The organism is Nocardiopsis kunsanensis DSM 44524 (assembly GCF_000340965.1).
In the GTDB taxonomy this organism is placed as follows: Bacteria; Actinomycetota; Actinomycetes; order Streptosporangiales; family Streptosporangiaceae; genus Nocardiopsis; species Nocardiopsis kunsanensis.
The window spans coordinates 1-57,671 of the sequence record NZ_ANAY01000009.1; the positions used below are offsets into that span (position 1 = coordinate 1).

The following is a 57,671-nucleotide window of genomic DNA, read 5'->3' on the forward strand; positions in this document are numbered from 1 at the left end:
GCATATCCCCACCCTGTGCGGCGTGCGCGGCGTAGGCCCTGTTCGAGGGTGGGTGCCTGTTTGGCGAGCAGGGCCGTGGGCTCGCGCACGTAGCGCCAGGCGGTGGTGGTGCCCACTTCGAAACCGGCTGCGGCCTGGGTGAACGTCTCGCCTTTGTGGAGGTGGACCAGTACGAGCAGGGCTTGTTGTGCGGGGGCCAGGCGGCGCCATCGGGAGCCGGTGTTCTTGCGGTGGGCGCGGATGGTGCGGGCGGCCAGGTTCAGGGTCCGGCGTGACAGGGGCAGCGCGGCACGGTAGAACAGCATGTGGAGCCTCTGGTGTGTCAGGTTTTCTTGGTCGTTAACCCGTCTACCAGGGGCTTCTTGCTGTCATGGGAGGTTTCGTCAGACCGGTACGCGGCTGTGACCTGCACACTCAGGATGAAAAAGGCTCAGTTCACGCGAACGCACCGACCCCACCCGCCTGTCCCTCGACAACCGCACCGCCAACAAACTCCAGCGCGGTGTGCGCTGTTTGGGTGGGCGCGGCTTCGCCCTGCTCACCCAGCGGTGGTGATTGATGCAGCGCATCATCGGCCGGCCCGGGAAAGGTCGGCGCTACCGCCGAGGCCGCGCTCGCCCCCACACTTCGAGCATGGGCGGCCGTATGGCCCCGACCTCTGAGTTGACACCTCGCCCGTGATGTCCCTGGTCCATGCAGGAACAGGTCCTCACGTGCCACCGCGGTGAACGTAGGGCTCCACGACCCTTGAAGCTTCCACCACCCGTCACGCCTGCACCCTCGTGACGGCCGTATTGTCTCCACCCCACCCCACCCCACACCTCACCTCGCCGGGTGGTCGGCCCGGAAGAGCAGTTCCTCCGACGGGCCCAGGGACGGTAGAGCCGGGCCTGCGGCATCCCTGTGCCAGTCGTGCTCCCGGACCGCGTCGGTGCACATGCGCCGCCAGAGCTTCGTCCGGTCCCCGCGCACGGCTCCCCGGGTCAGCTTGCGGGCCAGGTCCGACACGACGGTGAGGTTGTGCGCATGTGCGGCCTCGGCGTTGCCGTCCTGCCCGAGCACGGCGTAGGGCCTCCCGACCCGCCCGTGTGCGCGCTCCTCACCCCATTGCAGGCAGGGCTCGCAGCAGCACCGGCCCAGCCCCTGCAGGTGCGCGGTCGCCGCCGGGCCGGCCAGGTAGGTCAGCAGGCGGTGGTGCAGGACCCCGGGCGGGGACGGGCCCTCGGACCGCGGCGCCGCGTCGACGGAGACGAAGGGAGCACCGTGGGCCAGGGCATCGAGCGCCGTCAGGCCGGTGGCGCCGAGCACGGCGGTACCCGGGAGTTCGGTGAGCACGCAGCGCAGCGCCCGCAGCTCCTCGACCGAGCCCACCGGACCGTGTTCGCCGTCCAGGACCAAGGCCTTGGGGAGGCTGACAGGAGCCAACAGCGCTGCCAGGACCTGCGTGCCCGTCCTCGTCAACCATCCCGGCCCCAGGGGGAGGGCGAGCACCAGACGGCGCGTGCGGAGCCCCTGCACCAGGCGCACCGCCTCCAACAGTGCCTGGATCCCGGTCCTGTCACTGGCCAGGAGCCCGGTCGGGGTCAGAAGCGCATCGAAGGGGCTGGGGCACCGGTCCAGCTGCTTCAAGGCCCGGCCGGGGTCGCCGTCGGGGTTGCACAGGTTCGCCGGGGGGAAACGGAACGGGGCCTGCGGCGTGGCCGTGTCCGTGCGGTAACGCGCCGGGTCCAGCACCAGAGGGGCGGGACGCCCGGACCCCACGGTCCGGCGGTGCTGCAGCGGTACCTCCCCTGCGGGCAGAACAGCACCCGCGGCGTTCGCGGGCACATGCTCCAGGAGGGTGAGCGTGCTCCGGCGCAGGTGGAGCAGGACACGGTCCTGGACACGGGCGAGGGGCTCGGACGAACGCGGCTGTGGGGCGGGGGAGGGCGGCACCGCTTCACCTCGTCGGTCACTCCGGGGGCGTACGGAAGGTCTTCCCCTCCGGAGTGCTTCTGTGGCCGATTGTCCGCTTGTGGTCACGCATGGGCCCGGACCGTGTTCCCCGGGTGGCCCTGTTGGGCCGGGGCCCGGAGAGGCGGGGCCCTCTGCCGGAGGTGGGAACGCAGCGGGAGGACCCGTGGCCGAGACGGCCGGCCCGTCTGCGTGCTCTCCTGGGCACACGGAACCCCGGCATCCGGATCCGGAGACCTCCGGTCCCTAGCGCTCCCGGGGACGGTGCGGGTTGTGCCAGCGGCGCGGATGCTCGGCCACCTCCGTGTTCTCGGGCGCGGAGGAGGGCAGCTCCTGCGACCGGCGGGCGAAAGCACGCGTCCAAGGCATGTCGGTGATGCCGTGCGCGTACACGCTGATCAGCACGGTCACACCGACGGCCACCAGGATCCGGTCGCTGGTCGCGGTGCCGACCTGCTCGACCACCATCAGCGCGAACACGATCGAGGCCAGCCCGCGCGGCCCGAACCAGCCCAGGAAGAGCACCGTCTCCAGGCGAAACCGGATACCGAGCGTGGCCACGGCCACCGCCAGCGGACGCACCACCACAAGGTTCAGCAGTGCGTACAGCACGACCTGCGGATCGACGTCGCCGAGCCGGGGGCCGATGACCAACGCGCCGAAGAGCAGGAAAGTGAGCATACTGACCAGCTCACCCTCGTGTTCGGTGAACTGGTGCACGAACTCGCGGTCGCTGCGGGCGGCCATACCGAACAGGAGCCCGGCAGCGAACGCGGACAACAGACCGTTGCCCTGCACCGCCTCGGCCGAGGTGTAGGCCACGGCGGCCAACGCCAGGGGGAACAGGCGCCGATAGGTCGAGTTGATCCATCCGGCGCGGTCGGCCAGGAGCAGCGCCCGGCCGCCCAGAGCACCGGCGGCCACCCCCATCAGCAGCCCCAGAGCGACCTCCTGCCCGGTCATGAGCGCCCAGTCCGGGACCGACTCGGCCGCATCCTCCAGGTTGCCTACCATCGCGGACAGGACCACCACCACCGGTAGGACGAGGCCGCCGTTGAGGCCGCTCTCCACGTTCAGGCCCTGCCGGATCCGCCCCGGCAGACGCTCGTCGGCGACCACGGACTCACCCAGGGCGGCATCGGTGGGGATCAGCACCGCCGAGAGCAGCACCGCCCCGAGCGCCCCGAGGGAGGGCAGGAGGCCGAACGCCAGCAGAGCCCCCAGGGCCGCTCCGAGCGGCAGGCCCACACCCAGCAGCCGGATCGGCAGGTGGTAGTCCCGGCGCAGAGCACCCAAGTCGATACGGACGGCGTCGCTGAAGAGCACCAGCACGAGGGTGGCCTCGGTCAGCACCCGCACCACCTGGCCGGGCACCGTACCGTCCAGGACCCCGGTCCCGGCCGGGCCCAGCACCAGGCCGCCGGTGACGAAGACCATCGGGGCCGTCAACCAGGCGCCCCGGGTCCACCCGGAGATGAGCGCATAACCCAAGAGCAGCACCGAGATCGCCAGGACAACGGTCAACGGGTTCGGCCTCCCTCTCGTGGGACGGGGGATCCCTCGGGCCGGTGCGCAGTGCGGTCCCGGCGATGGGACCGATCGTGTCAGTACGAAGGCGGACGAGCCAGACGACGCTCGCGGGCGCGCCAAGGCGGGGGTGGGCGCTCCGCGCCGGAACGCCGTGAAAAGCTCGACGGGAGCCGAGCCGAGCAGAGCACAGGGAGAACCGCCATGGCGCACGAGAACCCCCAGTTCAGCCTCATCAGCACCGGCGTCGAACAGCTGCAGGAGAGTAACCCGGGCCAGGAGGGCCGGGTGAGCCCCGAACGCCTGTACTCCGGGCAGGACGTGCGCATCATGCACCTGGTACTGGACGCGGAGATGACCGAACACCGCGCCCCCTCACCGATCGTGGTCCAGGTGCTCGAGGGCCGCGTGCGTTTCGACATCGAGGACGGGGGCCACGACCTGGGGGCCGGTGGTATCGTCCACGTCGCCGCCGGGGTCCCGCACGCCGTCACCCCGGTCGGGGGCTCGGCCCGCATCCTCATCCACCTGCTCCACCCGGTCCATCGAGGACCGGGCGAGTACGGACAGTGAGCCCGGGCCGGCCCACGCTCCGAACCGAAAGTGAGGCCGGTTGTACGCAGGGACCTTCACGCTCGTGGCCCATGACCCCGCCACGGGCACGTGCGGCATCGCCATCAGCAGCCGGATGCCGGCGATCGGCGCGTTCACCGTGTTCGCCCACGCGGAGGCCGGGGCCGTGGCCACCCAGGCGCTGATCAACCCCTTGCTGGGTACCGACGCCCTGGAACTGTTGCGGTCCGGACCCGCCGAGGACGTGCTGGAGCAGGTCCTGGCCACCGACCCGGACGCGGACTCGCGCCAGGTCGTCCTGGTCGACACCGAAGGCAGGGCGGCCGCCCACACCGGGGAGCAGACCCACCCGTGGAGCGGCCACCGGCTGGGCCGGGGCTACGCCGCGGCCGGCAACATCCTCACCGGCGCCGAGACGCTCGACGCGATGGCCGCCCGGTTCGAGGAGACGGCGGAGGCCCCCATGGACGAACGCCTGCTGAGCGCACTGGAAGCAGGACAGCAGGCCGGGGGCGACCGGAGGGGCAGGCAGAGCGCCGCACTGTACGTGCACACCGGCAACCCCTACCCCTACCTGGACCTGAGGGTGGACGAGCACCCCGACCCGGTGGCCGAACTGCGCCGGGTGCACGGAGTCGCACAGGAAGAACTCCTGCCGTTCGCGAAGGCCCTGCCCACCCGTGCGCGCCCGGGAGGGTCCTTCGAACGGCTGCTGGGACTGGGCGACTGAGGGGCTCAGCCCCGCCGGCGCAGGTGGGCCAGTTCGGTCCGTAGCTCCTCCACCAGGTCCCACGCGCGTTCCAGACCCCGGTCACCGGAACGCTCGCCTTCCGGTGGAGCGGGCGCAGGGCCGGACGCAGTGCCGGGGACAGGAGCGCAAGAGCCCTCACCCGACGGGGGAGCGAGGCTGACCCGGTCCACGCCCTCCTGGGCCTCGATGTCGAAGACCACACGGTCGGAGCGGTGCCAGCTCTCGAACCACTCCAGGGGGGACCCGTCCCGGTCGAAGGTGCCCCCCTCCAGCAACAACAGCGGCGACTGGGCGGGAACGCCGAGGTCGCGGGCGATACGCGGATCGGCCGGTACCGCACGGATCTGGCGCCGGCCGCTCGTGGGACGGGCCCCGAAGGAATCGCGCATGACCCGGTGCAGGGAGGCATCGTCCAACATCCGCCCGGACAATCCGGCGAACCGCTCACGGGGCAGCCAGGTACGCACGTGCGAGAGGGGCCCCTCGCCGACCGAACGCCGGCGCTCCAGACGCAGCAGGTCGTCCGTGCCCAGATGGCGGGTGGCGGCCGGCGGGGCGGTACGCACGTGCTCCAACGAGACCACCGTGGTGGACAGGTGCAGACCTTCGGAGGAGAACTGGTCGTGCAGACCGGTGACCCGCTGCACCAACCGGTGGTGCTCGGTCGCAGCGGCCGCCACGGGGGCGCGCCCGCGCGCACGGTGCACCGTGCCCTCGTCGATGAGGGTGCCCAGGGCCTGGCGGACCACGCTGCGCGAGACCCCGTAACGCTCACACAGGACCGCCTCACTGGGCAGGGTCTCGCCCGGGGGTATCGACCGGTCCCGGATCTCCGCGCGAAGGGCGTCGGCCACCTGGGCGTGCAGGGGGCGGGTCTCGGAGCGGTCGACAGTCATGCGCGACATTTTAGGGCTCCTGGCGCGGGCCAGGGGCCCTACTGCCCCTGCGGCATGCCCTGGCCTTGCACCTCACGCGACGTCAGGAAATAACGTGCTCGTCCAGTGCCGCAACGAGCGGCGCAGCAGCGACGAGGAGGGGCGGACATGGGCGGCGCCGCAGGCCCGGGCGGTCAGGCTTGGAAGGTAGGCGAATTGGCCCGCCGGACCGGGCTGACAGTGCGCACACTGCACCACTACGAGCAGATCGGGCTGGTGCTGCCCGCCCGGCGCAACAGTGCGGGTCACCGTCTCTACGGCACGGAGGAAGTGGAGCGCCTCTACCAGGTGCTCGCCCTGCGTGAGCTGGGCCTGTCCTTGGAACGCATCCGCGAACTGCTCGATGCCGCTCCGTCCGACGCGGCCACGGTCCCGTCCTTGGGCGATCTGCTCGCCGAACAACTCGTCCAGGTGGAGCACCGCCTGCGGGCCCTGCACGACCTGCGCGGCACACTCACCGCCCTGGTCGCCACGGCCCGCGCCGGAACCGGGTTGGACGCCCCCGCGCTGCTGGAACTCATCGAAGGGATGACCACCGTGAACGAGACCTTCAACGCCTATTTCACACCGGAACAGATCGCGGAGCTGGAGCAGCGCCGGGCCACGCACGGCGACGCCGTCACCGACGTCATCGACGCCTGGCCGGCGCTCCTGTCGGACGTGGAGTCCGCCATTGCCGCCGGCACCGACCCGGCCTCCGCGGAGGCCGCCGATCTGGCGCGGCGCTGGGCCGGACTCCTGCACGGCTTCCACCGGGGGGACGCCGACATGCGCGACTCCCTGTACCGGATGCGCGAGGACAACGCCGAGGAGGTCCGGGCTCACGGCGGGCCCTCACAGGAGGCGATCGCTTTCATCACCCGCGCCCAGCAGGCACATTCCTGAGCAGGTGCTCCGCCGGGCGCGCACCTGAACGGGCTCGGGTTCCAACGGTGGCCCGCACAGCCCGACGGGCCGGAAGGAGGGCAGGCGCGGGCGCTGGTGTCCGCCCAGACGCAGCGCCCGCTGCCCTCCCCGGCCCCGATCAGGAACCGGAGCGGGTGGCCTGCCACACGTGGCCCCAACCGGGGGCCAGCTCTGCGGCGCGGCGCATCGCCAGGACCAGGCTCGCCTCGCGGGCGATGCCCCTGCCGGCGATGTCGAAAGCGGTCCCGTGGTCCACGGAGACCCGCACGACGGGCAGGCCGGCGGTGATGTTGACGCCGTCGTCGCCGTAGACCGCCTTGAAGGGCGCGTGGCCCTGGTCGTGGTAGCAGACTGCGACCAGCTTCCACTTGCCGTTGACGGCGGCAGGAATGAGTGCGTCGGCGGGCAGCGGGCCGTGGGCGTTGATGCCCTCGGCGCGGGCCCGCTCGATCGCGGGCTCCAGGATGTCGGCGTCCTCGTCACCGAACAGGCGGTTCTCCCCGGCGTGCGGGTTGAGACCGGCCACACCGATGGGTTCGTCCGCATCGCCCTGGGCCTTGGCGAAGGCGCTCATCAGGCGCAGGACCTCCAAGGTCCGCTCCTGGGTGACGTCCCCGATGGCCTGACGCAGCGACACGTGAGTGGTCAGGTGGAAGAAGGACAGCTCACCGGCGGAGAGCACGAGGCTGTAGTCGCTCACCCCGAACTCGTGGGCGAGCAGCTCGGTGTGCCCGGGCCAGGGGTGGCCGCCCATGTGCATGGCGGCCTTGTTCAGCGGCGGGGTGACGATCCCCTCGACCAGGCCGCGCTTGGCCAGGTCGACCGCCTCGATGACAAAACGCGCAGCCCCGTCGCCGGCATCGGCGTCGAGCTCGCCCGGGGCCACGTGCCCCAGGGAGGGCCCGGTCTGGACGATGTCGATGATCCCGGGGTCGTCGGCGGCCTCCTCGGGGCTGCGTACCGGGTTGACGGCGGCCGGGTCGGCGCCGATCGCGGTCACGGCCCGGCGCAGGGCGTCGGCGTCACCGACGACGACGGGCCGGGCGTACTCGCGCACCTCGGGGTGGTTGAGCAGGGACTTGGCGGTGATCTCCGGTCCGATACCGGCCACGTCCCCGAGGGTGACGGCGAGTGTGGGGCGTTCGGTGGGACGGCTCATGTGTGCTGGCCTTTCGTGTGCTGGACGGTGTCGGCGGCGTCCAGGAGTGCGGTGGGAGAGCCGAAGCCCCCCGCCTTGGTGACGATGGCGAGCCCGTGCTGGGGCCCGCCGGAGACGGTGCCGATCGGGATGCCGGGTGCGACCTCGCCGGTGAGGGCGATCGCGCGGGCCCGCAGCTGGGTGGTCAGGGCCCGGGCCCCGTCCCCGCCGGTGACGACCAGCCCGGAGAGTGCGTGTTCCTCGGCGATACGTGCGGCCAGGCCGCCGAGGCGGCGGGCCACGTCCGTGGGGGACAGGGCCCCGTCGCGGTCCTCGGGGGCCACCAGGGCCAGGTGCGGCGCTTGCGGATCGAAGCGGTCCAGGACGGTACGGCTCCAGGACTGCCAGGCCTCCTCGTCCGCGAGGTCGGCCGCGCCGGGCCGTTCCACGCGGGTTCCGGGCTCGGCGGCCAGACGTGCGACCTGCTCGCGGGTGCTGCTGTGCAGCGAGGTGACCACCACCAGGGAGGGACCGTGCGGCTGCTGGGGCGCCCAGGCGTGGGCGAGCCGGGCGGCGAGCCCGGCCGAACCCACGGGTACCGCGTCCGGGCCCAGGGCGGCAACGGCGGCGGCCACACGCTCCAGATCGGCCTCGGTCTCGGCGTCCACGACCGCGACGGGCCCGGCCCCGCGAAGGAGCTCGGCGTTCCGTACGGCATCGGTACCGGTCAGGCGCACGTGCTCGGCGTCCAGCAGCTCGGCCACACGGCTCTCGGTGACCGGGGTGACCGGGTCCTGGCCCGCGGCGGTGCGGTGCACCTCGGTCCCGTTGACCAGTAGGACCCCGTCGCGGACGGTGCGGCCGTTGGCGGGGAAGGCCGGGCAGACCACGGCGACCGCGCGGGGGCCCCACCCCTTCAGGACACCGTCGATCTCGGCGCGGATGGGCCCGCGCAGGGTGGAGTCGACCTTCTTGTAGAGCAGGTCGGCCCCGGCGGCACGTAGGTCCCGCACGGCCTCGCCGGCGGCACGAGCGGCCTCGTCGGCGGGCAGGGCACGCGAGTCGGTGGTCACGGAGACGACCTCGGCGACGGTCTCGGCGGTCGTGAGCTGGAGCTCGGTCCGCCACCCGGCGCGCACGAACTGGACGGCGGTGTCGCCCGCCCCGGTCAGGTCGTCGGCGACCACGGCGATGTGCGGGCCGCTCATGAGCGCTCCTCCTCGGTGTTGCTCTCGGTCTCGGCCGTGCCCTCTTCCGCCTTCTCGGACTGAGCCGGCTGGGCCCCGGCGCGGCGCAGTACCCACGTGGTGACCAGCGGGGCCAGCAGCGCCGTGATCAGGACGCTGGCCGCGACCTGAGAGGTGGCGGTGCCGACGTAGGAGGTGAAGGAGGGGTCGGCGGCGGCGACGATGGCGGGGGTGGCCACGGCGTTGCCCGAGGCGGTGCCGGCGCCGAAGCCGAGGCCGGACTCCTTGCCGCGGCGCAGCAGGAAGCGGTAACCGAGGTAGACGAACCCGCCGGTGACCAGGGTGATGACCACACCGAGGAGGATGCCGGTCAGGCCGCCCTGGGCGACGTCGGCGAGGTTGATGCCGGTGCCGAGCGCGAACGCGAAGAACGGGATCACGATGGAGGGCACCGGCTTGAGGGCGTCTCTCCACTGGTGGTCGATGTTGCCGATCAGGACCCCGAGCAGGAACGGCACGATCGCGGCGAGCAGGGTCACGAAGGGGATCTGCCCCAGCCCGGAGGCGCCGATGAACAGCAGGGCGAAGAAGGGGCCGTCGTTGACGGCGCCGGCGATGTAGGCGCCGCGGTCCTGGGCACGCCCGTACTGGCCGGTGATGGCCAGCCACAGTCCGCCGTTGGCGTTGGTGGCGGCGGCCAGCATCGCCAGCACGGAGATGCCCAGCACACCCTCGGGCCCGGTGAGCGCGGCCAGGGCGATGATGAGCAGGCCGGGCAGCAGGCTCTTGCCGAGCAGGACCACACCGGTGGTGGCCAGGACGGGCCCGCTGGTACGCAGACTGACCTGGGTCCCGGTGGCGAAGATCAGCAGTGCGATGAGCGGCATGGCGCTGTCCTTGAACAGCGCGGTGGTGAAGCTGCCGATGTCGAGGGCGGCCGGGGCGAAGGTGCCGATGACCGAGCCCAGGACCAGGGGGATGAGCATCGCCCCGCCGGGGATCTTGTTCATCCAGTGGAAGAGCGGGACCGGTGACCCGTGGTTGTCGCGCATGAGTGTCCGTTCGCAGGAGTCCCCGGGCGTGGCTGTTCCCGGGGCGTGACGCATATTGTCCGTACAGATTGTACGTACAGAGACGTGCTCTGCCAACGTACATGCACAGAAGTTCACAGGCCAGGGCCGGTCCCCGACCCCGGGGGAGCGTGCGGGAGGCTCGCGCGCGGGCCTCCCGCACGCACCGGTCCGGACGTGGATCAGTGCCCGGCCGCCTCCCGCAACCGGTCCAACACCGGGGGCAACTCACCCGGGTGCGCCACCGTCAGGCGCCGAGTGGCACGGGTGAGCCCCACGTACAGGTCGTTGGCCCCGCGCGGCTGCTCCAGTACCGCCCCCGGATCGACCACGAGCACCGAGTCGAACTCCAGCCCCTTGGCCTCGGTCGCGGTCAGCGCCACCACCTCATGGGACAGAGCGTCGCGCCCGGGCCCCGGACGAGCCGCCCCGGGAACGGCCTCGGCGACCCCTTCGACCAGGCGGTCCGCGGTGATCAGTGCCAGACGCCCCTCACCGATCGCGGCGAGCTCCTCCGCGACCAACCCCGGCAGGTCCTCCTCCCAGGAATCCTCCAGTGCGACGGCGCGCGGGGCATCGCCCTCGGTACGCACCGACTCGGGCGGTTCCTGCCCGGGCTCGGCCCGGGCCAGGACGTCCGCGGCCACCGCCATGATCGGAGCGGGGGTGCGGTAATTGACGCGCAGGTGCTCCACGTGCACCTTGCCCGGGGCGTGGTGTTCCAGAGCCCGGGTCCAGGACCCCGCTCCGCCCGCGCCGCCGGTCTGGGCCAGATCGCCCACCACCGTCAACGACCGGGTCGGCACCCGGCGCACGACGGCGCGCCAGCCCATGGCGGACAGTTCCTGGGCCTCGTCGACCACGGCGTGCCCGTAGGCCCACTCACGGTCGGCCCCGGCCCGTTCGGCGGTGGTGCGTCCGGGGCCGCCGCCGTGGTGGAACTCGGCGAAGTCGGCGACCTCGATCCGGTTGTCCTCGTGCATCCCGGTGAGCTCGAGGGCGCCGCGTGCGTAGCGCACCTCTTCCTCCTGTTCGGCACGCCTGCGCCGCCGGGCCGCCTGCTCGGCGCTGTTGTCCTCCCCCAGGAGTTCGGCGGCCTCGTCCAGCAGGGGGACGTCCTCGACCGTCCACGGAGCACCGGGCCTCCGGGCCAACAGGACCCGCTCGTGCACCGGCAGCCCGGCGCGTTCGCCCACACGCTCCAGCGTCCCGGCAGTGCTCCAGAGCTCCTCGAGCAGCTGCTGCGCCGTCAGGTACGGCCACAGGGCCTCCAACGCCGCGTGGACCGGGTCCTCGAACCAGAGCCGCTCGGCCAGGAAAGGCAGGTCCTGCTCGTCCAACGGCCGCTCGAGCAGGCGCGACTCGGCCCGGGCCAGTTCCTGCAGCAGGGTGGTGACCACGTACTTGCGGGCGACGTTGTGCGCCAGGCCCAGGCCGCGCGCGGTCTCCAGCACGTGTGCGCAGGTGGAACCGGGAACGGTCACCGTCCCGGCATCGGTGGCCACGTGCAGGTCCTCGGTGCCGAAGGCCTGCTCCGGGGTGCGCTGACGGTCCCGGACCGCCTCCCGCACCAGGTCGACCATCCGTGCCGACCCCTTGACCCGGGCGCGTTCGTGGTCCTCGTGTCCGGTGGCGCTCACCCCGGGCACGAGCTCGCCGAGGGTGCGCATGACCGCCTCGCTCTCGCCCAGGGCGGGCAGGACGTCACCGATGTAGCGCAGGAACGCCGGGTTGGGCCCCAGCACCAGCACACCGCGCCGTTCCAGGACCCTGCGGTGGGTGTAGAGCAGGTAGGCGGCACGGTGCAGGGCCGCCACGGTCTTGCCGGTGCCCGGGCCGCCCTGGACCACCATGATCCCCGACAACGGGGCGCGGATGACCCGGTCCTGTTCGGCCTGGATGGTCGCCACGATGTCGCCCATGCGTCCGGTGCGCCCGCGCTGCAACGAGTCCAGCAGGGCGGCCTCGCCCACCAGCCCGGAGCGGTCGGACTCCGAGAGGCGTTCGGGGTCGAGCACGTCGTCGTCCAGGCCCACCACCCGGCGCCGCCGCACCCGCAGGCTGCGGCGGCGGGTGACGCCCTGGGTGTCGAACGGGGTCGCCGCGTAGAAGGGGCGCGCGGCCGGTGCGCGCCAGTCCACCAGGATCGTCTCGTACTCGCGGTCGCGCAGACCGATGCGGCCCACGTAGCGGGCCTCGGCCTCCTCGTCGCCGGGGAGGGCCAGGTCGATGCGGCCGAAGCACAGCCCTTCCTCGACCGAACCGAGCTGGGCACGGCGCCGGGCGTGCTCGAAGGCACGGGTCTCGCGCTCCTCCAGCGCCGCGTAGCCGGTGCGGTCCTGGGCGTGGGCCTCCGCGAGCCGGCCTTCGGTGTTCTCCCGCAGTTCGTCCAGGCGCTCGTACATCCGGTCGACCCGGGCCTGTTCGGTGGCCAGGGCCGTGCGTTCCGCGGAAGCGCCGGCGGTGCTCTCCGTCTCTGATTGACCGTGGTTCATGAGCGTGATATCCTGACCATGGAATAGGTGTGAAATTAACTCTTCTGAGCTGAAGAGCTCCGCATTCTAGCACGGAGTTCCTTTTTCGTGTCTTCAGGTCCGTGTTCTCGGAAGGGCCCGTGTGCGTTCGCTCTCCCCGTGCGACTCGCGCCCGCCTTCCTCTCCCCAGCGCCGCGCACAGCAGCTACACTCGTGGCCATGGCAAACGTGAACCCCACCCAGTGGTGGCGCCGCCTCTAGGCGGCGCTCGAGGAGTTCGCGTACACCCGAGACAGCGACCGCCCCGCACCGGCGGTCGTTCTTCGTGTCCACGGCCCCCGGTCACGCGGTCCCACCGACCAGCTTCCGCAAAGGACCGGCCGTGAAGCCCAGCGACGAGCACACCAGCACCCACCGCACCCAGGGCGGGATCACCGTCCACCGCCACGCCGCCCCGTGCGACCCCGACGTTCTCCGCCGGCTCGTGCAGGACGTCGAACACCGCCGCGGGGGCGTCCTCTCCTCCGGCATGGAGTATCCGGGCCGCTACGATCGCTGGCACCTGGGCTACGTCGACCCCTGCATCGAGGTCTCCACCCGCGAGCGCGATGTCACCGTCGAGGCCCTCAACGCACGCGGTCGGGTCCTGCTGCCCTTCCTGGCCCAGGCGCTGACCACCGTCGCCCCGCTGCACACGAGTACCGAGGACCGCGTCGCCCTCACCGTCGCCGAACCCGAGCCCGGCACCTTCTTCACCGAGGAGGAACGCAGCCGCCGCCCCAGCGTCTTCACCGCCCTGCGGGCCCTGATCGAGGCCATGTCCAGCCCCGAGGACCCCAACCTCGGGCTCTACGGCGCCTTCGGATACGACCTCGCCTTCCAGTTCGAGCCGGTCGAACGCCACATCGAACGCGACCCGGAGGACCGCGACCTCGTCCTGCACCTGCCCGACGCGCTCGTGGTCCGCGACCGCAAACGCGAGACGTGCGTGCGCTACACCTACGAGTTCACCGTCCCCGGCGACGGCAGCCGCGCCGAGGCGAGCACCGAGGGCCTGGCCCGGGACACCGCTGCGACCCCGGCCCTGCGCGCAGCCGAGGTCCCGGACGGTCCCGAACCCGGCTCCTACGCCCAGGTGGTCGCCCGAGCCAAGGAGCGCTTCCGCCGCGGCGACCTGTTCGAGGTCGTGCCCGGACACCGCAACTACGCCCGGTGCTCCTCGCCGGCCCGCTTCTACGAGACGCTGCGCGAGCGCAACCCCGCCCCCTACGAGTTCTTCTTCAACCTCGGCTCGGGCGAGTACCTGGTCGGGGCCTCACCGGAGATGTTCGTGCGCGTCAGCGGGCGGCCCGGCCAGGGACAGCGGGTGGAGACCTGCCCGATCTCGGGCACCATCCGCCGCGGCGAGGACGCGCTGGGCGATGCCGAGAACATCCAGGAGCTGCTGTCCTCGGACAAGGAGAAGTCCGAGCTGACCATGTGCACCGACGTGGACCGCAACGACAAGTCCCGGGTGTGCGAACCGGGCAGCGTGCGTGTCATCGGCCGCCGCCAGATCGAGATGTACTCACGCCTGATCCACACCGTCGACCACATCGAGGGCACCCTGCGCCGCGACTTCGACGCCCTGGACGCCTTCCTCACCCACATGTGGGCGGTCACCGTCACCGGAGCCCCCAAGACCTGGGCGATGCGCTTCATCGAGCAGAACGAGTCCAGCCCCCGGCGCTGGTACGGGGGAGCGGTCGGTGCCCTCAACTTCGACGGCTCCATGAACACCGGCCTGACCCTGCGCACCGCCCACATCCGGGACGGGGTCGCCTCGGTGCGCACCGGCGCCACCCTGCTCTACGACTCCGACCCCGAGGCCGAGGAGCGGGAGACCTTCCTCAAGGCCCGGGCGCTCATGGAGACCCTCGCCCTGTGCGAGGACCCCGACCGCGGCCCCGCACAGGCCGAGCCCGCGCCCGCACCGTCCGGCGCCGGCGCGGGCGAGGGGATGCGGGTCCTGCTCGTCGACCACGAGGACTCCTTCGTCAACACCCTCGCCGACTACGTGCGCCGCCACGGGGCCGAGGTCACGACCGTGCGCTACGGGTTCGCCCCCGAACTCCTGGACCGGTCGGCACCCGACCTCGTGGTGCTCTCCCCGGGACCGGGGTTGCCGAGCGATTTCCGCATGAACGAGCTGCTCGACGAGCTGGCCGCCCGCGAACTGCCGGTCCTGGGCGTGTGCTTGGGGTTGCAGGGCATGGTCGAGCACGCCGGCGGCGAGCTGCGCACCTTGGAGGCGCCGGTGCACGGCAAACCAGGCAGGGTCCGGGTCTCGGGCGGGGGGCTGCTGAGTGGCCTGGGCGAGGACGAGTGCTTCCCCGCCGCGCGCTACCACTCCACCTACACGCTGCCCGAGCTGGTCAAGGGCTACGAGGTCACCGCGGCACTCGAAGGAGAACCGGGGGAGGAGCCGGTCGTCATGGGGATCGAGGACGCGGCCGCGGGATGGTCCGCGGTGCAGTTCCACCCCGAGTCGATCCTCACCGCCGGGGTGGGGGAGGAGATCGTGGCCCGTGCCCTGCGTTCCGCGCGCCGGTGAGGGAGCATGACCCGTTTTCTGTGCTTGGGGTGTGTTTGATCTTTCTGTAACCCGGTCAGAGGACGGACATGGGACTCCTACTGACAATCCTGGGCATCATCGTTCTCGTCTCCGGCGTGCTGGGGGTGATCCGAGGGCAGCTCCTGTGGGGGATCATCCTCATCGTCGTCGGACTCGCCCTCACACCCGGTTACTTCTACGGTTTCTGACCCGGTCGGCGGGGCCCGGGCCGTGCTCCGAACGGTCCAGGTCCCGGGCCCGGGCGGTGTACCCTCGTACGAGGCTGTTCAGCCCCGCCCCACCCGTGCAACCGTGCCCTGGAAAAAGCAGGCCACGGCGCTCACGCGTGCCCGGAGCGGGGGAGTATCGACGGGAGGCAAACAGTGCAGAGGGTCGAGCCGCAGGTGCGACTGGTCGCGCGTCCACAGGTGGACTACGAGGCCATCTCCGAGTACCTCGAGGAGGTCGGCGGCCAAGCGTGGCTGGAACGGTTCGACCGCGGTGAGCTCGACGCCCACCTCAACGACCCGCAGAACCTCGCCGAGTTCGCGGGACGCCTGTGCTACCGCTCCTGGGAACCGGGCCTGAACCCCAACGTCACGCGTGTGCGCGCCGACCAGGACGCCTACCTGGGCAACCTGCTGCGCAGCATGCACGGTTCGGTCCTGGAACACACCAGCTTCAGTTTCGTGCTCCACAACGTCTCCCGTGTGCTCACCCACGAACTGATCCGCCACCGCCCCGGCGTCGCCGTCTCCCAGGAGTCGCTGCGCTTCGTGCGCCTGACCGACCTGCCGTTCTGGTTCCCCGACTGGGCCGAGGACGACCCCGAGCTCATGGAACGCGCCACCGAGATGCTCCAGAAGATGGAAGAGTTCCAGTTCTGGATGGCCGAGCACTTCGGACTGGACGACGACGGGGTCAAATTCGCGGAGAAGAAGCACAAGACCTCCTTCATGCGTCGTTTCGCGCCCGAGGGCGTGGCCACCGGCCTGGTGTGGACCGCCAACGTGCGCACCCTGCGCCATGCCATCGAGGCCCGTACCGCGCCCGGCGCGGAGGAGGAGATCCGCCTGCTGTTCGACCGCATCGGAACCCTCCTGAAGGAGGAGGCTCCGGCGTTCTTCGGCGACTACACCGTGGAGGACGGGGCCTGGGTGCCCGAGTGGCGCAAGGTCTGAGCAGCGCCCCCACGAACCACGCGCCCGTCGCCGGTCCTTCCGGCGGCGGGCGCGCTCGTGTGCGCACCCGTGCCGGACCAAGAACGCGTCAAGGTTGGGCATGGGTTCTGTCCACACTGTGGGCCCGGCATCGTCGTGCCTGGTAGTTACGGGTATGAGACCGCCCAGTGCGGTGCGGGTGACCCTCGGGCCCCGATACCGACGGGGGCCCGCAGGCGCTCCAGTCCCGTGCACCATCCAAGAACGGGGAAGACCGTGGCAGACGATCTCAGGCCGGAGAACCTCATCGGACACCAGCTCCTGGACGGAGAAGGGCACAGCGTCGGCAAGATCAACCAGGTCTACCTGGACGACCGCACCAACGAACCCAGCTGGGTCTCGGTGCACACAGGGTTGTTCGGGCGCAAGGAGACCCTGGTGCCGCTGCAGGGCGCCCAACCGCAGCAGGAGGACCTCCAGGTCCCCTACGACAAGGCCACCGTCAAGGACGCGCCGCATGTCGAGTCGGGGGCCCACATCTCACCGGAGACCGAAGCGGAGGTCAGGGACTACTACGCCGAACGCGGCACGGTCCCCGACCAACGGGGAGGACGGCACGAGAGGGGCCAGTCCGAGGGGCCGGGAACGGACCGCGAGAGCGACGACAGCACAGCGCCCGGGACCGGCTACTCCGAGGCCGATGCCTCGATGGCCGTGGGCGACGAACACGCCGAGACGGCCCCGCCGATGGCCGCCACCGAACCGGACGCCGACGCCACCGGGACCGAGGACCAGATCACCGAGTCGGGCATGCCCGGGGTCATGTCCGCGGAGGATGCGCGCACCGGCCCCGGGACGACCGGTGAGGCCGCGGCCGGATCCGCACGGCGTCCCGACACCGTCCCGACGGCCGGACGCACGGACGCCGATCAGAGCCCCGGCACCGCGGGAGTGCCCTACCAGGCCGACTCCGTCGACGACATCACGATGACCCGGTCCGAGGAGCAGGTCGACATCGGTGTCGAACGCGTGGAGACCGGCCAGGTCCGTATGCGCAAGTACGTCGACGACGAGGACTTCGAGGAGACGGTGACCCTGCGCCACGAGGAGCTCGACATCGAGCGCCGGCCCGTGGAGGAGGGCGAGGGCTTCGAAGCCGCCATCGCCGAGGGCGAAGAGGTCTTCACCCTCTACGAGGAGCGGGTCGTGGTCTCCAAACACCAGGTCCCCGTCGAACGTGTCCACGTGCGCAAGCGCATGGTCAGCCATGAGGAGCGTGTGCAGGGCACACGCCAGAGCGAACGCATCGAGCTGGAGGACGAGGAAGGAAACCCGCCCGCGCAGACATGACCGGGGCCCGGGCCGGTGGGGTGAGCGCGCCCCACCGGCCCGGGCGTGTCCTGCGGACGCAACACACGACCGCGCTCAGGGTCTGTTCGGGCAAGGCCTTCCGTCGCAGGCCGTCGGGGGTTGCAGGCTCTGGGGCACGAGCACGGAGGGGGAGCGTATGGCTGACCGGGAGGACACCAGCGAGGACAGTACCGGGGAGGAGGCCGCCGGCGGCCGACCAGGGCGCACCGAGCCCGAACCGCGCGGCAGGGAGTCCGCGCCGGGGCGCGGGCACACCCTTGTCGTCGGCGCCGGCATGGCCGGGCTGGCCGCCGCGGACCGCCTGGCCGAAGGGGGCGAGCGTGTCACCGTGGTCGAGGGGCGCGACCGTACCGGCGGGCGGATCCACTCCGTGCGCGACCAGGAGGGGACCGTCCTGGACGCCGGGGCCTCCTGGATGCACAGCGAGGAGAGCAACCCGCTGGCGAACCTGGTCCGGGAGACGGGGACGCGCACCGCCGTCTTCAACCGCTCCACCGAGACCGCCTACGACCCCAAGGGGCGGCGCCTGCTCTTCGACCGGCACCGGCGCAACATGGAGGACGTCAACCTCCTGCAGGAACACATGTACTGGACCACCGTCGGTGCCGGTAGGCGCGAGTCCATGGCGGAGGGCATCGACCAGGCACTCCTGGACGCCAACCTCTTCCGCGGCCGCGCGCGCGATGCCAAGGAGATCGCTCACCGCATCATCGAGTCCGACCACGGGGCCCAGCCCGAGGAGGTCGCCTTCTCGTCGATGCGCGCCATGAACGAGTTCAGCGGCGACGACGTGGTCTTTCCCGACGGGATGGGCCGGTTGACCGATCATCTCGCCCGCGGCCTCGACGTGCGCCTGGAGCACACGGTCCTCTCGGTCTCCCACGACGAGGACGGCGCACACGTGCGGGTGGAAGGGCCCGGGGGTGAGGAGACCCTGACCGCCGACCGGGTCCTGCTCACCCTGCCGCTGGGCGTGCTCAAGGCCGGCCAGGTCGAGTTCGAACCGGAACTGCCCTGGGAGAAGACCGGGGCGATCGAACGCTTGGGCAACGGGCGCCTGGAGAAACTCTTCCTCCGTTTCGACCAGGTCTTCTGGGGAGATGCCGAGGTCCTGGTGCACCTGGGTACCGAATCGGGAACCTGGTTCCACTGGTACGCCGCCCAGCGCGTGTTGGGCGCACCCGTCCTGGTCTGCCGCAACGGAGGGCAGGCGGCCCGCTCCCTGGAAGGGATGCAGGAGGGCGAGGCCGTCGAGCACGCCATGGCCTCGATCCGCAAGATGTTCCGTAAGGCGCCCGATCCGGTCGACCACCTGCTGACCGACTGGATGGCGGATCCTTTTGCCCGGGGGAGCTTCTCCTATACGGCCGTGGGTTCCTCCGACGCCGACCGCAGGCTGCTGGCCGAGCCGGTCGCAGAACGGGTCTTCTTCGCGGGGGAGGCCACCGAGGTCGAACACGCGGCCACCGTGCACGGCGCGATGCTCTCGGGCCTGCGCGAGGCCGGCTACATCCTGGGGTGAGCAAGGCCGGTACGTCCCCGAGGGGTCAGAGCCGCTCGCGGCGTTCCACCTCGCTCACCCCGGCCGCACACGCCCGCCCGACCTCGCGGTGGTTGCGCAGGCGCCCCAGCCACCCGAACGGTTCGGGGGAGGGGTCGGGACCACCCTCGGAGCCGGCCACGGTCAGTTCCTGGCCGTTGAGCCGGCCCCGGCGGGTCCAGCGCTCCCAGCGTTCGAAGTCGGGGCTGGCCTGGTGGCCGAGGACCAGAACCGGTTCGCCCCGCCCCTCGAGTGCGGTGCCGCCGCGGTCCTGCAGCTGCAGAGGCGTGCCGCCGCCCGGTGACCAGTCGGGGGAGGAGACCACCCGCACCGCCGTGTCGCCGCGCTCCTCGCGCACCAGCAGAGCGTGGTGGGCCCAAGCCCGTGGTCTCACAGTGTGGACGGTCTCGGCCTCGGAAAGGGTCACCACGGCGCGTCCCATCCACCACCAATTCTCGTTGCGCGCCAGAAGGCTGCCGGCGCGGAGACGGGTGGGCGGATGTTTGTGCGCTTCCTGTTCCACGAGTTCTCCGCCGAAAACCTTTCCGCGCGGATCATGGTGGACCTGGACCGGACCCACGGCCACCTGCCCGGGGCGCTCGGGGCCGGCCACCCCCGGGACGGTCACGCTGAACGCGGCCCGCCCCGGCAGGGAGTCGATCTCGGCCAGCAGGGACAGCGGCAGGGCGGCACACGGGCGGCCCTCGTGTTCCAACGGCACCACGGGAATGCCGCACGGGCCGCCGGGGGTGAGCCAACTCAGTTCGGCGACCGAGGAGCGTCGCCACAGATCGTGAAAGTCCTGCACAAGGCGTCCCTTTCGGAGGGGTACCACACATGTTAACTTCTGTGGCACCTTAAGGGACCGGGCCCCACCTGGGTACCTTTTCCACGTCCCAGCATTCGGGACAGCTAGCAGTGAGGACGTCTCCCCCTATGCCCGCAGCAGCGGTACTCCTCGGTACCCTGGCGCTCTTCGCCCTGGGATACCGCTTCTACTCCGTCTACCTGGCCAAACGGGTCTATGCGTTGGAACCGTCCTTCGTCACCCCGGCACACGCCTACAACGACGGTGTGGATTTCGTCCCGACGAACAAGCACATCGTGCTGGCCCACCACTTCATCTCCGTGGCCGGTGCGGCCCCGATCGTGGGTCCGGCGATCGCGGTCTTCTGGGGGTGGGGCCCCGCTCTGCTGTGGGTGGTACTGGGGACTGTTTTTGCCGCCGGTGCCCACGACTTCGGCTCCATCGCCGTCTCGGTCCGCCACAAGGGCCGCAGTATCGGCACCCTGGCCGGCGACGTCATCAGCCGGCGTGCGCGCGTGCTGTTCCTGCTGATCATCTTCTTCCTGGTCACGATGGTCAACGCGGTCTTCGCCATCGTCGTGGCCGGTCTGCTGGAGCAGCACCCCGAGGCCGTTCTCCCGACCGCCCTGACCCTGCCGCTGGCCATCGCCGTCGGCCAGATCGTCTACCGCAGGCGCACCCCCGCCCTGGTCCCCTCCCTGGTCGCACTGGTCCTGCTCTACTCCTGCATCCCGCTGGGCCAACTCCTGCCCCTGACCCTGGACCCGGTCGCCGAGGCCACCGGCATCAGCACCACCGTGCTGTGGATCCTCGTCCTGTTCCTGTACGCCTACATCGCCTCCCGCCTGCCGGTGTGGATGCTGCTGCAGCCGCGCGACTACATCAACCAGCACCAGATGGTCGTGGCGCTGGTCGTGATCGCCGCCGGTGTCCTCGTGGGCATGAACACCATCGCCGCGCCGCTCCTGCGCGAGGACGTCCCGGCCGACTCGCCCTCGATCTTCCCGCTGCTGTTCGTCACCATCGCCTGCGGCGCGGTCTCGGGCTTCCACAGCCTGGTCGCCTCGGGCACCACCTCCAAGCAGGTCGAGAAGGAGCCCGACTCCCGCTACGTGGGCTACATGGCCGCACTCGGGGAGGGCTCCCTGGCCCTGGCCTCGATCCTGGCCTGCACCGCCGGGGTGATGCTCTTCAGCGGGAACCAGGGCATGGAGTGGTCCGGCCTCTACGCCACGTGGGAGGACGCGGGGGCCGACCCGCAGGGCATGTTCGTCGACGGTGTGGCGGGCTTCGCCGGCAACCTCGGCCTCCCCGAGGACACCGCGCAGGTCTTCGGTGCGCTCATCATCGTCAGTTTCGCCGTGACCACCCTGGACACCGCGGTCCGGCTCAAGCGCTACATCCTGCAGGAGATGTCGCTCCTGGCGGCGGACCGGTTCGAGACCGGGAGCACCGCCAACCGCGCCTTCCGCGGCTTCTCCCGCAACCTGAACATCACCACCCTGGTCGCGGTGGCCCTGCCCTTCGGCCTGGCCATGGTGCCCGGCGACTTCGCGCTGGGCACGCTGTGGGTGCTCTTCGGAACCACCAACCAGCTCACCGCCGGACTGGCCCTGGCCGTCATCGCGGTCTGGGTGGCCAAGCGCCGCCGCAACCCGGTCATGATCCTCGTCCCGCTGGTGTTCCTGCTGTTCATGACGGTCTGGGCGCTCGTCGAACAGCTCCTCGGCTTCATCGACACCGGCAGCGCACTGGACGTGTTCCTGCTGGCGCCGCTGGACTCGGTCATCCTGCTCCTGGCGCTGTGGATGATCGTGGAGTCCTTCCTGGCCCTGCGCGGCACCTTCAAGGGCACCGCCGACCCGATCGACCCCTCCGCCGAGACCGACCAGGTCGCCGTCGAAGGCAGCACGGTCGTCGGCTCCGGCAAGGGGACCCCCGAAACCGGGAGCGGCGACTCCACGGCCCGGGAACGCCGGGAGGAGGAGAAGTAAGGTGCACCGCACCGGACGGGACCACACGCGGGAGGGCATCGCGTGAGCCCCGAGGACCCGGGCGCCGGGCCCGGCCGACTGAGCCGGGCCTGGCGCCGTACCGTGCGGGCCTGGCGCCGTTTCGAGGGTTTCCACCAGCAGGTCTTCGAGGCGCGCTGGGGCCACGCCCGGCAGCGCGAGGCCCGTACCCAGCAGGACACCCTGCGCGCCCTGCTGCTCACCGAGACCCTGGGGGTGGACAACCCCGTCGCCTACGAGACCCTGGACCTGATCCCGTACATGGTGGCCGACCTGCACGAATGGCATCAGCGCATGGGGCGGGAGGACTTCGGGGGCCCGGGAGGATGCTGTTGAGCGCGCCCATCACCTTCGTCGGCGGCAAGGGCGGGGTCGGCAAGACGACACTGGCTGCCGCCCGTGCCCTGACCCTGGCCGGGCAGGGGCTCCGGACCCTGGTGATCTCCACCGACCCGGCGCACTCCCTGGGAGACGCCCTGGAACGCGGCCTGGGCGACGTCCCCGTCCAGGTGGCCCCGGACCTGTGGGCGGCCGAACCCGACGCCGATGCGGCCGTACAACGCCGTATCGCCCAGGTCGCCGACGACGCCCAGGACGCGGTCCCGCACGAGATCATGCCTGCGGTGCACCGGCACCTGAAGCAGGCCGGCTCCAGCCCCGGCATGGCCGAGTCGGCCCTGGCCGACCTGCTCGTCGACCGGATGGAGGAGGTCGGTGACCGCTGGGACGCACTGGTCGTGGACAGCGCCCCCACCGGCCACCTGCTGCGCCTGCTCAACCTGCCGACCCTGCTCACCCCGTGGGTGATGGGGCTGACCCGCCAACGGGAGAAGGCCGCGCGGGCCGAGGCCTTCGCCGACGTGGTCTCCGACCGCGGCCCGGACATGGCCGAGGACCCCCTCCTCAAACGCCTCAACGAACGGCGCCACCGGCTGGAACGCGCTGCCGTGCTCCTGCGGCAGGACTCCCAGGTGATGCTGGTGACCCTGGCCCGGCGCATGGTCCTGGCCGAGACCGCACGCGCCGCCGAGCAACTCTCCGAGGCCGGCTTCGGGCTGGCCCCGGTCGTGGTCAACCAGATCCCCGGCCACGGTACGGCGGGGCCCGACACCGTCGAGGCGCTACGGGCCACCCGGGAGCGTTTCGACGCCCTGGGGGTGGTCGAACTGGGACTACGCGAGAGCGAACCGACCGGCATCAGTGCGCTGCGGGAGCTCGGCCGTGTTTTCTGAATCACTCCGGCCCCGCACCGCCTCCCGCACGGGGTCCGGACGGGGGTTGTGGTGAGTCCTGGCCCACCCGTCACAGGCCGACCGACCCCGCAGGCAGCCCCTGCACAAGACGGCACGGCCGTCGGGCGGGCCGCCCCCGCCCAGCCGCGCACGGAGGAGCGCCCTTGCACCAGGGGGCCGGGTGGCAGCAGCGGTGGAACCGGTGTCCGGATCCCTGGCTGTCCACCGGGTACCCGGCGGCTATCGTTGGCGCCATGGGGAGATCGGAACACGACGGCAGTTTCACTGCGGGGGGCGATGTGGGCGACCCGGCGGTCAGCGACCGCATCTGGACGGTCCCCAACATCCTGAGCATGCTCCGGTTGTTGGGTGTGCCGCTGTTCCTGTGGCTCGTCCTCGTGCCCAGGGCCGATGTGCTGGCCCTGGCCGTGCTGGCCCTGGCCGGGCTCAGCGACTGGCTGGACGGCAAGATCGCCCGCGCCTGGAACCAGGCCACCAAGCTGGGACAGATCCTCGATCCCCTGGCCGACCGCCTCTACATCTTCGCCGCGCTGCTGGGACTGGTCGTACGCGGGATCGTGCCGTGGTGGCTCATGGCCATCCTCGTGCTGCGCGACGTGCTCATCATCGGGGCCCTGCCGCTGCTGCGCCACTTCGGCTACGGTCCGCTCCCGGTCAACTTCGCCGGCAAGGCCGCCACTCTGTGCCTGCTCTACGCTTTCCCCCTGTTGTTCCTGGCCGGATACCCCGGGGCCGTGGGAGACGGAGCCCGAATCATGGGTTGGGCCTTCGCGCTGTGGGGAACGGCTCTTTACTGGTGGGCCGGACTGCTCTACGCCGTACAGGGGCTGCGTCTGATCGCGCGGACCCGACGTGAGGAACGCACCGATCGCGTGGATGCTCCCCGAGAGGTCTCCGACGAAGGTGCCCCGGGTCACGGCCGGGACGGATCGCGCCGGCCCGGAGGTGCCGGAGACCGCTGACGGAGCGCGGGAAGGCTCACCCCGAGTCCATCCGGATGAAAGGGAGTGTCGTCTCCGCATGAGAACATGTCCCGCCGTGCGCAGTGGTGCACGTCGCCTACCGCACGAACCCACCAGGTCCCCCGCACGCGCGGCCGTACGGAGGTTCCGGCGATGAGTACCCCGACCGAGCCCGGGGCCGCTTCCACCGAGGACCCCGCGCCTGCCATGAAGGCCGTTGTGATGGCCGGGGGCGAAGGCACGCGCCTGCGGCCCATGACCGCCAACCAGCCCAAACCGCTGCTCCCGGTGGTCAACAAGCCCATCATGGAGCACGTGCTGCGTCTGCTCCGCCGGCACGGCTTCTCCGAGACCGTCGTGACCGTGCAGTTCCTGGCCACACTGATCCGCAACTACTTCGGTGACGGCGAGGAACTCGGCATGGAGCTGAACTACGTCGCCGAGGAGGTGCCGCTGGGCACCGCCGGCAGTGTGAAGAACGCCGAGGAGTACCTGCGCGGCGAACCCTTCATGGTCATCTCCGGTGACGCGCTCACCGACATCGACCTCACCGACATGGTCCGCTTCCACCGCGAGAGCGGCGCCAAGGTCACCATCGCCCTCAAGCGGGTGCCCAACCCGCTCGAGTTCGGCATCATCATCGTCGACGACCAGGGGCGTATCCAGCGGTTCCTGGAGAAACCCACCTGGGGCCAGGTCTTCTCCGACACCGTCAACACCGGTATCTACATCATGGAGCCCGAGGTCCTCGAAAGAGTGGCCGAGAACGAGGTCGTGGACTGGTCCGGTGACGTCTTCCCCGAACTCCTGGCCGAGGGCGAGCCCCTCTACGGATACGTCGCCGACGGTTACTGGGAGGACGTGGGTACCCACGAGAGCTACCTGAGCGCCCAGGCCGACGTCCTGTCCGGCAAGGTCGACGTCGAGATCGACGGGTTCGAGGTCTCACCCGGGGTCTGGGTCGGGGAGGGCGCCGAGGTCGACCGCAGCGCCGTCCTCAAGGGTCCGCTCTACGTCGGTGACTACGCCAAGATCGAGGCCGGCGCGGAGCTGCGCGAGTACACCGTCGTGGGCAGCAACGCCGTCGTGCGTGCGGAGGCCTTCGCCCACCGCACCGTCCTGCACGACAACGTCTTCATCGGGCGCGGAGCCAACCTGCGCGGCACGGTGGTCGGCAAGAACACCGACATCATGTCCGCGGTGCGGGTCGAGGAGGGCGCGGTCGTGGGCGAGGACTGCGTCATCGAGTCCGAGGCCTACGTGCACAACGACGTCAAGGTCTACCCCTTCAAGACCATCGAGGCCGGGGCGGTGGTCGGTTCCAACGTCGTCTGGGAGTCCAGGGGCCAGCGGTCCCTGTTCGGCCCCCGCGGCGTCTCGGGGCTGATCAACGTCGAGATCACACCGGAACTGGCCGTGCGCCTGGCCAACGCCTACGCCACCACCCTCAAGAAGGGTGCGATCGTCACCACCTCGCGTGATGTCTCCCGTGGTGCGCGCACACTCAAGCGCGCCATCATCAGCGCGTTGACGGCCGCCGCCATCGAGGTGCGCGACCTGGAGGTGGTGGCGCTGCCGGTGGCCCGTTTCATCACCGGCAAGGCCGAGGTCGCCGGGGGTATCACCGTGCGCACCAGCCCCGGTGATCCGGAGTCGGTCGACATCGTCTTCCTCGACGGTGACGGGGCCGACCTGTCGCCGGGCGCCCAGCGCAAGCTCGACCGCGTTTTCTCCCGGGCCGAGTACCGGCGGGCCTTCCCCGGCGAGATCGGGGAGCTGTCCTTCCCCTCACGCAACGTGGAGACCTACGCACACGACCTGCTGCGCTCGGTGGACACCTCCGGGGTGGCCGATGCCGAGCTCAAGGTCGTGGTCGACTGCGCCGGCGGCACCAGCTCGCTGATCCTGCCCTCCCTGCTCGGGCGGCTCGGGGTGGACGTCCTCACCGTCAACAACCGGCTGGACGAGGACTCGCCCACCGACACCGACGCCAAGAAGACGCGCGATCTGGAACGCCTGGGTGAGCTCGTGGCCGGGTCCAACGCGGACTTCGGGGTCCGGTTCGACCCGGTGGCCGAACTGCTCTCCATCGTCGACGAGAACGGCTCACTGATCGACAACGACCGTGCGCTGCTGGCGGTGCTGGACCTGGTGGCGGCCGAACGCGGCCGTGGCACCGTGGTCCTGCCGGTGACCACCACCCGTGTCGCCGAGACCGTCGCCGCCTCGCACGGTCTCGGGGTGCGCTGGACACCCACGGCCACCCACGAGCTCACCAGGACGGTGCGGGAGGGCGGCGAGGACATCGTCTTCGCCGGGGACGGGCGCGGCGGTTTCGTCGTGCCCGAGTTCAGGCCCACCAGTGACGGCATCGCCGCTTTCGTGCGGCTCCTGGGGCTGGTGGCGCGCTCCCGCCGCTCGGTGGGACAGATCGACCGGCGTATCCCTCAGGCGCACCTGCTGCGCCGTTCTGTGCCCACTCCGTGGGCGATCAAGGGCAGCGTCATGCGCTCGGTCGTGGAGGCCGCAGGGGACCGGGAACTGGACACCACCGACGGTGTGCGTGTGGTCGAGTCCGACGGGAGTTGGGCACTGGTGCTCCCGGACACCGCCGAGGCCGTGACCCATCTTTGGGCCGAAGGTCCCGACTCCGACACTGCGTCCCGTCTGCTCGACGAGTGGGCCGCAGTCGTGGAGCGGGCCGAGGGCTGATCCCGCCGGCGGGGCGTGGTCCGTCACCCGGTGGCGGCCCCGCCCCGGCGGGTCCGCCCGGGCGGGGCGAAGCCTCGCACGCGGGCGAAAACGGAGTTTTTCGGGGCGAAGTCGCAGTACAGGACACTGCCGGGAAGAACTTCGGCAATTCCCTGGTTGAGGGGAGAACCAAACGCCTCCCGGGCGCATCAGCACCAGAAGCAGGTGTCCCGTGCAGAGCCGTACTGCTCCGGTCCCCGGCCGGGCCCCGGGCGCTGCCCGCACGGCGGTCCCGGGACCGGTTCCCACGGCAGGCCTGGGAGGAGCAAAACCCTGTCTGGACAGGGATATGGTTTAAAGTCGAGTGTTCCCTGGCGCCGAGTCACCACCCGCCCGGGGCTTCCGCAGCGATGGACACACCTCCGGAGGGTGACGAGGAGTACAACATGGGGGAAGAGACCTAGCGACCGAACGTGCGAGGTGCTCTCGCCGCAGCGACGGCGAACCGCCTCGCCTCGTCCCCGGCGGTGTGCGGGCCAGGAGTCCGTACCGGCCCGGGGACGCGCCACCGATCAGCCGAATCAAGCACCGCCCCCGTGCGGTAGGAGGCCGAGCCGACCTATGTCGAGCGTTTACTGCACGCAGTGCGGTCACGCCGTTGCGGATGATGCCCGTTTCTGCTCCCACTGTGGAACCCCCATCCGCAGGGCCGAACAGCAGAGCCCTCGGCCCCAGGGGGGAGGGGACTCCGCCGGAGACGTCACATCCACCATCTCGATCTCCGGCATCCAGGTCCTGGACGATGAGGAATCCGGGGACGAACCCGGGGGCGAGGACCAGAGCAGCACCGACGCGCTTCCCCCCGGAACGGCCCTGCTCGTGGTCCGTCGCGGCCCCAACGCCGGGAGCCGTTTCCTGCTGGACAGCGACGTGACCACCGCCGGTCGCCATCCCAACAGCGACATCTTCCTGGACGACGTGACCGTGTCGCGTCGCCATGTGGAGTTCTTCCGCCGCGGTAACGGTTTCGGTGTGCGCGACGTCGGTAGCCTCAACGGCACCTACGTCAACCGCGAACCGGTCGACGAGGCCGAGCTGGGTGGCGGCGACGAGGTCCAGATCGGTAAGTTCCGTATGGTCCTGTTGACCAAACCGCGCCGCTGAGCGGATCCTGCCGTGCGGCGGGGGCCGGAGGTTTGCGGCCCCCCGCCGCCGGAGAGCTTTGTAACGAAGGGTGCCGATTTCGCCCTCGGATCCTGCATCCGATGACGAGCAGGCAAGAGAGCGCCCATCCGGCATGACGACTCGTGGGACGGAGACGCTGTGAAACACATGGAGGTCGTCGGCGTCCGGGTTGAGATGCCTTCGAACCAACCGATCGTCCTGCTCAAGGAGGCGGACGGCGAGCGTTACCTGCCGATCTGGATCGGCGGGGTGGAGGCGACCGCCATCGCTCTGGCGCAACAGGGGGTGGCGCCCGCGCGGCCGCTGACCCACGACCTGTTCCGCGACGTGCTCGACGCGCTCGGGACCGGCCTGGAGGCGATCCGTATCACCGGACTGTCCGACGGCATCTTCTACGCCGAGCTCGTCTTCGACAACGGGGTGGAGGTCAGCGCCCGTCCCTCGGACTCCATCGCTCTGGCACTGCGTACCGGCACCCCGATCTACGCCCACGAGGACGTGATCGAAGAGGCCGGCATACCCATCCCCGACGAGCAGGAGGACCAGGTCGAGGCCTTCCGCGAGTTCCTCGACAACATCTCGCCCGAGGACTTCGGCCGCAAGACGTGAGTGTTGCCACCGGGGCCGGGCCCGTCTTCGGGCCCGGCGCTCGCGTGCCCGCCCGACACAGTCGTGATCTGCGAAAATGCCTGATTCAGCGATGATAGATTGGTCGGAGGACATGACCTTGGGGGCCGGAATCGACGTCCGTGGGCCCAGGGTGGGCCGATGAGCCCGCGCCTTCCGCCTGCCCGCGCTGCGACGCGCCGTGTGGCGTCGTTGACGCTGCCTTTGCCTCGCCCTACCGTCGTTGCAGTAGAACCCATGGCGCGTCCGTTCCCTCAAGCGGAGATCCCCTGTCGAGGCCGCCGTGGGACGAGGAGCCGGAGGTCGGCGTGGCGGTAGCGGGCGGCAAGCAGGATCCCCAGGACCGGAGGTCCGCGCTGCGACTGGCGGGGCAGCGGGGCCTACTCGGCGAAGAGGACGTGGTGACGCTGCCTATGGACGTCGGTTATCGGGGCCCGGCAGCGTGTACAGCTGCCGGCGTGACCTACCGCCAACTCGACTACTGGGCCAGAACCGGTCTGGTGGAACCGAGTGTGCGCAACGGTGCTCAGAACGCCCCCCTCTACAGCCTCCCCGACATCCTTCTGCTCAAGGTGGCCAAGCGCCTGTTGGACACCGGTATCTCCCTGCAGCAGATCCGTACGGCCGTGGACCACCTGCGCGGGCGTGCTGCCCAGGACCTGGCCCGCATCACGCTGATGAGCGACGGGGTCAGTGTCTACGAGTGCACCTCGCCCGAGGAGGTCGTGGACCTCATGCAGCGCGGCCAGGGCATGTTCGGGCTGGCGTTGGCCCATGTCTGGCGTGAGTTGGAAGAGGCGCTCGGTGTCGTCCCGCCCGAGGAGCGCGCCGACCTGCCGCAGGCCGCGCCCCAGGCCGTGGACGAGCTGGCCCGGCGCCGCCGCGAGCGCCGCACCGGATGAAGAGGACCTGCTGTCCCGGGGGCGGGCTCTGAGCTCGGGCATGCTTGAGGTACGGGTGGGGGTGGGTGTTGTGAGGCACCATCGAGTACGGTCGTGGCCAGAACAGGGAGAAAACAGACATTCTCCTTGTCCGTACGAGTAGACAGAGTCAAGAGGCCGTCAATACCGCGCGGGAGAGACCTCGACAACGGGGCGCCGACGGGGCAATACTCCCCAGTAACCTCTCAGGCACCACGGACCGCGCGGAGGAGGCCACTCTGGAGCCGGAGCCCTGAGCCCGGCGACAGAGGGGGAGACCGTAAGGAACACCGCCGACCCGTTCGGCCCTGTCACCAGGAGGTCTCCGTGCCAGAACAGCCGTCCCACGTCCACGGCACCCCCGCGAGGGTGTTCGCCGACCGGCACATCGGCCCGAACCCGGCCGAGACCGAGGAGATGCTCAAGACCGTCGGCCACAGCTCCACCACCGAGCTCATGGCCGCCGCCGTCCCCGAGTCGATCCTCACCGGTCCCGGACGCCAGGCTCCACTGGACCTTCCCGAACCGGCCGGAGAGGCCGAAGCCCTCACCGAACTGCGTGGCCTTGCCGCACGCAACCAGGTCACGACCTCGTTGATCGGGCGCGGCTACTACGGCACCCACGTCCCGCCGGTCATCTTGCGTAACATCCTGGAAAACCCGGCCTGGTACACGGCGTACACGCCTTACCAGCCCGAGATCTCCCAGGGCCGTCTCGAAGCGCTGCTGAACTTCCAGACCGCGGTCTCGGACCTGACCGGGCTCCCGGTCACGGGCGCTTCCCTGCTCGACGAGTCCACCGCCGCGGCCGAGGCCATGACCCTGGCCCGCCGCGCGACCAAGGTCAAGAGCGACGTCTTCGTCGTCGACTCCGACGTCTTCCCCCAGACCCTGCAGGTCCTGCGCACCCGGGCCGAACCCCTCGGCATCGAGGTCGTGGTCGCCGACCTGTCGAAGGGGCTGCCCGACGGCGAGGCCTTCGGCGTACTGGTGCAGTACCCGACCTCCTCCGGCGAGGTCCGCGACCCCTCCGAGATCATCGCGGCGGCACACGAGCGCGGCGCTCTGGCCGTCGTGGCGGCCGACATCCTCGCCCTGACGCTCCTGCGCAGCCCCGGGGACCTCGGTGCCGACATCGCGGTCGGTTCCACCCAGCGTTTCGGTGTCCCGCTCGGCTTCGGGGGTCCCCACGCCGGATACATGTCCGTCGGGGAGAAGCTGCGCCGCCAGCTCCCGGGCCGTCTCGTGGGTGTGTCCGTCGACAACACCGGCCGGCCCGCCTACCGTCTGGCCCTGCAGACCCGCGAGCAGCACATCCGCCGGGAGAAGGCCACCAGCAACATCTGCACCGCCCAGGTGCTCCTGGCCGTCATGGCCGGCATGTACGCGGTACACCACGGCCCCGAGGGCCTGCGCGCCATCGCCCGCCAGGTCCACACCCACACCGTCGCACTGGCCGACGCCCTCACCGACCGCGGTTTCGAGGTCGTGCACGAGGCCTTCTTCGACACCCTGCGCGTGCGCGTGCCCAGCTCGGCCCAGATCCTGGACGCGGCCCTGGAGCGCGGCTACAACCTCCTGGCCGCCGACGACCGCACCGTCGGTATCAGCATCGACGAGACCACCACGGCCGCCGACCTCGAACAGGTCGTGGCCGCCTTCGGCGAGGCCGACCGCGCCGCCGCCAAGGCCGCCCCGACCGTGGACGGGAACGCCGACCGCGTCCCCGGCGCCCTGGCCCGGGGCGTGGACTACCTGACCCACCCCGTCTTCAACACCCACCGCAGCGAGACCGCGCTCCTGCGGTACATGCGCCGCCTCGCCGACCGTGACCTGGCGCTGGACCGCACGATGATCCCGCTGGGCTCGTGCACCATGAAGCTCAACTCCACCACGGAGATGGAGCCGATCACCTGGCCCGAGTTCGGCTCGCTGCACCCCTTCGCCCCGCTCGACCAGGCCGGGGGCAGCGTCCAGATCGTCCGTGACCTGGAGGACTGGCTGGCCGAGGTCACCGGCTACGACGCGGTCTCCCTGCAGCCCAACGCCGGCTCCCAGGGCGAGCTGGCCGGACTCCTGGCCATCCGCGGATACCACCGCTCCCGGAACCAGGCCCACCGCGACGTGTGCCTGATCCCCAGCTCCGCGCACGGCACCAACGCCGCCAGCGCGGTCATGGCCGGTATGCGCGTGTCCGTGGTCGCCTGTGACGACGGCGGCAACGTCGACCTGGACGACCTCGCGGCCAAGACCGCCAAGCACGCCGACGACCTCGCCGCGATCATGGTCACCTACCCCTCCACGCACGGGGTGTTCGAGGGCACCATCACCGAGGTGTGCCGCATGGTCCACGAGGCCGGCGGCCAGGTCTACATCGACGGCGCCAACTTCAACGCCCTCCTGGGCTGGGCCAAGCCCGGCGAGTTCGGCGCCGACGTCAGCCACCTCAACCTGCACAAGACCTTCTGCATCCCGCACGGGGGCGGCGGCCCCGGCGTGGGCCCGGTCGCGGTCCGTTCCCACCTGGCCGGCTTCCTGCCCAACCACCCGGGCCAGCCCGACGCCGGCCCGCACACCGGGGTCGGTCCGGTCTCGGGCGCACCGTTCGGTTCGGCCGGGATCCTGCCGATCTCCTGGGCCTACGTGCGGATGATGGGCGAGGAGGGCCTGCGCTCGGCCACCGAGGTCGCGGTGCTGTCCGCCAACTACCTGGCCAAGCGCCTGGAGCCCTACTTCCCGGTCCTCTACACCGGGGCCGACGGTCTGGTCGCACACGAGTGCATCATCGACCTGCGCCCGCTGCAGAAGGCCACCGGCATCAGCAACGAGGACGTCTCCAAGCGGCTGATGGACTACGGGTTCCACGCGCCGACCATGTCCTTCCCGGTCAACGGAACGCTCATGGTCGAGCCCACCGAGAGCGAGGACCTGGCCGAACTCGAGCGGTTCGTGCAGGCGATGATCGAGATCCGCCACGAGATCGACAAGGTCGCATCGGGCGAGTGGGAGCGTGAGGACAACCCGCTGGTCAACGCTCCGCACACCGCGGAGATGCTGACCGCCGAGAGCTGGGAACACGGTTACAGCCGCGCCGAGGCGGCCTACCCGCTGCCGTCCCTGCGCCAGGACAAGTACTGGCCGCCGGTGGGCCGCATCGACCAGGCCTACGGTGACCGCAACCTGGTCTGCTCCTGCCCCCCGCCCGAAGCCTTCGAGATCTGAGCACCGGCCGGGCAGTACCGGCCCGGGCCACAGGGGGCCGTCCGTCGGACGGCCCCCTGTCGTGTGTCCGCGGCCGCCGGGGGCGCCCGGGTTACAGTGGCCCCGAGCCCGCGCTCCCGACGAGCCCCCATCGAAAGCGGTAGGAATGACCACCACGCCCGGACCACCGGCGCGTTCCGGCGCCCCCGAGCCGCCCGAGGCCACCGACCCCGAGGACCACCCCGCCGACGGCCCCGCCCCGGGGGCCGAGGACGCCGCAGGCCTGTGCGACCAGGCCCAGGACCTGGCCGAGAACGGGCACCTCGAACGCGCCGCCGCACTCTACGAACGCGCCGCTGCCGCCGACCCCCGCCCCCGCCTGCAGGCCCGGTCCCTGCTGGGGCTGGCCGTGGTCCAGGACCAGCGCGGCGACCTGGCCGCCGCCCGCGAGGCCGCACGCCGCGCGGTCTCCACCGGGGACGACCGTTTCGCACCGCGCGCCGCCCACCACCTGGCCCTGTCCCTGGAGCAGGAGGGCGAACACGCCGAGGCCGAACGCACCTGGCGCCGCTTGCTGGAGATCGGCGGGCCCGCCCACACCGCCGTCGCGCACTACGGGCTGGCGCGCGAGGCCGAGGGCAGGGGAGAGCACAGCGGGGCCGAGGAGCACTGGGAGGCGGCACTGGCCCTGCCCGCCGCGTCCGAGCCCATCAGCCGCCTGCAGGCCGAGACCGTCGTCGAGGCAGCCCGCGACCTGGGCGGGCGGCTGCTCGAGCGCGGACTGCCGGGGGCCGCGGCCGCAGCGGTCGAGCGCGGTCTCGCCCTGGCCGACGACCCCGCCCTGCGCCTGCTGCGGGCCGCCACCCACCTGGAGCACGCCATCGCGGACACGGGCGCGATCGTCGACGCGGCCGGGACCGCGGACCCGGACGAGCCCCGGCCCGGGGCGGGCACCTCGGGCGCGGCCGTGGAACTCCTGGCGGGCCTGCTGGCGCTGCGCGGCGACCCGGAGGCCTCCGCGCGGGCCTGGCGTGCGGGGCTGGACATCCGTGACACCGGGACCGCCGACCACGTACGGCACCGCTTGCGCCGCGGGTTCGCGGTCCCGCAGGAGGAACAGGAGGAGGGCGCCGGCACCCCCTGGTGGGAGCCCTACCTGGAGGAGGCCGTGGCCACCGACAGCGCCCCGGCCCTGGCAGGAGAGCTCTTCGCCGTGCTGACCCGGATGCACAACACCGTCGGGGTCCCGCTGGCAGAGGGAGAGGTGCGTCCCGCGGCGCTGCGCGAGGCGATGGAGGAGGCGCTGCGCACCCCCAGCGACCTGGTGTGGGGCCAGGACGTGCACGCCGACTTCCGGCGCAGGCTCACGGAGGCGATGGGCGGCCGGGACGTGCTGCCCGAGGGATGGCCCGACCGGGCCTGACCCCGGGCAGCTGCGCACCGGAGGCCGGACACCCCGTGGCGGGGTGTCCGGCGGTCGTCCCGCTCAGGCTGCGACGCGGGGGCGGTGCGGGGCCACAACGGCCCCGTCCGGCATCAGCTCCCCGGTGTCGTCGAACTGGACGACGCCGTTGCAGAGCAGACTCCAGCCCTGCTCCGGGCGGCTGACGACGACCCGAGCGGCCTCGTGGTCGACGTCCTCGGAAGAGGGGCAGACAGGTTCGTGGCTGCACATGGGAAGGCCTTTCGGTCAGGTGCTCTTCGTCGAGCTGAGGCCAAGCGTAGTGGCTCACATCACAGGCGTGGGCACGTTTGGGACCGAATGCAGCGGGATCCCGGCCCCGGCCCGCGCGTCCCGACGAGGAAGCGCAGGTCCCGGGTTCAGTAGCCGCCCCGCGTACGGCGGGCCGCCGGACGGCTGCGCATACCCGCACCGGCCAGGCCACCGCGCTGGAAGGCCCGCATGAGCTCGCCACCGAGGTTGACGCCCGCGCCCAGGGCCAGACCCACGGCGACCGCCTCCACGAGGCTCAACAGCCCCGCGACCATGGTGCCCTGGGTGATCTCGATGAGTCCTCGGTACAGGATGCTCCCGGGCAGCAACGGGGCGATGGAGGGGATCAGATACGGCAGTACCGGCCGCCTGGTGCGCCGTGCCAACCAGTGTCCGACCACACCCACGGCCACGGCCCCCACGACCGTGCCCATCATCGGCGGCACCTCGAAGACCGAGCGTATGCCCGCGTAGATCACCCAGATCATCACACCCATGCCCCCGATCGCGGGCAGCATCCGGGGCGGCACCGCCAGTGAGACCGCGAAGGCCATCGCGATGCCCGCGGCCCCCACCAGCACCCACGGTTCCATCGATGTGCCGGCCGTTGGCAGCTCCTCCAGATCCACGTCCAGACCCAGTCGCACCGCGATGTAGGCCACCGCGCCCACTCCGGAGACGATCGCGCCCAGGGTGAAGAAGGTTTCCAACAGGCGTGCGGTCGCGGAGACGTAACTGCCGCTGACCCCGTCCTGGAGGCTGGCAACCAGCGGGCGTCCGGGCAGGAGCGCCATGATGTTACCGGTGATGATCGCCCCGGCCTGAAACCCCAGATCCAGTTCGATACTCACCCACAGCAGCCCGATGCCGATGGTCGCGGCGACAACGGAGGCCCCGGTCATCTGGTAGAACTCCGCCACCCCGCGCCTGGCCATGACCACCGAGGTGCGATCGCCCAGCACCGTGGCAAGGAAGGCCACCGTCGCGACGATCAGACCACCGCCCATCATCACACTGGCGCTGGTGGCGATGAGTCCGAAGCAGACCGCGATGCCCCAGTTGGGATAAGGCATACGGGCACGCTGGATCTGCTTGAGCCGCGCGGTGGCGTCCTCCACCTCCAGCAGCCCCAGCGCCGATTGCTCCACCAGGGTGTGGAGCTCGGTGACGCGGAAGTAGTCCAAGGTGCGCCGACGCACCACCCGCTCACCGGTGATCGGGGGCTGGTCCCCGCCCGGGTGCGTGGACAACGAGATGTTGGTGAAGGTGACCGAGACCTCCGAACTGGGCAGCTCGAAGGCCACCGACAGGCTGAGCATCGCCTCACTGACGGCCTCGGTGCTCTCCCCGCTGGCCAGCATGAGCTCGCCCACCCGCAACACGAGGCTGATCACACGTGCGTCGGGCAGGTCGGGATCCTCGTCCAACCCGTCCGGCGACAGCTCGCTCTCGTGCGCCGCCCGCCAGTCCCGCATCCTGCTGAGCAAGCGGTCCTCGCTCGGCGGCAGCGGCCTGCCACGCCTTTTCGGCATGCCCGTCTTCTCCGTTCCCTCCTCGCCTGTACCCCCGCGGTGGTCAGAGCGATCCTCACAGCCTCTGAGGGGACGCCACAAGTACGGCACGGGTTCGCCGACCGCGGGGGCAGACGCGGGTGAGTTCGCTCACGGGCCCATCCTGCCAAGGCCCAGGGGCCCCGACAGCGACTCGCCGCGGGTTCAGCGGTGGTTGGCGTGTCTCTCCCCAGGGCGTACGAGCCCGGTCTCGTAGGCGTGGATGACCGCCTGCACGCGGTCGCGCAGCCCCAGTTTGGTCAGGATGCTGCCCACGTGCGACTTGACCGTGGTCGCCCCCACGAACAAGTGTGCGGCGATCTCAGCGTTGGACCACCCCCGGGCCAGCAGACGCAACACCTCCCGCTCGCGCCCGCTCAACGGGTCCTGCGGGCGGCGCCCCTGCGGCTGGTCCGAAGGCAGCATCGGGACGAACTCGTCCAGCAGACGGTGCAGGAGCAGGGGCGGCAGCACGGCCCCGCCCTCGGCCACCACACGCACGGCCGACACCAGATCCTCCGGAGGGGTGTCCTTGGACAGGAACCCGCTCGCACCCGCGCGCAACGCGCCGTGCAGATGGCTCTCCAGAGCGTGTGACCCCAGAGCCAGGACCCGCACACCGTGCCCGAGCGGCCGCACGCCCTCCAGGACCCCGTGGATCGCCCGGGTCCCGTTCGGCCCGTCCATGAGATCCATGAGTACCACGTCCGGTATCAGGGAACGGGTCTCCCTCGAGGCCTCACGGGGGTCGGAGGCCTCACCCACCACGGACATGTCGGACGCCGACTCCAGGATCATCCGTAGACCGGCGCGCACGAGGGGTTGGTCGTCGACCAACAGAACAGAGACGGACACACCGTGATTGTGCCGTATCGCGCGCCCCGGTGGGACCGATTCACCCCTGGACCGGTGCATAGATCCTGCTTGGCGGGGCCCGGTGCGCAGCCCGGTCGGCCCCTCAGGACGTGGGCAACGGGGGAGGGGTACCCCCGAACTCCGGGCACAGGGCCTGGTGCTCGCACCAGCCGCACAGCTTGCTGGGCTTGGGCGACCACTGGCCGGTGCGCCCGGCCTCCTCGATGCGTGCCCAGATGTCGGAGATCTCCGACTCCGCCGCGCGCAGCTCCTCCTCGGTGGGGTCGTACCAGCGCACAGCGCCCTTTCCCCCCAAGTAGACCAGCTGCAGCCGGCTCGGCACCACACCCAGGTCACGCCAGATCATGACCGCGTAGAAGAAGATCTGGAACTTGGCCTTGTCCTCGAACCGGGGGTGCGGCGACTTGCCGGTCTTGTAGTCCACCACCCGGATCTGCCCTCCGGGGGCCACGTCGAGCCGGTCGACGTAACCGCGCAGCCGCAACCCCGTGGGCAAGGACACCTGCAGCCGCATCTCCTTCTCGCGCGGCTCCAGAACACCCGGGTTCTCCAACTCGAAGTAGCGCTCCACCAGCGTACGCGCCGACTCCAACCACTCCTCGCGCTCCTGCTCGCTCCCGAAGAGCTCCTCCACCCCGGGATCGGACTCGCGCAGTTTCTTCCACTGGGGCTCCACCAGCCCCACCGCCGTGCGCGGGGTCCGGCTCTCGGCCGGCAGTTCGTACAGGCGCTCCAGGCACGCGTGCACCAGCGTGCCCCGCAGCGCCGCCGGGCTCGGTGACTCGGGCAGCCGGTCGATGGTACGGAACCGGAACAGCAGCGGGCACTGCAGGAAGTCGGAGGCGCGCGAGGGAGACAGGGCGCTCGGCAACGGCACGGTCGTCATGCTTCCCAGCCTAGGACGCGCCCCGGAGCGGGGTGACCCGTACGGTCCTCCGTGCGCGGCCGCACCGGGGGCCTCGTACCCTGGGACCCGAGAGCCACGGCTGCAGGGGGAACACAGTGCGAGCGGTCACCGACGACGCGGGGGAGCGGCGATGAGCACGAGGTCCTCGGCGCCCCGGCGCGGGCCAGGGGTGGTCCTCTTCCGCCCCTTCGGCATCCCGGTGCACGTGACCGCTTCCTGGCTCGTCGTGGCCGCCCTCATCACCCTGGTCTACGGCCAACTCGTGGAGGGACGCCTCTTCCTGGGCGCCGGCTCCTACGTGCTCGCGTTCGTGTTCGCGGTCCTGCTGTACGCCTCGGTCCTGGTGCACGAACTCGCCCACTCGGTCGTGGCCCGTGCCTACGGCCTCCCCGTACGGCGCATCGTGCTCTACGTCCTGGGCGGTGTCTCCGAGATCGAACGGGAGGCACCCACCCCCGGACGCGAGTTCTGGATCGCCTTCGCGGGTCCGGCGCTGTCCCTGCTGCTGGCGCTCGGTTTCTTCGGCCTGTCCCTGCTCGCCGATCCGTACAGCGTCCCGGGTGAACTGCTCTTCCAACTGTGGCTGGCCAACATGCTCGTGGGGGCGTTCAACCTCCTGCCCGGGCTGCCGCTGGACGGGGGCCGCCTGCTGCGTGCCGGTGTGTGGAAACTGACCGGGCGCCCCCTCACCGGGAGTGTGGCCGCAGCATGGGGCGGGCGGTGCCTGGCCCTGTTCGTGGCCGCCCTGCCGCTGCTCGTGGCGTGGTCGGCCGGAGGCTCACCGAGCCCGTGGGCCCTGGTCTGGGGCCTGGTCCTGGGCGGCTTCATGTGGATGGGCGCCGGCGAGGCCCTGCGCACGGCCCGCGTGCGCGCCCGGGTGCCGGGCCTGCGCGCCCGGAACCTGGCCCGGCCCTCCGTACTGGTGGGGGCCGACACCCCCCTTGCCGAGGCCGAACGCCGAGCCGAGCAGGAGAACGCCGAAGCGATCGTGGTCGTCGACTCGGCCGACCTCCCCGTCTCGATCGTGCACCCCTCCGCCGCCGAGGCCATCACACCCGGGCGCCGGGCCTGGGTCCCCGTGTCCAGCCTGGCCCGGGCCGTGAGCGGGAACTCCGTGGTCCGGGCGGACCTGGAGGGCGAGGAGCTGCTCACCGCCCTGACCTCGCACCCCAGGTCCGAGTACCTGGTGGCCGACGCCGAAGGCGCCGTCCTGGGCGTTCTGCGTGCCGGCGACGTCAACGACGCCATGGCTGGACGCGACTGAGCGGGCGCGTCCCCCGTTCAACGGCGGGCGCCCTCGGGCCAGAGCACACTGACCGGCCTCGACAACGCCCGCGCGTGCGCGACCACGTCCGCGGTACCGCCCGGGCCACGCGCGGGCTCACCGTCCCAGACCGCCACCAACCGGTCGCAGCGCTCCACCAACAACCGTCCCGCGTCCATGTGCGCCCGCGGGGTCGACTCCCGGTGCTCCAGCTCGTGCACGAGTACCGCGCGCGAGAGCAACCGGTCGTAGACGGGGTGGTGCTCCCGCGGAAGGGCCCCGCGGTACCCCTGGGCCGGGACGATCACCTCCAAAGGGGCGCCCGCGGCGACCACGGCCTCGGCGAAGGCGGTGTCGGGACCGTCGGCCAGGCAGGAGAGGCCCACCATCCGGTACCCGTGCGGTGCCAGGTGCTGACGGAGCATCACGGCCGCGGCCGCCTCGACATCGGGGGGCAGATGCCGGTGACCGGTGACACCGATACGGATCACATGTCCTCCTCGGGGATTGCGGATCTCCTATCCAGCGGCGGTACCCCTTACGAGGGCCTCCATCCGCCGGTCGAACTCACGCACGCAGAGCGCACCCGGACCCCGGTAGGCCTTCCGGAACGAGTGCACCCGGGCCACCAGCCTGCGCGAATCGAAACGCAGCCCGGTCGAGAGCGCCTCGTCCACCAACCGGAAGGCCTCCTCGACCTCGCCGGCGTCCACGTGCGCCGAGGCCAGCTCCACCTGCAACAGGGCCGACTGTTTGGCGCTGGCCGGGCGCCGGGCGTGGGCCTCCGCGAAAGCCTTGCGCGCCTCCTCGGGGCGCTGCAGGCGCACCTCCACCTTGGCCCGGGCCCCCGCGACCTTGGTGTGGTCGAAGGCGAACACCCACGGCCAGGGCGGATCGGTGTTGCCGGGACGGTCGACCTCCTGTTCCGCGCGCCGGATCGCCCGTGCCGCCGCTGCCCGGTCGCCCACCCCCGCGTGCGCCAACGCACCTGTGCACGACAGCCAGGCACGCGCTGTCGGATGCGCACTGCGCCCGAGTACGTGTTCGGCCTCGTGCACCAGCGCCAACCCGAGCTCGGGGGCCTCGGCCACCTCGATCTCGAAGACCGCCAACGACCCGAGCATGTACACGTCCAGCAGGCGTATGCGGGCCTGCCGCGCGCGGAGGACGGCGTTGCGGTAGTGCGTGCGGGCCGCCTCGGTCGCTCCCTGGTCGGCGTGCAGCCACGCTGCGAACCCGGAGGCCTCGCTCGCGGCCGCGCTCAGGTCCGTGCGGAACGGTGTCCCGTGCGCGTTCGCGAGCATTTGCTCGGACAGATGCACGTGCGCAGCAGCACCGGGCAGCAGGTGCCGGGCGGAGGACGAGGCGTCCATCCGCCGTTGCCCGCTGGTGATGGTGCGCAAGGCCGGCGCGGTCGACTCGTCCACGGAGCCCTGTTCCCCGGCCCCCGCCGGCCCGCCGACCGTCAGGAACGCACCCGCGGCCACGGCCCGGCCGAAATCACGGCGTCTCGTGAGACCCACCCCCTTCGTCCCGCCCGGACCGAGGACGGTCGGGCCCTCCCTCGAGGGAACGCCGCCGAAACGCAGCAGGTGCAACGGAACCCCCAGGCGTTCGGCCACGTCCTGGATCTGCTCGGCGGTCAGTGACTGCCGCCCGTTGATCACACGTGAGACCCAGCTCTGGGAGTAACCGGCGGCCCGGGCGAGGTCGCCCTGGGACCACCCGCGTGCCGTGCGCACACCCTCGATGACCACGGCCATGTCGCAGGTGGCCAGAGCGGCCGCCATGGAGGGACGTGACCACAGGTCCGTCGGAAGAACGCTGTCTGGTTGGGGCATGAGCTTAGGTTAGGGATTCCGGGCGGCCCCGGTGGCTGTCTGCAGAAAATAAATCCCGATGCGTGATCCGCATAGCCGGGTGTTCGGGTGCTCACTGTGCGAGAGGATCAGTGGTGAGGCCGGTGTCGTTCGGTGCCCCGGCCGCGATGACAGCACCCCGTCCGGCTGCGACCGGACCGATCACCGCGGGAGGTCTCCGTGAGCGCCCAGATCTCGGACCCGGCCGGCCACGCCCTGCGCGGGCTCGCCGTTGAACTGCGCTCTCGCGGTGTGGAGGCCACCGAGGACCGGGAGCGCGGTCTGGTCCTGGTCACCGGGGCCCCCTCCGGCCGCAGCAGCGCCCTGCTGCGGCCCCACCGGGGTGATCTGTGGTGGTGGATCCGCCGACCGATCCAGGACGGTGTCCCCCCGGCACCGTCGGGGATCCCGTTGGCACCGGCGCACCGCACCTCACACGTCGCCGGGAGGATCGCGGGCGTCCCGGCCCCGGACGGTGCCGTCTGAGCCGGGGCCTCTGCCTCGCACCGGTCATCCGGCCGCGAGCACGGCGCCGATGATCCCGGAGGTGTTGCGCAACTCGGCGGCCACCACGGGGGTGCGCAGCTCCAGGTACGGCAGGAACTCCGGGGCCTGGCGGCTGACCCCACCGCCGACCACGATCAGGTCCGGCCACAGCAGGTCCTCCACCACCCGGTAGTAGCGCTGGAGGCGCTCGGTGGCCCAGCCGCGGTAGCTCAGCCCGTCCCGGTTCCTCGCCCAGGAGGAGGCCCGTGTCTCGGCGTCGTGGCCGTCGATCTCCAGATGGCCGAACTCGGTGTTGGGGACCAGGTGCCCGTCCATGACCAACGCGGTACCGATGCCCGTGCCCAGCGTCGTCATCAGCACGACCCCGGACGCGGTGCGTGCGGCACCGTGGTGCACCTCGGCCAGGGCGGCCGCGTCGGCGTCGTTGAGAACACGCACCGGCCGGTCCAGGACCCGGGAGAACAGGAGCGCTGCGTCGGCGCCCACCCATGAGCGGTCCACGTTGGCGGCGGTGCGCACCACCCCGTTCTGCACCACACCGGGGAAGGTGATCCCCGCGGGCCCGCCCGCCGTCCCGGGAAAACACCCCGCGATCTCGCGGACCACCTCGGCCACCGCCTCGGGGGTGGAGTGCTCCGGGGTGGCGTACTCGGCCTGCTCGGCGAGGAACTCGCCCGTGTCCGGGTCCACCGGAGCTCCCTTGATCCCGCTGCCGCCGATGTCGACACCCAACAGGGGCCTGCGTTCTGACATGGGTCCGTCGTCTCCTGTGGTCCTGGTGTACTGTGCGGCGCCCGCGCCGCCCGCCGGCCACGATCCTGCCCCGCCGCGGTGTTTCCCGCACACCCGGAGCGGCCCGGACGTGTGCCGCTGCCGCCGGTGTGGTCGGTGCGGTACCGGTGTGCCGATACTCTGGGCGACTGCCCTTGACCACACCCGACGCGGGAAGACGAGAGCGACGTTGACCGGTATCCATGGCCGCCGCGGGCCCTTCACCGACGGCGACACCGTGCAGTTGACCGACCCGAAGGGCCGGATGCACACCATCACCCTGCGCGAGGGTGGCGCCTTCCACTCGCACAAGGGCCGTATCGCCCATGACGACCTCATCGGCGATCCCGAGGGCAGCGTCGTGCAGTCCAACACCGGTACCGCTTACGTGGCACTGCGGCCGTTGCTCATCGACTACACCCTGTCCATGAAACGCGGAGCGACCATCGTCTACCCCAAGGACGCGGCGCAGGTGCTGGTCGAGGCCGACATCTTCCCCGGCGCGCACGTGGTGGAGGCCGGTGCCGGTTCGGGGGCGATGTCCAACTGGCTGTTGCGTGCGGTCGGCGAGAACGGCACGGTCTCCTCCTACGAGCGTCGGGCCGACTTCGCCGAGATCGCCCGCAAGAACGTGGAACGTTTCCACGGGGGCCCGCACCCGGCCTGGAAACTGACCGTGGGTGAGCTGGGCGAATCCCTGCAGGACACCGATGTCGACCGGGTCTTCCTGGACATGCTCGCCCCCTGGGAGAACCTCGACGCCGTTGCCCGCGCCCTGCGCCCCGGCGGCCTGGTCTGCTGCTACGTGGCCACCACGACCCAGCTCTCCCGCGTCGTGGAGGACCTGCGCGAGGACGAGCGTTTCTACGAGCCGCGCTCGTGGGAGACGATGCTGCGCACCTGGCACGTGGAGGGCCTCGCGGTGCGCCCGGACCACCGCATGATCGGCCACACCGGCTTCCTCGTGGTGGCCCGCCGCCTGGCCGACGGTGCGCAGGCCCCCGACCGCCGCCGCCGTCCGGCCAAGGGCGCCTACGGCAAGGACTACGAGAAGGCCAGGGCCGCTGAGCGCGGGACCGAGCAGACCGCTGCACCCGGGCCCGCAGCGCCCGAGGAGGAGGGGACCGGGAACGGCGCCGACCGAACCTGAGCCCGTGGCCGTTGACGGCCGGTGGTGGGGGCGTCCGCATACTGCCACCCCGCCCGTGGCGCTGCTGCGTTCTTCGGCCACTTCCCTCCCGCAGGCTCCCTGCGCCGCTTCCGCAACGGCCCCGACGTGTTTGCCGCACGCCCGGGGCCGTTCGTGTTCCCGCCCCGGTGCGGGGTTCCGACGTGAGAAGAGGAGCGTCCGGGCTTGACCCGGTGGTGCCCGTGAACAGGCGCCGAGGTTACGTTCTCATGACGTCGGGTGATCGACTACCAGTCTGACCTGCGCCGACGCAAGGCCTGAAAATGAGTGCTACGACACTCCCCGGGCCTGGGAGGTTAGGAAAGGGGCAGGGGTAGGTAGGCTCCCGAGTAGTCGTCCTTCTCATAGGGAGGTGGCGGACGTGGCCGAGCGCGACGACGAGCGCCAGAGCGACCAGGACCGTGAAGTCGCCGAACTCACGGCCCAGGTCTCCTACATGGAAAAAGAACTCAGCGTGCTTCGGCGTAAGCTCGCCGATTCCCCCCGACATGTACGCCTGCTGGAGGAACGGCTGCGGGAGGCACAGACCGACCTCGCGGCGGCCAACAGCCAGAACGAGCGGCTCGTCTCCACGCTCAAGGAGGCGCGTGAACAGATCGTCGCTCTCAAAGAGGAGGTCGACCGCCTCGCCCAGCCCCCGTCGGGTTTCGGTGTCTACCTCGGTTCCCGCGAGGACGAGACCGTCGAGATCTTCACCAACGGCCGCAAGATGCGGGTCAGCGTCAGTCCCTCGGTCGACGTGGAGTCCCTGCGTCCCGGCCAGGAGGTCATGCTGAACGAGGCCTTCAACGTGGTGGAGGCCGAGTCCTTCGAGACCGTCGGCGACGTCGTCATGCTCAAGGAGCTCCTCGAGGACGGCGAGCGTGCGCTGGTCATCTCCAACCACGACGACGAACGCATCGTCCGCCTCGCAGAGCCCCTGCGCGAGGAACCCCTGCGGGCCGGCGACTCCCTGCTGCTGGAGACGCGTTCCGGTTACGCCTACGAGCGCATCCCCAAGTCCGAGGTCGAGGAACTCATCCTCGAAGAGGTCCCCGACATCGCCTACACCGACATCGGTGGTCTCGGCGGGCAGATCGAGATGATCCGCGACGCGGTCGAACTGCCCTACCTGCACAAGAACCTCTTCTACGAGCACCAGCTGCGCCCGCCCAAGGGCGTGCTGCTCTACGGCCCCCCGGGTTGCGGGAAGACCCTCATCGCCAAGGCGGTGGCCAACTCCCTGGCCAAGCAGGTCTCCGAGCGCACCGGCCACGACGTCGGCAAGAGCTTCTTCCTCAACATCAAGGGACCGGAGCTGCTCAACAAGTACGTCGGTGAGACCGAACGCCACATCCGCCTGGTCTTCCAGCGTGCCCGGGAGAAGGCGGGCGAGGGCACCCCCGTCATCGTCTTCTTCGACGAGATGGACTCCATCTTCCGTACCCGCGGTTCCGGCGTCTCCTCCGACGTGGAGAACACCATCGTCCCGCAGCTCCTCAGTGAGATCGACGGTGTGGAGGGCCTGGAGAACGTCATCGTCATCGGTGCCTCCAACCGTGAGGACATGATCGACCCAGCGATCCTGCGCCCGGGCCGGCTCGACGTCAAGATCAAGATCGAGCGCCCCGACGCCGAGGCCGCGGGCGACATCTTCGCCAAGTACATCACCGACGAACTGCCGCTGCACGACGAGGACCTGGCCGAGCACGGCGGGTCGCGCCGGGCCACCGTCGACGCGATGATCCAGCGGGTCGTCGAGCGCATGTACACCGAGGACGAGGAGAACCGCTTCCTGGAGGTCACCTACGCGGACGGTGACAAGGAGGTCCTCTACTTCAAGGACTTCAACTCCGGCGCGATGATCGAGAACATCGTCGACCGGGCCAAGAAGATGGCCATCAAGGACTACATCGACAACCAGTCCAAGGGGCTGCGGGTCTCCCACCTGCTCCAGGCCTGCGTCGACGAGTTCAGCGAGAACGAGGACCTGCCCAACACCACCAACCCGGACGACTGGGCGCGCATCTCCGGCAAGAAGGGCGAGCGGATCGTCTACATCCGCACCCTGGTCTCCGGCAAGAAGGGCGCCGACTCCGGCCGGTCCATCGACACCGTCGCCAACACCGGCCAGTACCTGTAGGAACGGTTCCACCACGCCCGGGAGGGCCGGCCGCACCGCGGTCGGCCCTCCGCGTGCGACCGCAGTGGCCTCCGGTGGCAAAACGCCCGGGAAGGCGGCACTTGGGCCACAATTACCGACGAAGCGTTCAAGAACGGCTCCGGATGGATAGCCTCTCAGCATGAGTGTGCGGCGGATCATGGGTATCGAGACCGAGTACGGCGTTTCCGTACCAGGAAATCCCGGGGCCAACGCGATGGTCACCTCGACGCAGGTGGTCAACGCCTACCTGGCTGCCTCGGCCGCCCGGGCGCGGCGTGCCCGCTGGGACTTCGAGGAGGAGAACCCGCTGCGCGACGCGCGCGGGTTCGACCTGGCGCGCGAGGTGGCCGACCCCACCCAGCTCACCGACGAGGACCTGGGGCTGGCCAACGTCATCCTCACCAACGGGGCCCGGCTCTACGTCGACCACGCCCACCCCGAGTACTCGGCGCCCGAGGTGACCAACCCGCGCGATGCCCTGCTCTGGGACAAGGCGGGTGAGCGCGTCATGGCCGACGCGGCCGCCAGGGCCGCAGCGACACCGGGTATCGACCCCATCCAGTTGTACAAGAACAACACCGACAACAAGGGTGCCTCCTACGGTTGCCACGAGAACTACCTCATGGACCGGGCCACCCCCTTCGGCGACATCGTGCGCCACCTGATCCCGTTCTTCGTCTCCCGGCAGGTCGTCTGCGGGGCGGGCAAGGTGGGTCTGGGCGCGGACGGGCAGGAGCCCGGGTTCCAACTGTCCCAGCGCGCGGACTTCTTCGAGGTCGAGGTCGGGTTGGAGACCACCCTGAAGCGTCCCATCATCAACACCCGGGACGAACCCCACGCCGACCCCGACCGCTACCGGCGCCTGCACGTGATCATCGGCGACGCCAACATGAGCGAGACCTCCACCTACCTCAAACTCGGCACCACGGCGCTGGTGCTGTCGATGATCGAGGACGGGTTCCTCTCCTGGGACCTGACCCTGGACTCCTCCGTCCGGGAACTGCACCGGATCTCGCACGACCCCGGGCTCACCCACCGGGTCCGGCTGCGTGACGGTCGGCGCATGACCGCGCTGGAGCTGCAGGGCGAGTACCTCGAGCAGGCGCGCAAGTACGTGGAGGATCGCTACGGCAGCGACGTGGACGCAGACACCGCCGATGTGCTCGACCAGTGGGAACGGATGCTGACGGTCCTGGGCAACGACCCCATGGAGCTGGCCGAGGAGCTGGACTGGGTCGCCAAGCTCAAGGTCCTGGAAGGCTATCGCAGCCGGGACGGGATGGAGTGGTCCCACCCGCGGTTGCAACTGGTCGACCTGCAGTACTCCGACGTGCGGGCGGACAAGGGCATCTACAACCGCCTCGCCCACCGGGGCCGGATGCAGCGCCTGCTCGACGAGAGCGAGGTGACCCGGGCCATCACCGAGCCGCCCGAGGACACCCGCGCCTACTTCCGCGGCCGCTGCCTGGCCAAGTACGCCGACTCGGTGGCGGCCGCTTCCTGGGACTCGGTCATATTCGACCTGCCCGGGCACGACTCCCTGCAGCGGGTGCCGACCCTGGAACCGCTGCGCGGCACGAAGGAGTACGTGGGCGATCTGCTGGACGCCTGCGAGACCGCCGACGAACTGGTGTCGGTGCTCACCGGCCGCGGCTGAGACGGACGAGGAGCGCCCCCGTCCCTGCCGTGAGGGCAGTGGGCGGGGGCGCTCGGCGTGACCGGCGGGGGACCCCGGTCACCTCAGGGGGATCAGGTGCTCAGGTTCAGGTTCCAGGAGTTCAGCATGGGGTTGACCTCCTGGTAGTAGGTGGTGCCGCCCCAGCTGCAGTTGCCGGAACCGCCGGAGGTCACGCCCTGGGCCTGGCTGCCGGAGATGAAGGAACCGCCGGAGTCACCGGGCTCGGCGCACACGCTCGTGCGGGTCAGGTCGCGGACGGTGCCCTGCGGGTAGCTCACGGTCTGGCCGCGGGCCTGGATGGTGCCGCAGTGCCAACCGGTGGTGGAACCGGAGCGGCACACCTGCGAACCGATGGGGGCCTGGGTGGAGCCGGAGACGGCCACGTCGCTGCCGGAGTTGTACCGGTTCACCAGGTTGGTCAGGGAGAAGTTGGACGTGCCCCGCACGAAGGCGGCGTCGTTGCCGGGGAAGACCGACTGGGAGAAGACGCCGCTGCCGTTGCCGATACTGACCGAGGAACCGGTGGTACCGCAGTGTCCGGCGGTGACGAAGCCGGGCTGTCCGTAGGAGTCCGAAGCGGGGAAGCCGACCGAGCAGCGGCTGCTCCCGCCGATGGTGTAGGCGTCGCCGCCGACGATGTTGGCGTAGACCTCGGGCGCCTCGTCGGTGGTCTCGACCCGCACGTCCGCGGGGTCGACCCCGGCGGAGGAGAGCAGGGCGTCGACGTCGGCGTCCGCCCCCTCCAGGGTCTCGATCACCACGGTGTCGTTCTCGACCTCGGGGTACCAGCCCACGACACCCTCCTGGGCGCCGGCGCTGTCGAGGTCGGAGATGAGGTCGTCCAGCCCCTCGACACCGTGCTCGACCACGGCGGCCTCGGCACCGGCGGCTTCGACGCCGGGCACGGCGGCCGAGTCGGTGACCAGCACGGTCAGGTCGTGGGTTTCGGTGTCGAAGAGCGAACCGCCGTAGTGTTCGCCCGCGGCCTCGGTGGCCTCGGCGTCCACGTCCAGGGCGCTCTCCTGCGCATCGATGAGATCGGTGGCCTCGGCCTCGTTCAGGCCGAGATCGCGCTCGAGGGCCTCGGCCATGGTGGTGGCCTCGGCCGGTTCGGTGGGGTTCTGGGGTGCGGGTGCGGCGCCGGCGGTCGGTGCTGCCGCCACGGACATGCCGAGGGCGAGGGCGCCGGTGCCGATCGCGGAGATGATGGGGGAGGCTCGCATGTGCCCTGTCTCCAAATGGGGGATGAGCGGGGGATTCGCGGGCCGTGCCCGTGAGGGAACGGCCTGCGTCCGGGGCGGACGGTGTCCGCTCCCGAAGTTCACCGATACATTCGGTAAACGATCACCGACTATAGGTCGACACTTCGAGCAGGAGAAGACCTGTTTTCCCATGGGTTATTCAGTGCCGGTGTCCATGCTTCGGAACGTGAATAACTTTCCATTGCGCTCGGTGATCGGAGATCTCATCACCTCACTGTTCTGATGCCGAACGCTCACCCAACGCGCTGACGGCTCCCACGCAAGGGGAGCAGCATGGCCGGATGCGGACATCCGGCACGGTTCCGACCACGAAGAACCCCCGCCCGCGCAGTACGCGGACGGGGGCGAGGTGAACGAACCCGGACCGGAGAACGGTGCCGAGGCCGGAACCGCTCAGCTGGTGACCAGGTTCAGGCCCCAGGTGTCCAGGGCCGGGTTGATCTCCTGGTAGTAGGTGGTGCCGCCGCTGGTGCAGTCACCGGAACCGCCGGAGGTCATGCCCTGGGCCTGGTCGCCGGCGATGAAGGAACCGCCGGAGTCACCGGGCTCGGCGCAGGCGTCGGTGCGGGTCAGGTCCTCGACCGTGCCCTGCGGGTAGCTCACGGACTCGCCGCGGGCCTCGATGCTGCCGCACTCCCAACCGGTGGTGGAGCCGGAACGGCACACGGCCGAACCGATCGGGGCCTCCTCGGAACCGCTGACGGTCTGGTCGCCGCCGTCGTAGGTGTTGACCAGGTTGGTCACGCCCCAGTTGGAGGTGGAGGAGACAAAAGCAGCGTCGTTGCCCGGGAAGACGGACTCCTCGAACACGCCGGATCCGCTGCCGTCCTCGCTCGTGGCGGAGGTGCCGACCGTGCCGCAGTGGCCGGCCGTCACGAAACCGTCGTTGCCGGAGCTGTCGGTGGCTGCGAAACCGATGGAGCAGCGTCCACCGCCCATGGTGAAGGCGTCGCCACCGACGATGTCGGCGTAGAGCCGGGGGCTCTCCTCGGTCTGCTCGACCTCCACGGCCGAGGGGTCGACGTCCGCGCTCTCGATGAGGCTCTGTGCGGCCTCGGCGTCGTTGGCCCGGATCACGACGGTGTCGTCGGCGACGTCGGGGTACCAGCTCACGACGCCGTCCTCACCGCCGGTCCCGTCGAGATCGTCGACGACACCGAGGAGGGCCTCGTGGCCGTTCCGGACGACTTCGGCCCGGGCACCGGCGGCCTCGACCTGCTCGGCCGCCTGCGCGTCGGTGACGTTGACGGTCAGCTCGAGGGACTCGGTGTCGAAGAAGGAACCACCGTAGTGGTCGCCTGCGGCCTCAGCGGCCTCGGCGTCGATCTCGGAGGCCTCGGCCTGGGCGTCCAGAAGCTCCTCGGCCCCGAACGGGGTGAGGCCGAAGTCGCGTTCCAGTGCCTCCTGCATGGTGGCGGCCACGTCGTCGGTGGACGGCTCGGAGGGGAGCGTGGCCGCACCCGCGCCGGGGGCGACGGCGATCGACATACCCAGCGCAAGGGCGCCGGTGCCGATCGCGGAGATGATGGGGGAGGGTCGCATGATCCCTACTCTCCTCGGGGATGTGAACGGTTCTCGGGACGGCCGACCGGGGGAGGGCCGTTCCCGAAGAAGCCCCGGGGGCGGGGCTTCGGGGTGTTCACCGAGACGATCGGTAAACGAGCCCACACCATAAGTGTGCATTTTGCGCCGCGAAAGCCCGTGATCACGGATGAACGTTCAAGCTCTTGCTAAAGATCCACTCATCCCATGACTGACATTTTGTAAGGAAAAGTCCGGACTTTTCTGACCTCCTACTTTCCGTGGGTGCGTGGAAGTGATCCAGTTACATGAGTGAGAGTCAAGGGAAAGCTGTGGCCGGATGCGGCCACATGCTTCAGGCGTTTTCCGTGACCGGTCCGACACGTACACGTAACCCGCGAGGTCAGCCCCGGGGTACTCGCCAGTATCCCGGAGGCCCGGGACCGGCCCCGCACCCTGGCGCCCTACCTCCCGCGCGCGGACACGCCCGGACGCGCACGGCAGAGAGGGCGCCGCACGCAGGAGCTCCGGTACCCCGCTCCGGTGTAACTAGCGAGTATCGGGCTCCGGGAACGGGGTTGAGCGGCCGTGCGTTGGGCCAAGATAAGGGCGAGAGCCCCGAACGGGAGGTAACAACGCCATGGCGACCAAGGACACCGGCGGCCAGAAGCACGGCTCGCGTCGCGAGGAAGAGGTCGAGGAGACCGAGGCGACCACCGAAACCACCGAACGCGACCAGGACCTCGACGAAGGCGTCGACGACATCCTCGACGAGATCGACGACGTGCTGGAGAACAACGCCGAGGACTTCGTGCGCCAGTTCGTTCAGAAGGGCGGACAGTAGTCCGGGGCGTGCACGGCGGAGGCGCGGCGCAGCAGGGATCCGCCGGGGCATGCCTTAATGTCGTTGCGACCGGCCCCGGTGCCGGTCCGGCCATCACACACAAGGACCAGAGGCGCCCCGCCCGCACCCCCTGCTTCTCGCAGGGCGGGGCGCGAGTGGAGGGAGACGCGTGTTCGAAGGGTTCGAGGGCGGACGGCTGCCCGCCGCGTTCATGAGTGCGGGGACATCGTCCTTCACCGAGTTTCTCAGCGCGGTCAGCCCCGAGTCATTGCCGGGTCACCACCTGCCCGCCCAGAGCGGGGGCGAGCACCTGACCCCGGAGGCGACGACCATCGTCGCCCTGACCTTCCCCGGAGGGGTGGCTCTGGCCGGCGACCGGCGGGCCACTCAGGGCAACGTCATCGCCAACCGGGACATGGACAAACTGTTCCGCACCGACGAGTTCTCCGCCGTGGCGATCGCCGGCTCGGCGGGGATCGGGATCGAGCTTGCCCGCCTGTACCAGGTTGAACTGGAACACTACGAGAAGATGGAGGGCCGGGCGCTCTCCCTGGAAGGTAAGGCCAACAAGCTGGCCCAGATGGTGCGCGGGAACCTGGGCATGGCGCTCCAGGGGTTCGTCGTCGTCCCCCTCCTGATCGGCTTCGACGAACGGTCCGAGGAGGGCCGGGTCTTCAGCTACGACGCCGTGGGCGGGCGCTACGAGGAACAGCGTTACCACTCCATCGGCTCCGGATCGGTCTACGCCAGGGGTTCGCTCAAGAAGCTCTACCGCGACGACCTCTCGGAGAACGAGGCGATCAAGGCCGCCCTGGAGTCGCTCTACGACGCCGCCGACGACGACTCGGCCACCGGGGGACCCGACCTGCACCGCAAGATCTTCCCCCTCGTGGACGTCATCACCGAGGACGGCCACCGCCGGGTGGCCGTCGACGAGGTCGAACGCCTGGCCACCGAGGTGGTCGAGGGGCGTGCCGCCCACCCCGACGGCCCCACCGCCCCGCTGAGCTGACCGCCCGGCTCCCACGTCAGACTTCTCCCGACCCAGGTTAGGAACGATCCGCGGTGTCGATGCCGTTCTACGTCGCCCCCGAACAACAGATGAAGGACAAGGCGGACTACGCGCGAAAAGGTATCGCGCGGGGCCGCAGCGCCGTCGTCCTGCAGTACGACGGCGGAATCCTCATGGTGGCCGACAACATGTCGCGCACCCTGCACAAGATCAGCGAACTCTACGACCGCATCGGTTTCGCCGCCGTGGGCCGCTACCCCGAGTTCGAGAACCTGCGCCTGATGGGCGTGCGCTTCGCCGACGTGCGCGGTTACCAGTACGACCGCCGCGACGTGAGCGGGCGCCAGCTCGCCAACATCTACGCCCAGACCCTGGGCACGGTCTTCAGCGAGAGCCTCAAACCCTGGGAGGTGGAGATCGTCGTCGCCGAGGTCGGCGAGAGCGCGGCCGATGACGAGATCTACCGCATCACCTTCGACGGCTCCATCGTCGACGAGCGGGGCTTCGTGGCCGTGGGCGGCTCCTCCGAGCACGTGTCCGGCCAACTCAAGGACCGTTTCGCCGCCGACGCCACCCTGGCCTCCGCGCTCCACACCGCCACCCGCGCCCTGGCCGACGAGAACGGGCAGGAGAGCGAACTGGAGGCCGGCAACCTGGAGGTCGCGGTCCTGGAACGGGCCCGCGAGCACCGCAAGTTCCGCCGCATCCACGGCCGTCGGCTGCGCACCCTTCTGGAGGAGGGCCGTACCGCCACCGGCGAGCCCGCCTCCGGCCGGAGTCAGGACAACGGCGACGGGGACGAGAGGTGATCTGAGCACGACGAGTACGGTGCGGTGCCACCCGGCATCGCACCGACCGGGTGGGCGCAGGCGGCGCGGCCCCGCTGTCTGCGCCTTCGACGGGAAGTTGGTGAGGCCGCGTGGAACGACGCATCTTCGGTCTGGAGAACGAGTACGGGGTCACGTGTACCTTCCGGGGACAGCGCCGACTGTCGCCCGACGAGGTGGCCCGCTACCTCTTCCGCAGGGTGGTCTCGTGGGGACGCAGCAGCAACGTGTTCCTGCGCAACGGAGCACGCCTGTACCTGGACGTGGGCAGCCACCCCGAGTACGCCACCCCCGAGTGCGACAACCTCGTGGACCTGGTGGCCCACGACAAGGCCGGCGAGCGCATCCTCGAAGGCCTGCAGGTCGACGCCGAGCAGCGCCTGCACGAAGAGGGCATCGCCGGAGACATCTACCTGTTCAAGAACAACACCGACTCGGCGGGCAACTCCTACGGCTGCCACGAGAACTACCTCGTGGGGCGGCACGGGGAGTTCGGGCGCCTGGCCGACGTCCTCATCCCCTTCCTGGTCACCCGCCAGATCATCTGCGGGGCCGGCAAGGTCCTGCAGACCCCCAGGGGCGCGCTGTACTGCGTGAGCCAGCGCGCCGAACACATCTGGGAGGGCGTCTCCTCGGCCACCACCCGGTCCCGCCCCATCATCAACACCCGCGACGAACCCCACGCCGACGCCGAACGGTTCCGCCGCCTGCACGTGATAGTCGGCGACTCCAACATGAGTGAGACCACCGCGCTGCTCAAGCTGGGCTCGACCGACCTCGTGCTGCGCATGATCGAGGCCGGTGTGGTCATGCGCGACTACACGCTCGAGAACCCCATCCGGGCGATCCGGGAGATCAGCCACGACATGACTGGGCGCCGCAAGGTGCGCCTGGCCAACGGTCGCGAGGCCAGCGCCCTGGAGATCCAGCGAGAGTACCTGGAGAAGGTCCAGAACTACGTGGACCGCCACGGCACCGACGCCACCGGCAAACGCGTGCTCGACCTGTGGCAGCGCACCCTGGAAGCGGTGGAGACCCAGCACTTCGAGCCCGTCTCCCGCGAGATCGACTGGATCGCCAAGTACCTGCTCCTGGAGCGCTACCGCGCCAAGCACGACCTGTCGCTGTCCTCGCCGCGCGTGGCCCAGCTCGACCTGACCTACCACGACATCCACCGCGACCGCAGCCTGTTCTACATGCTCCAGGACCGCGGCCAGATGGACCGTGTGGTCGATGACCTGAAGATCTTCGAGGCCAAGGCGGTGCCACCGCAGACCACCCGGGCCAAACTCCGGGGCGAGTTCATCCGCCGGGCGCAGGAGCAGCGGCGCGACTTCACCGTGGATTGGGTCCATCTCAAACTCAACGACCAGGCGCAACGCACCGTGCTGTGCAAGGACCCGTTCAAGGCCGTCGACGAACGGGTCGACAAGCTCATCGCCGGCATGTGATCCCAGCTCACAGACCTCGGCCCCGGGGCGGCCCCCTCCGCCGCCCCGGGGTCGGCGTGTGTCCGGGACACGGCCGGGGCGGGCCTACTCCCACCATTCGGTAGTGTGACTCTGTCCCAGGCCCGAAAACAGAGGTTGTGACTCATGCACCGACGTGCTGTGGCCCTCGCGGTGCCGGCGACCGCCATCGCCCTGACGGTCTCCAGCTGCGGATCCATCCCCGAGGATTGGCGCACCCCCGCGTTCCTCCGCATGGGAGAGGACGAGGTCGACGAGCGGCTACCCGCTGTGTCCGGAGAGGTCGGCGAGAAGCCCGAGGTCACCTTCCCCGACATGGAACCACCGGACGAGGAGGTCTCCGGTGTCGTCCAGGAGGGCCCCGGGGAGGAAGGACTGGTGCGCGACGACGACCTGGTCGTGGCCAACTTCGCCCAGTACGAGTGGTCCGGCCCCGGCGAGGGCGAGGAGATCGACCCCGACCAGGCCAGCTACGAGACCGGCGCCCCCGACCTCATCCGTATGGAGGAGATGCCGGACGAACTGGCCGCGCCGCTGGTCAGCCAGTCCGTGGGCAGCCGCGTGGTCTACGTCATGCCTCCGCTGAGCGAGGAAGAGCGCACCCAGGCCGAGTCCATGGGACAGGAAGTGCCCGAGGGCGCCACCGTCCTGGTCCTCGACCTGATGGACCGCTACAGCTCCGGAGCCGTCGTGCCCGGCGAAGCGGCCGAAAGCGTCGGGGAGGACCTGCCCACCGTCGTCCAGGACGGCCACTCCGAACCCGAGATCGACGTGCCCGACACCGACCCGCCCGAGGAACTGACCGTCGAACCCCTCATCGAGGGCCAGGGCGAGGAGGTCGAGGAAGGCCAGCAGGTCATCGTCCAGTACACCGGCGTTCCCTGGGAGCCCGACGAGGAGGGCCGCAACGAGGTCTTCGACTCCAGCTGGAGCCAGGGCGGTACCCCCTTCGACACCACCATCGGCGCCGGCGCGGTCATCGAGGGCTGGGACAAGGGCATGGTCGGTCAGCCCGTCGGCAGCCGTTTGCTCATGACGATCCCGCCCGACCTCGCCTACGGGGACGAGGACACCGGCATGGGCACCCCCACCGGAACCCTGGTGTTCGTCGTGGACATCCTCGGTGCCGTCGACAACCCGCCCCAGCCCGACCCCGAGGAGACGTCCGAGGAGACGCCCGAGGGCGACGGGGAGTAGGCCACCGAACAGGGCGGTCTCCCACACGGCATCCGGACGCCCCCGCCACGGTCGGCGGGGGCGTCCGCGTGTCCGTGGGGACCACGGCGTTGCCGGTACGTACAGTCGGACCACGTTCTCAGCCACGTCGAGGGGAAACCATGCGGCGACGGTACTGCTACGTGTCCGGACTCCGGCTGGGCGTCCCGGCCCTGGAGGAACTCTGTGCGCAGGGGCAGCCGCCCTCCCTGGTGGTGTCCTACCCGGCCGAACTCGCCCACCGGTGCGGCTACACCGACTACGAGGACCTCGCCCGCTCCCACGGTCTGCCGCACGTGCGCGCCGCCGACGTGGGCTCGGACGAGGTCCAGGACGCCCTGACCGAGCACGGCATCGACCTCATGGTCGTGGCCGGCTGGTCCCAGCAGGTACCCGAACACGTCCTGGAACGCCTGCCCCTGGGCGCGGTCGGACTGCACCCCAGCCCTCTGCCCGTGGGCCGCGGCCACGCCCCCATCCCCTGGACGATCCTGCGCGGTATGCGCTCCAGCGCCGTCACCCTCCACCACCTGGACGGAGAACCCGGCAACGGCGACGTCGTCGATCAGCACTGGTTCGACCTCGCCCCCGACGTCACCGCCACCGCCCTCTACGAACGTGTCGGCCACCTCCAGACCGGACTCCTCGTGCAGCACCTGGAGGGTCTGCTCGAGGGGTCCGCGCCCCGCCGCCGCCAGAGCGGGCACCCTTCGGTCTGGCCGAGCCGCCGCCCCAGCGACGGGCGCCTGGACCTCACCGCCGCCGGCCGCGACGTCGACCGTATGGTGCGCGCCCTGGCCGCCCCCTACCCGGGCGCGTTCGCGATGTTCGGCGGGGCCCGGGTGACCCTGTGCGACGGAGCCCTCGGCGACGCCGCCGGCGGCGCCCCCGGCGAGATCGTCTCCGCCGGGCCGGGGCGCACCTGGGGCGTCACCTGCGGGGACGGCACCGTCTTCGTCCCCGGGTCGGTGCGCGTGGACGAGGGCGTGCGTGCCGAGCCGACCTCGCTGGCCATGTTCCGGCCCGGTACGTTCTTCGACCCGCCCGCACCGCACGCGGCCGAGGGCGCCCGCAACGCCTTCGTGCCCGGACAGGCCCCTTCCTCCGACCCCTTGCTGCAGGCCTGAGGTGCCCGGCGCGCAGGGCACGGTCCGGTAGGAACCAGAACCGCTGGGCGGAGTTCGGGACGACCGTGCCGGGCAGGACCGCACGGCCCACATGGTGGGCCCCGGCGCCGTCCCAGGCCGGGACCGGCCGGGGGGGAGGGCACGCCGGGCCGTCCCCCCGCGCACCGGCCGGGGCCGCACCCGGCCATGAGGGCACGGTCCGTCGAAGTCCACAACGGCGCCACCGGAGCGCGTCCGGCACGGTACCGTCATTGCTGAACCGGAGCCGGGCAGGTGCGCCGACCCCCGGCGGTTCGTCCCACAGGTCGGTACACGGGCGGAAAGCGGGTGCGTCGCATGTCGCGCAAGAAGACCGAACGGCAGTTGAACCTCGTCATCTGCCTGTTGTCGACCCGGCGGCACCTGACCGCGCAGGAGATCCGCGAAACCGTGCACGGGTACACCGAGGTCGAGAGCGACTCCGCCTTCAAGCGCATGTTCGAGCGCGACAAACGTGAACTGCGCGACAGCGGGATCCCCATCGAGATCGGCACCGGTGACGCCCTCAGCGGTGAAGACGGGTACCGGGTACGGCGCGGCGACTACGAACTCGCCGAGATCACCCTGATGCCCGACGAGGCCCTGGTCCTGGGCCTGGCCGCTCGCGCCTGGCGCCACGCCTCCCTCGGCAGCGCCGCCTCCGACGCCCTGTTCAAGCTCCGCGCCGCCGGGGTACCGGTCGACCCCGGCGCCGCGCCGGGACTGACCCCCGCCATGCGCACCGACGAGCCCGCCTTCGGCCCCGTCTGGCAGGCCGTGCGCGACCGGCGCCCCATCGCTTTCGACTACCGCAAACCCGGCCGCGCCGACACCGAGACCCGGGAACTGGAACCCTGGGGGATCGTCAACCTGCGCGGCCACTGGTACGTGGTCGGCCACGACCGTCTGCGCGGCGCCCGCCGGGTCTTCCGCCTCGGCCGGGTCCGCGGCCGGGTACGGGTCCTCACCCAGGGGCCGGACGTGGTCGTGCCCGAAGGGGTGGACCTGCGCTCGGTGGCCGCCGAGCACCGCAACGAACCCGAGCGCACCGCCCGCCTGCGTGTACGCACCGATACCGCGC

General features: G+C 70.7%; 48 protein-coding genes and 1 riboswitch (1 of these 49 running past the window's edge). Of the genes, 30 read left to right on the top strand and 18 right to left on the bottom strand.

The window, feature by feature from the left end; translation table 11 throughout:
* The 3 genes from D456_RS0107315 to D456_RS0107325 all read right to left on the bottom strand — a co-directional run.
* A partial coding sequence (locus D456_RS0107315) for a helix-turn-helix domain-containing protein (RefSeq protein ID WP_017575516.1) occupies positions 1-305 on the bottom strand: 305 nt, incomplete at its 3' end.
* A 517-nt stretch (positions 306-822) separates the two neighbouring features.
* The gene (locus D456_RS0107320) at positions 823-1,935 is read right to left on the bottom strand and encodes a hypothetical protein (protein WP_017575517.1); all 1,113 of its coding nucleotides are present in this window, start codon (positions 1,933-1,935) and stop codon (positions 823-825) included.
* 264 nt (positions 1,936-2,199) lie between these two features.
* Positions 2,200-3,477: a cation:proton antiporter gene (locus tag D456_RS0107325; protein WP_017575518.1), complete on the bottom strand. Its 1,278-nt coding sequence runs from the start codon at positions 3,475-3,477 to the stop codon at positions 2,200-2,202.
* A 207-nt stretch (positions 3,478-3,684) separates the two neighbouring features.
* On the opposite strand from D456_RS0107325, the gene D456_RS0107330 reads away from it, so the two are divergent.
* Both D456_RS0107330 and D456_RS0107335 read left to right on the top strand, forming a co-directional pair.
* A complete protein-coding gene (locus D456_RS0107330) occupies positions 3,685-4,053 on the top strand; it encodes a cupin domain-containing protein (RefSeq protein ID WP_017575519.1) in 369 nt (122 codons plus the stop codon).
* 40 nt (positions 4,054-4,093) lie between these two features.
* Positions 4,094-4,783 carry a DUF1028 domain-containing protein gene (locus D456_RS0107335; RefSeq protein WP_017575520.1) on the top strand — a complete coding sequence of 230 codons (690 nt, stop codon included), beginning with the start codon at positions 4,094-4,096 and terminating at the stop codon, positions 4,781-4,783.
* A 5-nt stretch (positions 4,784-4,788) separates the two neighbouring features.
* Here the strand turns inward: D456_RS0107335 and D456_RS0107340 are convergent, their stop codons facing one another.
* Positions 4,789-5,709: a GntR family transcriptional regulator gene (locus tag D456_RS0107340; RefSeq protein ID WP_017575521.1), complete on the bottom strand. Its 921-nt coding sequence runs from the start codon at positions 5,707-5,709 to the stop codon at positions 4,789-4,791.
* 186 nt (positions 5,710-5,895) lie between these two features.
* Here D456_RS0107340 and D456_RS0107345 point away from each other — a divergent pair, with 186 nt between their 5' ends.
* Positions 5,896-6,624, top strand: a complete 729-nt coding sequence (locus tag D456_RS0107345) for a MerR family transcriptional regulator (RefSeq protein WP_017575522.1) — start codon at positions 5,896-5,898, stop codon at positions 6,622-6,624.
* Between the two features lie 139 nt (positions 6,625-6,763).
* On the opposite strand, the gene pdxA is transcribed toward D456_RS0107345, so the two are convergent.
* From pdxA to D456_RS0107365, 4 genes are all read right to left on the bottom strand, one after another.
* Positions 6,764-7,804 carry a 4-hydroxythreonine-4-phosphate dehydrogenase PdxA gene (gene pdxA, locus D456_RS0107350; RefSeq protein WP_017575523.1) on the bottom strand — a complete coding sequence of 347 codons (1,041 nt, stop codon included), beginning with the start codon at positions 7,802-7,804 and terminating at the stop codon, positions 6,764-6,766.
* Positions 7,801-8,991, bottom strand: a complete 1,191-nt coding sequence (locus D456_RS0107355) for a four-carbon acid sugar kinase family protein (RefSeq protein WP_017575524.1) — start codon at positions 8,989-8,991, stop codon at positions 7,801-7,803. The genes pdxA and D456_RS0107355 overlap by 4 nt, the downstream gene beginning before the upstream one ends.
* Entirely contained in the window at positions 8,988-10,022 is a 1,035-nt protein-coding gene (locus D456_RS0107360; RefSeq protein WP_017575525.1) for a 2-keto-3-deoxygluconate permease, read from the bottom strand. Before D456_RS0107360 ends, D456_RS0107355 begins: the two co-directional genes overlap by 4 nt.
* Positions 10,023-10,222: 200 nt before the next feature.
* Entirely contained in the window at positions 10,223-12,535 is a 2,313-nt protein-coding gene (locus D456_RS0107365) for a HelD family protein (protein ID WP_017575526.1), read from the bottom strand.
* 361 nt (positions 12,536-12,896) lie between these two features.
* Here D456_RS0107365 and D456_RS0107370 point away from each other — a divergent pair, with 361 nt between their 5' ends.
* From D456_RS0107370 to D456_RS0107390, 5 genes are all read left to right on the top strand, one after another.
* Positions 12,897-15,107 carry an anthranilate synthase component I gene (locus D456_RS0107370; RefSeq protein WP_017575527.1) on the top strand — a complete coding sequence of 737 codons (2,211 nt, stop codon included), beginning with the start codon at positions 12,897-12,899 and terminating at the stop codon, positions 15,105-15,107.
* Between the two features lie 68 nt (positions 15,108-15,175).
* A complete protein-coding gene (locus D456_RS27055; protein WP_017575528.1) occupies positions 15,176-15,316 on the top strand; it encodes a GPGG-motif small membrane protein in 141 nt (46 codons plus the stop codon).
* 174 nt (positions 15,317-15,490) lie between these two features.
* Positions 15,491-16,288 carry an FAD-dependent thymidylate synthase gene (thyX, locus tag D456_RS0107380; protein WP_017575529.1) on the top strand — a complete coding sequence of 266 codons (798 nt, stop codon included), beginning with the start codon at positions 15,491-15,493 and terminating at the stop codon, positions 16,286-16,288.
* A gap of 255 nt (positions 16,289-16,543) precedes the next feature.
* Positions 16,544-17,617 carry a DUF2382 domain-containing protein gene (locus D456_RS0107385; RefSeq protein ID WP_017575530.1) on the top strand — a complete coding sequence of 358 codons (1,074 nt, stop codon included), beginning with the start codon at positions 16,544-16,546 and terminating at the stop codon, positions 17,615-17,617.
* A gap of 157 nt (positions 17,618-17,774) precedes the next feature.
* Complete coding sequence (locus D456_RS0107390) at positions 17,775-19,160, top strand: flavin monoamine oxidase family protein (protein WP_017575531.1); 1,386 nt, start codon at positions 17,775-17,777, stop codon at positions 19,158-19,160.
* A 25-nt stretch (positions 19,161-19,185) separates the two neighbouring features.
* Here D456_RS0107390 and D456_RS0107395 read toward each other — a convergent pair whose 3' ends face one another.
* A complete protein-coding gene (locus tag D456_RS0107395) occupies positions 19,186-19,986 on the bottom strand; it encodes a hypothetical protein (protein WP_017575532.1) in 801 nt (266 codons plus the stop codon).
* Positions 19,987-20,114: 128 nt separating this feature from the next.
* On the opposite strand from D456_RS0107395, the gene D456_RS0107400 reads away from it, so the two are divergent.
* From D456_RS0107400 to D456_RS0107450, 10 genes are all read left to right on the top strand, one after another.
* Positions 20,115-21,980, top strand: coding sequence for a carbon starvation CstA family protein (locus D456_RS0107400; protein WP_017575533.1), 1,866 nt, complete (start codon positions 20,115-20,117; stop codon positions 21,978-21,980).
* Positions 21,981-22,022: 42 nt separating this feature from the next.
* Positions 22,023-22,334 carry a cory-CC-star protein gene (locus D456_RS0107405; protein ID WP_017575534.1) on the top strand — a complete coding sequence of 104 codons (312 nt, stop codon included), beginning with the start codon at positions 22,023-22,025 and terminating at the stop codon, positions 22,332-22,334.
* On the top strand, positions 22,325-23,230 hold the full coding sequence (locus D456_RS0107410) for an ArsA family ATPase (protein WP_017575535.1): 906 nt from the start codon (positions 22,325-22,327) through the stop codon (positions 23,228-23,230). The genes D456_RS0107405 and D456_RS0107410 overlap by 10 nt, the downstream gene beginning before the upstream one ends.
* 254 nt (positions 23,231-23,484) lie before the next feature.
* Positions 23,485-24,213: a CDP-alcohol phosphatidyltransferase family protein gene (locus tag D456_RS0107415; protein ID WP_051049419.1), complete on the top strand. Its 729-nt coding sequence runs from the start codon at positions 23,485-23,487 to the stop codon at positions 24,211-24,213.
* Between the two features lie 153 nt (positions 24,214-24,366).
* A complete protein-coding gene (locus tag D456_RS0107420; protein ID WP_017575537.1) occupies positions 24,367-26,925 on the top strand; it encodes a mannose-1-phosphate guanyltransferase in 2,559 nt (852 codons plus the stop codon).
* A 600-nt stretch (positions 26,926-27,525) separates the two neighbouring features.
* Positions 27,526-28,068, top strand: coding sequence for an FHA domain-containing protein (locus tag D456_RS0107425; protein WP_017575538.1), 543 nt, complete (start codon positions 27,526-27,528; stop codon positions 28,066-28,068).
* Positions 28,069-28,227: 159 nt separating this feature from the next.
* Positions 28,228-28,698, top strand: a complete 471-nt coding sequence (locus D456_RS0107430; protein ID WP_017575539.1) for a bifunctional nuclease family protein — start codon at positions 28,228-28,230, stop codon at positions 28,696-28,698.
* A 431-nt stretch (positions 28,699-29,129) separates the two neighbouring features.
* On the top strand, positions 29,130-29,618 hold the full coding sequence (locus D456_RS23790; RefSeq protein WP_017575540.1) for a MerR family transcriptional regulator: 489 nt from the start codon (positions 29,130-29,132) through the stop codon (positions 29,616-29,618).
* Between the two features lie 160 nt (positions 29,619-29,778).
* A riboswitch (glycine riboswitch) is annotated at positions 29,779-29,869 on the top strand.
* A gap of 94 nt (positions 29,870-29,963) precedes the next feature.
* Positions 29,964-32,858, top strand: coding sequence for an aminomethyl-transferring glycine dehydrogenase (gcvP, locus tag D456_RS0107445; RefSeq protein ID WP_017575541.1), 2,895 nt, complete (start codon positions 29,964-29,966; stop codon positions 32,856-32,858).
* A 145-nt stretch (positions 32,859-33,003) separates the two neighbouring features.
* Positions 33,004-34,260, top strand: a complete 1,257-nt coding sequence (locus D456_RS0107450) for a tetratricopeptide repeat protein (protein WP_017575542.1) — start codon at positions 33,004-33,006, stop codon at positions 34,258-34,260.
* 63 nt (positions 34,261-34,323) lie between these two features.
* Here D456_RS0107450 and D456_RS0107455 read toward each other — a convergent pair whose 3' ends face one another.
* The 4 genes from D456_RS0107455 to D456_RS0107470 all read right to left on the bottom strand — a co-directional run bounded on the left by D456_RS0107455 (position 34,324) and on the right by D456_RS0107470 (position 37,863).
* Positions 34,324-34,512, bottom strand: a complete 189-nt coding sequence (locus D456_RS0107455; RefSeq protein ID WP_017575543.1) for a DUF5999 family protein — start codon at positions 34,510-34,512, stop codon at positions 34,324-34,326.
* Between the two features lie 146 nt (positions 34,513-34,658).
* Positions 34,659-36,026 (bottom strand): threonine/serine exporter family protein, encoded by a 1,368-nt coding sequence (locus D456_RS0107460; protein ID WP_017575544.1) that lies wholly within the window; start codon positions 36,024-36,026, stop codon positions 34,659-34,661.
* Between the two features lie 240 nt (positions 36,027-36,266).
* Complete coding sequence (locus tag D456_RS0107465) at positions 36,267-36,956, bottom strand: LuxR C-terminal-related transcriptional regulator (RefSeq protein ID WP_017575545.1); 690 nt, start codon at positions 36,954-36,956, stop codon at positions 36,267-36,269.
* A 103-nt stretch (positions 36,957-37,059) separates the two neighbouring features.
* Positions 37,060-37,863 (bottom strand): RecB family exonuclease, encoded by an 804-nt coding sequence (locus D456_RS0107470; RefSeq protein ID WP_017575546.1) that lies wholly within the window; start codon positions 37,861-37,863, stop codon positions 37,060-37,062.
* Positions 37,864-38,014: 151 nt separating this feature from the next.
* Here D456_RS0107470 and D456_RS0107475 point away from each other — a divergent pair, with 151 nt between their 5' ends.
* Positions 38,015-39,148: a site-2 protease family protein gene (locus tag D456_RS0107475; protein WP_193373815.1), complete on the top strand. Its 1,134-nt coding sequence runs from the start codon at positions 38,015-38,017 to the stop codon at positions 39,146-39,148.
* A 17-nt stretch (positions 39,149-39,165) separates the two neighbouring features.
* On the opposite strand, the gene D456_RS0107480 is transcribed toward D456_RS0107475, so the two are convergent.
* Together D456_RS0107480 and D456_RS0107485 are read right to left on the bottom strand one after the other, a co-directional pair.
* Positions 39,166-39,639, bottom strand: coding sequence for a hypothetical protein (locus D456_RS0107480; RefSeq protein WP_017575548.1), 474 nt, complete (start codon positions 39,637-39,639; stop codon positions 39,166-39,168).
* A gap of 27 nt (positions 39,640-39,666) precedes the next feature.
* Positions 39,667-40,938 (bottom strand): helix-turn-helix domain-containing protein, encoded by a 1,272-nt coding sequence (locus tag D456_RS0107485; protein WP_017575549.1) that lies wholly within the window; start codon positions 40,936-40,938, stop codon positions 39,667-39,669.
* Positions 40,939-41,187: 249 nt separating this feature from the next.
* Between D456_RS0107485 and D456_RS0107495 the strand changes: the two genes are divergently transcribed.
* Positions 41,188-41,493, top strand: coding sequence for a hypothetical protein (locus tag D456_RS0107495; RefSeq protein WP_017575550.1), 306 nt, complete (start codon positions 41,188-41,190; stop codon positions 41,491-41,493).
* 24 nt (positions 41,494-41,517) lie between these two features.
* On the opposite strand, the gene ppgK is transcribed toward D456_RS0107495, so the two are convergent.
* Positions 41,518-42,267, bottom strand: a complete 750-nt coding sequence (gene ppgK, locus D456_RS0107500; protein WP_017575551.1) for a polyphosphate--glucose phosphotransferase — start codon at positions 42,265-42,267, stop codon at positions 41,518-41,520.
* A 208-nt stretch (positions 42,268-42,475) separates the two neighbouring features.
* Here ppgK and D456_RS0107505 point away from each other — a divergent pair, with 208 nt between their 5' ends.
* The 3 genes from D456_RS0107505 (at position 42,476) to dop (ending at position 47,274) form a co-directional block, all read left to right on the top strand.
* Positions 42,476-43,435: a tRNA (adenine-N1)-methyltransferase gene (locus D456_RS0107505; protein WP_017575552.1), complete on the top strand. Its 960-nt coding sequence runs from the start codon at positions 42,476-42,478 to the stop codon at positions 43,433-43,435.
* Positions 43,436-43,826: 391 nt separating this feature from the next.
* Positions 43,827-45,596 carry a proteasome ATPase gene (arc, locus tag D456_RS0107510; RefSeq protein WP_193373816.1) on the top strand — a complete coding sequence of 590 codons (1,770 nt, stop codon included), beginning with the start codon at positions 43,827-43,829 and terminating at the stop codon, positions 45,594-45,596.
* Between the two features lie 160 nt (positions 45,597-45,756).
* Entirely contained in the window at positions 45,757-47,274 is a 1,518-nt protein-coding gene (gene dop, locus D456_RS0107515; RefSeq protein WP_017575554.1) for a depupylase/deamidase Dop, read from the top strand.
* Between the two features lie 92 nt (positions 47,275-47,366).
* Here dop and D456_RS0107520 read toward each other — a convergent pair whose 3' ends face one another.
* Complete coding sequence (locus tag D456_RS0107520) at positions 47,367-48,518, bottom strand: S1 family peptidase (protein WP_017575555.1); 1,152 nt, start codon at positions 48,516-48,518, stop codon at positions 47,367-47,369.
* Positions 48,519-48,950: 432 nt separating this feature from the next.
* Positions 48,951-50,099, bottom strand: a complete 1,149-nt coding sequence (locus D456_RS0107525; protein ID WP_017575556.1) for a S1 family peptidase — start codon at positions 50,097-50,099, stop codon at positions 48,951-48,953.
* A gap of 619 nt (positions 50,100-50,718) precedes the next feature.
* On the opposite strand from D456_RS0107525, the gene D456_RS0107530 reads away from it, so the two are divergent.
* From D456_RS0107530 to D456_RS0107560, 7 genes are all read left to right on the top strand, one after another.
* On the top strand, positions 50,719-50,922 hold the full coding sequence (locus tag D456_RS0107530) for a ubiquitin-like protein Pup (protein ID WP_017575557.1): 204 nt from the start codon (positions 50,719-50,721) through the stop codon (positions 50,920-50,922).
* 169 nt (positions 50,923-51,091) lie between these two features.
* Complete coding sequence (gene prcB, locus D456_RS0107535) at positions 51,092-51,934, top strand: proteasome subunit beta (protein ID WP_017575558.1); 843 nt, start codon at positions 51,092-51,094, stop codon at positions 51,932-51,934.
* A gap of 53 nt (positions 51,935-51,987) precedes the next feature.
* On the top strand, positions 51,988-52,743 hold the full coding sequence (gene prcA, locus D456_RS0107540; protein WP_017575559.1) for a proteasome subunit alpha: 756 nt from the start codon (positions 51,988-51,990) through the stop codon (positions 52,741-52,743).
* A gap of 110 nt (positions 52,744-52,853) precedes the next feature.
* Positions 52,854-54,212, top strand: coding sequence for a Pup--protein ligase (gene pafA, locus D456_RS0107545; RefSeq protein ID WP_017575560.1), 1,359 nt, complete (start codon positions 52,854-52,856; stop codon positions 54,210-54,212).
* A 144-nt stretch (positions 54,213-54,356) separates the two neighbouring features.
* A complete protein-coding gene (locus D456_RS0107550; RefSeq protein ID WP_017575561.1) occupies positions 54,357-55,427 on the top strand; it encodes an FKBP-type peptidyl-prolyl cis-trans isomerase in 1,071 nt (356 codons plus the stop codon).
* 140 nt (positions 55,428-55,567) lie between these two features.
* Positions 55,568-56,572, top strand: coding sequence for a methionyl-tRNA formyltransferase (locus tag D456_RS0107555; RefSeq protein WP_017575562.1), 1,005 nt, complete (start codon positions 55,568-55,570; stop codon positions 56,570-56,572).
* Positions 56,573-56,908: 336 nt separating this feature from the next.
* A protein-coding gene (locus tag D456_RS0107560; RefSeq protein WP_017575563.1) for a helix-turn-helix transcriptional regulator crosses the window boundary here: on the top strand, positions 56,909-57,671 show its beginning. The gene runs 1,289 nt beyond the window's last position; 763 of the gene's 2,052 nt are visible here — the first part of the coding sequence; it begins with the start codon at positions 56,909-56,911; its stop codon lies beyond the right edge, outside the window.

Coding starts and splice junctions, on each gene's coding strand:
- D456_RS0107415 (WP_051049419.1), top strand. CDS start 23,485: ATGGGGAGATCGGAACACGACGGCAGTTTCACTGCGGGGGGCGATGTG.
- D456_RS0107360 (WP_017575525.1), bottom strand. CDS start 10,022: ATGCGCGACAACCACGGGTCACCGGTCCCGCTCTTCCACTGGATGAAC.
- D456_RS0107530 (WP_017575557.1), top strand. CDS start 50,719: ATGGCGACCAAGGACACCGGCGGCCAGAAGCACGGCTCGCGTCGCGAG.
- D456_RS0107485 (WP_017575549.1), bottom strand. CDS start 40,938: ATGGCGGCCGCTCTGGCCACCTGCGACATGGCCGTGGTCATCGAGGGT.
- D456_RS0107355 (WP_017575524.1), bottom strand. CDS start 8,991: ATGAGCGGCCCGCACATCGCCGTGGTCGCCGACGACCTGACCGGGGCG.
- D456_RS0107330 (WP_017575519.1), top strand. CDS start 3,685: ATGGCGCACGAGAACCCCCAGTTCAGCCTCATCAGCACCGGCGTCGAA.
- D456_RS27055 (WP_017575528.1), top strand. CDS start 15,176: ATGGGACTCCTACTGACAATCCTGGGCATCATCGTTCTCGTCTCCGGC.
- D456_RS0107390 (WP_017575531.1), top strand. CDS start 17,775: ATGGCTGACCGGGAGGACACCAGCGAGGACAGTACCGGGGAGGAGGCC.
- D456_RS0107340 (WP_017575521.1), bottom strand. CDS start 5,709: ATGTCGCGCATGACTGTCGACCGCTCCGAGACCCGCCCCCTGCACGCC.
- D456_RS0107460 (WP_017575544.1), bottom strand. CDS start 36,026: ATGCGGGACTGGCGGGCGGCGCACGAGAGCGAGCTGTCGCCGGACGGG.
- D456_RS0107450 (WP_017575542.1), top strand. CDS start 33,004: ATGACCACCACGCCCGGACCACCGGCGCGTTCCGGCGCCCCCGAGCCG.
- D456_RS0107520 (WP_017575555.1), bottom strand. CDS start 48,518: ATGCGAGCCTCCCCCATCATCTCCGCGATCGGCACCGGCGCCCTCGCC.
- D456_RS0107470 (WP_017575546.1), bottom strand. CDS start 37,863: ATGACGACCGTGCCGTTGCCGAGCGCCCTGTCTCCCTCGCGCGCCTCC.
- D456_RS0107550 (WP_017575561.1), top strand. CDS start 54,357: ATGCACCGACGTGCTGTGGCCCTCGCGGTGCCGGCGACCGCCATCGCC.
- pdxA (WP_017575523.1), bottom strand. CDS start 7,804: ATGAGCCGTCCCACCGAACGCCCCACACTCGCCGTCACCCTCGGGGAC.
- D456_RS23790 (WP_017575540.1), top strand. CDS start 29,130: ATGGACGTCGGTTATCGGGGCCCGGCAGCGTGTACAGCTGCCGGCGTG.
- dop (WP_017575554.1), top strand. CDS start 45,757: ATGAGTGTGCGGCGGATCATGGGTATCGAGACCGAGTACGGCGTTTCC.
- D456_RS0107455 (WP_017575543.1), bottom strand. CDS start 34,512: ATGTGCAGCCACGAACCTGTCTGCCCCTCTTCCGAGGACGTCGACCAC.
- D456_RS0107425 (WP_017575538.1), top strand. CDS start 27,526: ATGTCGAGCGTTTACTGCACGCAGTGCGGTCACGCCGTTGCGGATGAT.
- D456_RS0107475 (WP_193373815.1), top strand. CDS start 38,015: ATGAGCACGAGGTCCTCGGCGCCCCGGCGCGGGCCAGGGGTGGTCCTC.
- ppgK (WP_017575551.1), bottom strand. CDS start 42,267: ATGTCAGAACGCAGGCCCCTGTTGGGTGTCGACATCGGCGGCAGCGGG.
- D456_RS0107410 (WP_017575535.1), top strand. CDS start 22,325: ATGCTGTTGAGCGCGCCCATCACCTTCGTCGGCGGCAAGGGCGGGGTC.
- D456_RS0107525 (WP_017575556.1), bottom strand. CDS start 50,099: ATGCGACCCTCCCCCATCATCTCCGCGATCGGCACCGGCGCCCTTGCG.
- D456_RS0107400 (WP_017575533.1), top strand. CDS start 20,115: ATGCCCGCAGCAGCGGTACTCCTCGGTACCCTGGCGCTCTTCGCCCTG.
- D456_RS0107365 (WP_017575526.1), bottom strand. CDS start 12,535: ATGAACCACGGTCAATCAGAGACGGAGAGCACCGCCGGCGCTTCCGCG.
- D456_RS0107555 (WP_017575562.1), top strand. CDS start 55,568: ATGCGGCGACGGTACTGCTACGTGTCCGGACTCCGGCTGGGCGTCCCG.
- D456_RS0107420 (WP_017575537.1), top strand. CDS start 24,367: ATGAGTACCCCGACCGAGCCCGGGGCCGCTTCCACCGAGGACCCCGCG.